This window comes from Proteus sp. HMSC14B05 (assembly GCF_001808035.1).
GTDB classification, from domain to species: domain Bacteria; phylum Pseudomonadota; class Gammaproteobacteria; order Enterobacterales; family Enterobacteriaceae; genus Proteus; species Proteus mirabilis.
In genome coordinates this window covers 57,672-115,342 of sequence record NZ_KV791982.1, presented here as the reverse complement: position 1 = coordinate 115,342, position 57,671 = coordinate 57,672, and the positions used below count along the sequence as shown (strand labels likewise).

Annotated in this window: 50 protein-coding genes and 2 pseudogenes (1 of these 52 only partly in view); 34 read left to right on the top strand and 18 right to left on the bottom strand. The window is 37.1% G+C overall.

The features are described 5' to 3' along the window. Positions 1 to 146 precede the first annotated feature (146 nt). The 7 genes and pseudogenes from HMPREF3129_RS18860 (at position 147) to HMPREF3129_RS05660 (ending at position 6,516) form a co-directional block, all read left to right on the top strand. Positions 147 to 428: a hypothetical protein gene (locus HMPREF3129_RS18860; RefSeq protein WP_223302926.1), complete on the top strand. Its 282-nt coding sequence runs from the start codon at positions 147 to 149 to the stop codon at positions 426 to 428. Between the two features lie 10 nt (positions 429 to 438). Continuing rightward, a complete protein-coding gene (locus HMPREF3129_RS05685) occupies positions 439 to 1,140 on the top strand; it encodes an alpha/beta hydrolase family protein (RefSeq protein WP_223302927.1) in 702 nt (233 codons plus the stop codon). A gap of 261 nt (positions 1,141 to 1,401) precedes the next feature. After that, on the top strand, positions 1,402 to 1,884 hold the full coding sequence (locus HMPREF3129_RS05680) for a hypothetical protein (RefSeq protein WP_004248034.1): 483 nt from the start codon (positions 1,402 to 1,404) through the stop codon (positions 1,882 to 1,884). Positions 1,885 to 2,034: 150 nt separating this feature from the next. Continuing rightward, positions 2,035 to 2,517, top strand: coding sequence for a GNAT family N-acetyltransferase (locus HMPREF3129_RS05675; RefSeq protein WP_036918295.1), 483 nt, complete (start codon positions 2,035 to 2,037; stop codon positions 2,515 to 2,517). Positions 2,518 to 2,709: 192 nt separating this feature from the next. Then, on the top strand, positions 2,710 to 3,618 hold the full coding sequence (locus HMPREF3129_RS05670) for an AEC family transporter (protein ID WP_004248036.1): 909 nt from the start codon (positions 2,710 to 2,712) through the stop codon (positions 3,616 to 3,618). A 122-nt stretch (positions 3,619 to 3,740) separates the two neighbouring features. After that, positions 3,741 to 5,006 carry a hypothetical protein gene (locus HMPREF3129_RS05665; RefSeq protein WP_036918297.1) on the top strand — a complete coding sequence of 422 codons (1,266 nt, stop codon included), beginning with the start codon at positions 3,741 to 3,743 and terminating at the stop codon, positions 5,004 to 5,006. 71 nt (positions 5,007 to 5,077) lie between these two features. After that, a pseudogene (locus tag HMPREF3129_RS05660) lies at positions 5,078 to 6,516 on the top strand (AMP nucleosidase). 82 nt (positions 6,517 to 6,598) lie between these two features. Here HMPREF3129_RS05660 and HMPREF3129_RS05655 read toward each other — a convergent pair. Continuing rightward, positions 6,599 to 7,591, bottom strand: a complete 993-nt coding sequence (locus tag HMPREF3129_RS05655) for a tyrosine-type recombinase/integrase (RefSeq protein WP_004251263.1) — start codon at positions 7,589 to 7,591, stop codon at positions 6,599 to 6,601. A gap of 307 nt (positions 7,592 to 7,898) precedes the next feature. Further along, complete coding sequence (locus HMPREF3129_RS05650; protein WP_004242876.1) at positions 7,899 to 8,936, bottom strand: isoaspartyl peptidase/L-asparaginase family protein; 1,038 nt, start codon at positions 8,934 to 8,936, stop codon at positions 7,899 to 7,901. Positions 8,937 to 9,649: 713 nt separating this feature from the next. Between HMPREF3129_RS05650 and HMPREF3129_RS05645 the strand changes: the two genes are divergently transcribed. The 3 genes from HMPREF3129_RS05645 to HMPREF3129_RS05635 are packed head-to-tail and all read left to right on the top strand — an operon-like array spanning position 9,650 to position 14,616. Beyond that, on the top strand, positions 9,650 to 10,723 hold the full coding sequence (locus tag HMPREF3129_RS05645; RefSeq protein WP_004242877.1) for an HlyD family secretion protein: 1,074 nt from the start codon (positions 9,650 to 9,652) through the stop codon (positions 10,721 to 10,723). Continuing rightward, positions 10,720 to 13,488: a ribosome-associated ATPase/putative transporter RbbA gene (gene rbbA / locus HMPREF3129_RS05640; protein WP_080591811.1), complete on the top strand. Its 2,769-nt coding sequence runs from the start codon at positions 10,720 to 10,722 to the stop codon at positions 13,486 to 13,488. The genes HMPREF3129_RS05645 and rbbA overlap by 4 nt, the downstream gene beginning before the upstream one ends. Further along, positions 13,489 to 14,616 (top strand): ABC transporter permease, encoded by a 1,128-nt coding sequence (locus tag HMPREF3129_RS05635; protein WP_004242881.1) that lies wholly within the window; start codon positions 13,489 to 13,491, stop codon positions 14,614 to 14,616. Positions 14,617 to 14,643: 27 nt separating this feature from the next. Here HMPREF3129_RS05635 and kdpE read toward each other — a convergent pair whose 3' ends face one another. From kdpE to kdpA, 5 genes are read right to left on the bottom strand one after another with little or no spacing between them, the layout of a single operon-like run. Continuing rightward, positions 14,644 to 15,327, bottom strand: a complete 684-nt coding sequence (kdpE, locus tag HMPREF3129_RS05630; RefSeq protein ID WP_004242882.1) for a two-component system response regulator KdpE — start codon at positions 15,325 to 15,327, stop codon at positions 14,644 to 14,646. Next, on the bottom strand, positions 15,324 to 18,026 hold the full coding sequence (kdpD, locus tag HMPREF3129_RS05625; protein ID WP_036918299.1) for a two-component system sensor histidine kinase KdpD: 2,703 nt from the start codon (positions 18,024 to 18,026) through the stop codon (positions 15,324 to 15,326). Before kdpD ends, kdpE begins: the two co-directional genes overlap by 4 nt. A gap of 4 nt (positions 18,027 to 18,030) precedes the next feature. Then, complete coding sequence (gene kdpC / locus HMPREF3129_RS05620) at positions 18,031 to 18,624, bottom strand: potassium-transporting ATPase subunit KdpC (protein WP_004242884.1); 594 nt, start codon at positions 18,622 to 18,624, stop codon at positions 18,031 to 18,033. Between the two features lie 10 nt (positions 18,625 to 18,634). After that, on the bottom strand, positions 18,635 to 20,692 hold the full coding sequence (gene kdpB / locus HMPREF3129_RS05615; protein WP_036918301.1) for a potassium-transporting ATPase subunit KdpB: 2,058 nt from the start codon (positions 20,690 to 20,692) through the stop codon (positions 18,635 to 18,637). 11 nt (positions 20,693 to 20,703) lie between these two features. After that, complete coding sequence (gene kdpA, locus HMPREF3129_RS05610) at positions 20,704 to 22,404, bottom strand: potassium-transporting ATPase subunit KdpA (RefSeq protein ID WP_004248043.1); 1,701 nt, start codon at positions 22,402 to 22,404, stop codon at positions 20,704 to 20,706. Between the two features lie 335 nt (positions 22,405 to 22,739). Between kdpA and HMPREF3129_RS05605 the strand changes: the two genes are divergently transcribed. After that, positions 22,740 to 23,426 carry an ankyrin repeat domain-containing protein gene (locus tag HMPREF3129_RS05605; protein ID WP_036918303.1) on the top strand — a complete coding sequence of 229 codons (687 nt, stop codon included), beginning with the start codon at positions 22,740 to 22,742 and terminating at the stop codon, positions 23,424 to 23,426. Continuing rightward, positions 23,426 to 23,887, top strand: coding sequence for a nucleoside deaminase (locus tag HMPREF3129_RS05600; protein WP_004242888.1), 462 nt, complete (start codon positions 23,426 to 23,428; stop codon positions 23,885 to 23,887). Before HMPREF3129_RS05605 ends, HMPREF3129_RS05600 begins: the two co-directional genes overlap by 1 nt. 52 nt (positions 23,888 to 23,939) lie before the next feature. On the opposite strand, the pseudogene dmsD reads toward HMPREF3129_RS05600, so the two are convergent. The 4 genes and pseudogenes from dmsD to dmsA all read right to left on the bottom strand — a co-directional run. Beyond that, positions 23,940 to 24,497, bottom strand: a pseudogene (dmsD, locus tag HMPREF3129_RS05595) (Tat proofreading chaperone DmsD); the annotation flags it as partial. Positions 24,498 to 24,521: 24 nt separating this feature from the next. After that, a complete protein-coding gene (locus tag HMPREF3129_RS05590) occupies positions 24,522 to 25,382 on the bottom strand; it encodes a DmsC/YnfH family molybdoenzyme membrane anchor subunit (protein WP_004242891.1) in 861 nt (286 codons plus the stop codon). 1 nt (position 25,383) lies between these two features. Further along, on the bottom strand, positions 25,384 to 26,001 hold the full coding sequence (locus HMPREF3129_RS05585) for a DMSO/selenate family reductase complex B subunit (RefSeq protein ID WP_004242892.1): 618 nt from the start codon (positions 25,999 to 26,001) through the stop codon (positions 25,384 to 25,386). A gap of 11 nt (positions 26,002 to 26,012) precedes the next feature. After that, positions 26,013 to 28,457 carry a dimethylsulfoxide reductase subunit A gene (gene dmsA, locus HMPREF3129_RS05580; protein WP_017628118.1) on the bottom strand — a complete coding sequence of 815 codons (2,445 nt, stop codon included), beginning with the start codon at positions 28,455 to 28,457 and terminating at the stop codon, positions 26,013 to 26,015. A gap of 724 nt (positions 28,458 to 29,181) precedes the next feature. Between dmsA and HMPREF3129_RS05575 the strand changes: the two genes are divergently transcribed. From HMPREF3129_RS05575 to HMPREF3129_RS05545, 7 genes are all read left to right on the top strand, one after another. After that, positions 29,182 to 30,495, top strand: a complete 1,314-nt coding sequence (locus HMPREF3129_RS05575) for a PfkB family carbohydrate kinase (RefSeq protein WP_020945636.1) — start codon at positions 29,182 to 29,184, stop codon at positions 30,493 to 30,495. Beyond that, a complete protein-coding gene (locus HMPREF3129_RS05570; protein ID WP_004242895.1) occupies positions 30,495 to 31,439 on the top strand; it encodes a tripartite tricarboxylate transporter substrate binding protein in 945 nt (314 codons plus the stop codon). The genes HMPREF3129_RS05575 and HMPREF3129_RS05570 overlap by 1 nt, the downstream gene beginning before the upstream one ends. A gap of 30 nt (positions 31,440 to 31,469) precedes the next feature. Beyond that, positions 31,470 to 31,904 carry a tripartite tricarboxylate transporter TctB family protein gene (locus HMPREF3129_RS05565; protein ID WP_012367913.1) on the top strand — a complete coding sequence of 145 codons (435 nt, stop codon included), beginning with the start codon at positions 31,470 to 31,472 and terminating at the stop codon, positions 31,902 to 31,904. Between the two features lie 18 nt (positions 31,905 to 31,922). Further along, on the top strand, positions 31,923 to 33,410 hold the full coding sequence (locus HMPREF3129_RS05560; RefSeq protein ID WP_004248045.1) for a tripartite tricarboxylate transporter permease: 1,488 nt from the start codon (positions 31,923 to 31,925) through the stop codon (positions 33,408 to 33,410). Between the two features lie 132 nt (positions 33,411 to 33,542). After that, positions 33,543 to 34,538 carry a dihydroxyacetone kinase subunit DhaK gene (locus tag HMPREF3129_RS05555; RefSeq protein ID WP_004248047.1) on the top strand — a complete coding sequence of 332 codons (996 nt, stop codon included), beginning with the start codon at positions 33,543 to 33,545 and terminating at the stop codon, positions 34,536 to 34,538. Then, positions 34,538 to 35,149 carry a dihydroxyacetone kinase subunit L gene (locus HMPREF3129_RS05550; protein WP_004242903.1) on the top strand — a complete coding sequence of 204 codons (612 nt, stop codon included), beginning with the start codon at positions 34,538 to 34,540 and terminating at the stop codon, positions 35,147 to 35,149. The genes HMPREF3129_RS05555 and HMPREF3129_RS05550 overlap by 1 nt, the downstream gene beginning before the upstream one ends. Positions 35,150 to 35,172: 23 nt before the next feature. After that, positions 35,173 to 36,084 (top strand): dihydrodipicolinate synthase family protein, encoded by a 912-nt coding sequence (locus HMPREF3129_RS05545; RefSeq protein ID WP_036918305.1) that lies wholly within the window; start codon positions 35,173 to 35,175, stop codon positions 36,082 to 36,084. Positions 36,085 to 36,178: 94 nt separating this feature from the next. Here HMPREF3129_RS05545 and HMPREF3129_RS05540 read toward each other — a convergent pair whose 3' ends face one another. From HMPREF3129_RS05540 to HMPREF3129_RS05530, 3 genes are all read right to left on the bottom strand, one after another. After that, a complete protein-coding gene (locus tag HMPREF3129_RS05540) occupies positions 36,179 to 37,150 on the bottom strand; it encodes a threo-3-hydroxy-L-aspartate ammonia-lyase (RefSeq protein ID WP_004251225.1) in 972 nt (323 codons plus the stop codon). Then, entirely contained in the window at positions 37,147 to 37,545 is a 399-nt protein-coding gene (locus tag HMPREF3129_RS05535) for a RidA family protein (protein ID WP_004248050.1), read from the bottom strand. The genes HMPREF3129_RS05540 and HMPREF3129_RS05535 overlap by 4 nt, the downstream gene beginning before the upstream one ends. A gap of 315 nt (positions 37,546 to 37,860) precedes the next feature. Continuing rightward, positions 37,861 to 38,619, bottom strand: a complete 759-nt coding sequence (locus HMPREF3129_RS05530; protein WP_004242909.1) for a GNAT family N-acetyltransferase — start codon at positions 38,617 to 38,619, stop codon at positions 37,861 to 37,863. An 839-nt stretch (positions 38,620 to 39,458) separates the two neighbouring features. Here HMPREF3129_RS05530 and leuE point away from each other — a divergent pair. The 5 genes from leuE (at position 39,459) to yqfB (ending at position 42,878) form a co-directional block, all read left to right on the top strand. Next, on the top strand, positions 39,459 to 40,106 hold the full coding sequence (gene leuE, locus HMPREF3129_RS05525) for a leucine efflux protein LeuE (protein WP_004248051.1): 648 nt from the start codon (positions 39,459 to 39,461) through the stop codon (positions 40,104 to 40,106). Between the two features lie 104 nt (positions 40,107 to 40,210). After that, a complete protein-coding gene (locus HMPREF3129_RS05520) occupies positions 40,211 to 40,828 on the top strand; it encodes a pyridoxamine 5'-phosphate oxidase family protein (RefSeq protein WP_070486884.1) in 618 nt (205 codons plus the stop codon). 121 nt (positions 40,829 to 40,949) lie between these two features. Further along, positions 40,950 to 41,561 carry a DNA-3-methyladenine glycosylase family protein gene (locus HMPREF3129_RS05515; protein WP_004242913.1) on the top strand — a complete coding sequence of 204 codons (612 nt, stop codon included), beginning with the start codon at positions 40,950 to 40,952 and terminating at the stop codon, positions 41,559 to 41,561. 79 nt (positions 41,562 to 41,640) lie between these two features. Next, positions 41,641 to 42,504 carry a methylated-DNA--[protein]-cysteine S-methyltransferase gene (locus HMPREF3129_RS05510; protein ID WP_036918307.1) on the top strand — a complete coding sequence of 288 codons (864 nt, stop codon included), beginning with the start codon at positions 41,641 to 41,643 and terminating at the stop codon, positions 42,502 to 42,504. A 44-nt stretch (positions 42,505 to 42,548) separates the two neighbouring features. Continuing rightward, positions 42,549 to 42,878: a N(4)-acetylcytidine aminohydrolase gene (gene yqfB / locus HMPREF3129_RS05505; RefSeq protein WP_004242917.1), complete on the top strand. Its 330-nt coding sequence runs from the start codon at positions 42,549 to 42,551 to the stop codon at positions 42,876 to 42,878. A gap of 94 nt (positions 42,879 to 42,972) precedes the next feature. On the opposite strand, the gene HMPREF3129_RS05500 is transcribed toward yqfB, so the two are convergent. Next, on the bottom strand, positions 42,973 to 44,715 hold the full coding sequence (locus tag HMPREF3129_RS05500; RefSeq protein WP_036918311.1) for an ABC-F family ATP-binding cassette domain-containing protein: 1,743 nt from the start codon (positions 44,713 to 44,715) through the stop codon (positions 42,973 to 42,975). Between the two features lie 472 nt (positions 44,716 to 45,187). Between HMPREF3129_RS05500 and ddlA the strand changes: the two genes are divergently transcribed. From ddlA to HMPREF3129_RS05470, 6 genes are all read left to right on the top strand, one after another. Next, complete coding sequence (gene ddlA / locus HMPREF3129_RS05495) at positions 45,188 to 46,288, top strand: D-alanine--D-alanine ligase (protein WP_004242920.1); 1,101 nt, start codon at positions 45,188 to 45,190, stop codon at positions 46,286 to 46,288. 35 nt (positions 46,289 to 46,323) lie between these two features. Beyond that, positions 46,324 to 46,707, top strand: coding sequence for a VOC family protein (locus HMPREF3129_RS05490; protein ID WP_004248057.1), 384 nt, complete (start codon positions 46,324 to 46,326; stop codon positions 46,705 to 46,707). 257 nt (positions 46,708 to 46,964) lie between these two features. Continuing rightward, a complete protein-coding gene (locus HMPREF3129_RS05485; RefSeq protein ID WP_223302928.1) occupies positions 46,965 to 47,255 on the top strand; it encodes a lysozyme inhibitor LprI family protein in 291 nt (96 codons plus the stop codon). A gap of 189 nt (positions 47,256 to 47,444) precedes the next feature. After that, the gene (locus HMPREF3129_RS05480) at positions 47,445 to 47,966 is read left to right on the top strand and encodes a carbapenem self-resistance protein CarG family protein (RefSeq protein ID WP_004242928.1); all 522 of its coding nucleotides are present in this window, start codon (positions 47,445 to 47,447) and stop codon (positions 47,964 to 47,966) included. 216 nt (positions 47,967 to 48,182) lie between these two features. Continuing rightward, positions 48,183 to 48,983 carry a MetQ/NlpA family ABC transporter substrate-binding protein gene (locus HMPREF3129_RS05475; protein ID WP_004248058.1) on the top strand — a complete coding sequence of 267 codons (801 nt, stop codon included), beginning with the start codon at positions 48,183 to 48,185 and terminating at the stop codon, positions 48,981 to 48,983. A gap of 135 nt (positions 48,984 to 49,118) precedes the next feature. After that, complete coding sequence (locus tag HMPREF3129_RS05470; RefSeq protein ID WP_004248059.1) at positions 49,119 to 50,402, top strand: cystathionine gamma-synthase family protein; 1,284 nt, start codon at positions 49,119 to 49,121, stop codon at positions 50,400 to 50,402. Between the two features lie 68 nt (positions 50,403 to 50,470). Here HMPREF3129_RS05470 and HMPREF3129_RS05465 read toward each other — a convergent pair whose 3' ends face one another. Then, the gene (locus HMPREF3129_RS05465) at positions 50,471 to 51,016 is read right to left on the bottom strand and encodes a GNAT family N-acetyltransferase (protein WP_004242934.1); all 546 of its coding nucleotides are present in this window, start codon (positions 51,014 to 51,016) and stop codon (positions 50,471 to 50,473) included. A 196-nt stretch (positions 51,017 to 51,212) separates the two neighbouring features. Between HMPREF3129_RS05465 and HMPREF3129_RS05460 the strand changes: the two genes are divergently transcribed. Continuing rightward, entirely contained in the window at positions 51,213 to 52,058 is an 846-nt protein-coding gene (locus HMPREF3129_RS05460; RefSeq protein WP_004242935.1) for a helix-turn-helix domain-containing protein, read from the top strand. A gap of 6 nt (positions 52,059 to 52,064) precedes the next feature. Here HMPREF3129_RS05460 and ydeE read toward each other — a convergent pair whose 3' ends face one another. Beyond that, positions 52,065 to 53,249, bottom strand: coding sequence for an efflux MFS transporter YdeE (ydeE, locus tag HMPREF3129_RS05455; protein ID WP_004251204.1), 1,185 nt, complete (start codon positions 53,247 to 53,249; stop codon positions 52,065 to 52,067). Between the two features lie 262 nt (positions 53,250 to 53,511). Between ydeE and accA the strand changes: the two genes are divergently transcribed. Together accA and HMPREF3129_RS05445 are read left to right on the top strand one after the other, a co-directional pair. Beyond that, positions 53,512 to 54,474: an acetyl-CoA carboxylase carboxyl transferase subunit alpha gene (gene accA, locus HMPREF3129_RS05450; protein ID WP_004251201.1), complete on the top strand. Its 963-nt coding sequence runs from the start codon at positions 53,512 to 53,514 to the stop codon at positions 54,472 to 54,474. Positions 54,475 to 54,546: 72 nt separating this feature from the next. Further along, the gene (locus tag HMPREF3129_RS05445; RefSeq protein WP_004242940.1) at positions 54,547 to 55,434 is read left to right on the top strand and encodes a LysR family transcriptional regulator; all 888 of its coding nucleotides are present in this window, start codon (positions 54,547 to 54,549) and stop codon (positions 55,432 to 55,434) included. Positions 55,435 to 55,437: 3 nt separating this feature from the next. Here HMPREF3129_RS05445 and HMPREF3129_RS05440 read toward each other — a convergent pair whose 3' ends face one another. Beyond that, a complete protein-coding gene (locus tag HMPREF3129_RS05440) occupies positions 55,438 to 56,940 on the bottom strand; it encodes an MFS transporter (protein ID WP_036918315.1) in 1,503 nt (500 codons plus the stop codon). Positions 56,941 to 57,094: 154 nt separating this feature from the next. On the opposite strand from HMPREF3129_RS05440, the gene HMPREF3129_RS05435 reads away from it, so the two are divergent. After that, positions 57,095 to 57,671 carry the 5' portion of a TetR/AcrR family transcriptional regulator gene (locus HMPREF3129_RS05435; RefSeq protein WP_012367925.1) on the top strand. It continues 20 nt past the right edge of the window, so 577 of the gene's 597 nt are visible here — the first part of the coding sequence; it begins with the start codon at positions 57,095 to 57,097; its stop codon lies off the right edge, out of view.

Genomic DNA, 57,671 nt, shown 5'->3' with positions numbered 1-57,671 from the left:
ATTTAATTTTTAAGCAATTTAACCATTCCAATTAAGATACTTTTTACATCTATTTTTCGTTGTTCAAGAAAAATGCTATTCAAAATTTTTAAGCTATCTATACTATTATTCCACTACTTAAATAATCTATAAGGAAATTGATTGATATGGTTCTAAAAAAGAGATGTTTTAGACAAATTGCTCCTGCGCTTATTTTTTCTTTACTAACAATTGGTACTTTCTCGGCGAATGCGAATATCGATGTTCGCGATGAAACCTTATTTGAAGCACATCAGCGTTTTAAAACACAAATTATAAATGATAGTTTTGACAATACTGAAGCACCTTGGGAAGCGCCAGCAGAAATATTCAATGTAGTTAAATATCCGGCCAAACTAGGTGATATGTATGCTTATTTAACCCCTCCGCCGGCGAATAAAAAAAAATAAACTACCTGCGGTGATTTGGCTGAATGGAGGATATGGTGGGATAGGAGGAGATGATTATTTTTGGACACCACAACCAGTTGAAAATGACCAAACAGGAGCGACGTTTCGTGATCCTAATATGGTACTCATGATACCTTCTTTTCGTGGTGAAAATACCAACCCTGGTCGCTATGAAATGTTTTATGGTGAATTAGAAGATTTAGACTCAGCTAGAGAATATTTAGCGTCATTACCTTATATTGATCCTAAACGTATTTACGTAGTAGGACATAGCACTGGGGGAACGAGAGCATTATTGGCTAGTGAATACAGTGATAAATTCAGGGCAATATTCTCTTTAGGAGGAATACCTGATCTTAAACTACGCACAGAAGGGCGGATGATGGTTGAATTACCCTTTGATAAAAACAACGAAGAAGAATTTAATGTCCGCTCTGTATACCGCTATATTAAATCAATAAAAACACCAACATTTTATTTTGAAGGTCATGATTATTTTTGGAATGAATTCAATGAATTACGTGTGGTTGCAATGGAACACGATATTCCTCTGAAAATTTATAATATAAAAAATGGAGACCATTTTAATATTATTGTCCCTGTTAGCCAATTAATTAAAGACAAAATCTTGCAAGATACTGATACAAATAAAGAAAGCAATATTCGATTCACGAACGAAGAAATTAAGTGGATCAATAAAATGGTGAAATAAATTTCAAAATGATAAAACCGCTCTATTATCAATTAGATAAAAGAGCGGTAGTGTCTATTTTGAGCCGATATAGTGAGTCTAAAATTTCATCATATGTGCTTAAAAGTATTTAGAACTTTGTTGATTGTCTCTTTCAATAATCAAAACAGAAGATGTTAGAATTGCTTATACTGTCTTATAAACATATAGGTTTAGGTAAAAATATTAAGTATATTATATATGATATGAAAGAATACAATTTTAAAATAGAAAGGATTGAATATGAAAACTAAAATAGTTTATCAATGGAAGGAAAAAAGACGGGATAGACTCTCTTTTTTAGGAGCAGAAGTGGTTTTTTCTGTGTTATTTGGTATTGTAAACGGTTTAATATATATGTTATTTATGACCTTGTTACCTGATTCCGTTGAGAATGATCCTGATAAATTATTTTTCTACCAATTCTCTTTTAGTTCTTATGGTATAGTCGAATTCATATTATTAATAGCACAAATCTACGTATTTGCACTTATTTTAACTCAACGAGTAAGAGATTTCGGTTTCAAATATCCTATCACTATTGCACTGATCTTTACCATAGGCACCATGGTCCTTACACCATATCCATTACTTATTTCTTCAGATACAATGGTGATAGTGCGTTTTATTTTATTATTAGGATATATTATTGCATTATTATTGCCATCTTCGAATAATGTTGAGTGTAATAACGATGAAAATAACAAGATAACTATACTAAAATAGTTAACTAACAAGTGAATTAGCCTAAGTGTATCAGGCGTAATGGATACACTTAGGACATTATAAAAATAATCTTATAATAGTGATATAAAAATAAAATAGTGAATAATAACTTCTATAATTACAATATATACAGTGGCTAATGAGGTTATAATGGAAGGTGTTCAACTTAGGCTTGCGGAGCCTCATGAAGCAAAACGATTATGGTATTTAAGAAATAAAGCGTTACGTTTTGGCTGTCAACATGTCTATCCGCCCGATATATTAGCCGCTTGGACTCCTGATGAAATGCCTGACGGCTATAGACAATCTATTATTAATAATCCTTTCTATGTTATTGATGATAAAAAATTATCTATTCCCGTAGCTTCTGGATTTTTAGATCTTAAAACAGGCTTTGCTGAAGCTATTTTTACATTACCGGAATGCATGGGAAAAGGATATGCAGGACTTATTCTTAAAAAGCTACAATATGAAGCTAAACAAAGAAATTTTGTTAAATTATTTTTAGATGCAACGCCTAATGCGATGCTATTTTATTTAAAACAAGGGTTCACTGTTTTAGAAGAGCGAGAGTACTATTCTAGCTTGGCTCAGGCAAGTTTACACTGTTATCGAATGTATATTGATTTATAAAATTTATAAATAGTGCCTTATTGACATAAAAATTATACCTAGCATTATAGAACAGAAAAAGTTGGGCTTAAAATGCGAAAATTTTTTATTTTTATCATTTTTTGAATTAGCTTTTATATTAACAATATCAGTTGGTAATTTTGCTAATGTTACGATATTGTAAATTATGACTATTTTTCTGGGGCAAACACTATGCAAAATGTGTTGTTAACGTTATGGCCTTTATTTGCGTTAATTGCGCTAGGCGCTATTTTAAGAAGAAATAAAGCATTTGAACCTGCATTTTGGGTAGGGGCTGAAAAATTAAATTATTTTTTACTCTTTCCTGCATTACTTCTCAATAGCTTGGCTAATGCTCCTTTATCTGATCCTCAATTACCTCACCTTGCTGGGGCTATTTTCTCAGTAGTCATCATTACCACTATTTTGTGTGTTATTTTTAAAAAAATAACCGGCTGGTCTGCTGGCCGCTTTGGTGCGATCGTTCAAGGCAATATTCGGTTTAACACTTATTTAGGTTTAGCTATTGTCGCTGATTTATTTGGCGTTGAAGGTTTAGGAATAGCTGCTTTGATATTAGCAACCTTGGTTCCTCTATCAAATGTGACTTCAGTGCTTTGTTTAACCGCAGGGCAAAATGTAACTTTTCGTCAATTAATCTTCCCAATTATTAAAAATCCATTAATTATCTCTTGCGTAATAGGGATTGTTATCAATTTATCAGGAATAGGGCTTCCTTTTGGTAGCGATCAATTTCTAAAATTGTTAGCTGCGACTAGTTTACCTTTAGGGCTTATCTGTATTGGTGCGGCATTACATTTATCAACACTAAAAGCAGAAAGTAAAATGATTAGTATTAACACAGTGACTCGGTTGCTTATTGTACCGATAATTGCATATAGTGTTGCTAATTTTTTAGGTTTGTCTCCATTAGTTATGATGCTTTTAGTCATTTTCTTTTCTATCCCTACAGCCCCAACTTCTTATATTTTAACTCGACAGCTAGGAGGGGATTCTGAGCTAATGGCGGGGATCATTACATCACAAACCATGCTTGCAGCAGTTACCTTGCCGATCGTATTAAGTTTTTTAATTCCATAAACTTAAAGGAAATACGACTAATATGATTTATAGTGGGTGATTTTTTATAGCATAGTTTCACTAAAAGTGTTCTTCTCTTAAATGTAATTTTAATTATTATATGGTTAATTTAAGAGGAAAATATGATGAGTGTAAAAATTAATCACAATGATATTTCTAATTCACAAATATTAAGAATATCACAAGGAGAAAAAACAAAAGATGTGATGTCATTATGGGATAAAATAAAAGACTGGTTCCAATCAAACAAAAGAGAAAAAGCACTAAAAACAGTTGAAAATATTGTATATCAAGATCTATTTGATGACAAAAATCATTTTAAAATGCTATATCATGTTTTAATGCTAAAAACTATGGCTTCAGATGCATATAAAGAAAGAATAAAAATTGATATTAATGATAGAAATATTACGATTTCAATAGATAATTATAATATTTCTATAACGGATATAGACAATGAACAACTTAATAAAATGTCAACAATAATTAATGCATTTAATCGGCATTCATCAATTTTTTCTAATGAAATTGCATTGAAATGTCTATATGAAAAGTTAGATAAAAATGAGCTTAATGATCAAATTTTTGCTGAGTTGTATATTGAATTAGATAATAAAATACGTTCTGGTGAAATAGACTTAAAGCTTAATAAAAGTAACTTTAATCAAGTTAACTTTAGTGCAATAAGACAGCTCGTAAGCAAAGCGATAGAAAATAGTAATGTTAACTTAGAAACAGAAAATAGTAATACTAACTTAAATATAAAAAATGCACTAATAAAAGATATAAATAGAAATACTTATATTTTCAATGGTGAAAAAATAAAAAGTAAAGATCAAAACGAGGCAATGGAAGAATTTGAAACTTTAACTAAAGATATCTCAGAGGAAAATAAAAAGGCAATTTATTATTTACTAAATCAAGAAGGGATCACCTTAATTAAATCATATAATGATTCTTTTGATTACTACACATTAACAACATCTTTTTCTATGAGTAATGTTGTTAAGCAAGAACAAATTTATAGTATAAAGACTCTTTCTGATGATTTAATTGAATTAAAAATAAAATTTTTTAAAAAAAGTAGCGATAAAATAAATCTAGATATTCCCTTAGCTCAACCATTTGAAAGTAAGTTATATAATTTTATCTATGATATGGTTGCTATTAATAATAATATCGAAATAACTTATGATAAAATTTTAAATGAAAAGATGAACGAGATAATAAAACAACTAAATAATAAAAAACCAAGGCTAGGAGAGCTATTCTCCCATCTATTGAGTCGAAATAAAATCATTAAAGAAGACAGCGTTGATATTACGTTAAAACTAAATAAAGGACAACTAGTCTCATTAGGTGGAAAATGCTCATATAATTTTTATTAATTTTATTCTTTGGTCAAAATAGAGCTTCTTGCTATGATGTGAAAAACGTGAGAATAAGTAGAGGCTCCTTTATGTCAAAACCTCATAACCCAGAAATTCAAAAAATTATTAATGAGTTAAAACAACAATATCAAAATGCTGTTGATGCCTTACGTAATGCTATTATTATGTATGCTCAAGATGGAAAATTACCTGATATAAAACAAAGGGCTGAAGGTCTATTTGCTTATCCGCAATTAACCGTACATTGGTATGGTGATGTTAAAAAAGAAGATAAAACAAGAGCTTATGGGCGTTTATCAAAATCAGGTACTTATTCTACTACTATCACCAATCCAACTTTATTTGAAAATTATTTAACTGAGCAACTGCAACTTATTGCGGATGCTTATCATGTCTCTTTTGAAGTGACGGCCTCAAAACAAGAGATACCATATCCTTTTGTCATTGATGGCACTGGCATTGGTTTTGATCGGTCAATGAGCGCCTCTTTAGCAAAATATTTTCCGACTACCGATCTCTCTAAAATTGGTGATGATATTACCGATGGTTTAATTGATGACAGCGAGCTTTTACCTCTTTCACATTTTGATGCACTACGGACGGATTTTTCTTTGGCTCGTTTAAAGCATTATACCGGAACTTTACCTGAAGATGTGCAACCTTATATTTTATTCACCAATTATAACCGCTATGTGGATGAATTCGTTCGTTGGGCCTGTGCACAAGTTGCTGATAAAAATAGTCCATATTGCGCACTTTCTTGTGCAGGTTTTCAGCAAATAACCGCCGATACGGTTGATCCGGAAAAATTAATTTCTGATCTGACATGGAAAAAATATCAAATGCCCGCCTATCATTTAATTGCAAAAGAAGGGCCGGGAATAACATTAGTGAATATTGGTGTTGGGCCGTCAAACGCCAAAACAATTTGTGATCATCTGGCGGTTTTACGTCCTCATGTTTGGTTAATGATTGGTCATTGTGGAGGCTTAAGAGAAAGCCAATTATTAGGTGATTACGTTTTAGCTCATGCTTATTTACGAGATGATCATATTTTAGATGCTGTATTACCGCCAGATATTCCTATTCCTAATATTGCTGAAGTTCAGCGTGCACTTTATGATGCCACTAAAGCCATTAGCGGTAAGCCTGGACATGAAATCAAACAACGATTAAGAACAGGAACGGTTGTGACAACAGATGATCGCAATTGGGAATTACGTTTTTCAGCAACATCAAGGCGATTTAGTTTAAGTCGAGCCGTTGCCGTGGATATGGAAAGTGCCACTATTGCCGCTCAAGGTTATCGTTTTCGCGTTCCTTATGGCACTTTGTTATGTGTATCTGATAAACCGTTACATTACCAGGACAAGCTAATCACTTTTATGAAGGTGCGGTATCAGAGCATTTACAAATAGGTATTCATGCAATTGAGTTATTAAAAGACGAAGAAGATAAATTACATTCTCGTAAATTAAGAACCTTTAATGAGCCGCCATTTAGATAAGCCATAGCTAAAATTAATAAGATGAAAATTTATATACCCAATATCATTGATTGAATTGGGTATATTTTTACAATATAAAAGGCTAAAAACGTAAATGTCGAGCCGCTTTTCTAAGACGATCATCACCACGTCTATCATAGCGCTGTGTAGTCATAATACTGGCATGACCCATGGCATCTTTTACGGTTACAATATCTTCGCCATTATCTAACATTGCAGAGGCAAAAGTGCGTCGCAGATCGTGAGGAGCAAATTTATCAATGCCACTTTCTTGTTGACGTGTCTCTAAAATATAATAAATGGCTTGGTCTGTTATTCGTTCATCCGTTACATCATCAAAGCGGCGAATACGTGTGAAAAGGGCGCCATCTTGTGATCCCCTTATTTCATCGATCCATAATTGAACACGCTCCCAAGTATCTTCTGGCATATAGGATATTCTTTCTTTATTACCTTTTCCTCTAACAATAAAAGCTTGATCACGAAATTGAATATGCTCGTAATTAAGCGCAACAATTTCTGAACGGCGTAATCCACAACCAAGTAGTACACTTAATATGGCCGCATCTCTTAAACCTTTTGAGGAGTGGTCTTTTTCACAACAGCGAAAAAGTGCGCGAATTTCATGTCCAGTAAGCGCTCGACCTTTAGGTAATCGACTGCCTCTTACCGATTTTACTTGGCGAATATGTTGATAGCTTTCTGTATCCATCAACTTCATCGCCCATGCTTCTAAAGCGACACCTTTTAGTGCAGCTAAATAAGTGTTAATCGTGGCGGGTGCTTTATCCGCATCAGATAACATGTCGATAATTGCTTGAATATGGTGGCGGCGAAGTGCTCCCCATTGGCAATGCTTTATTGAAGAGAAGCCAATCATTTTTGCCACGATCGTTAAAAACGATCCCATCGTTTGGCGACTACGTTTAGAGCCTAAACTGCGTAAATAAGCCAGTGCAGGGTTAGTTTGTGTCGGAGAGGTGAAAGTTGCATTGAGATCTAATAATGGTTGTTTTTCCGCTAATACAAGTGATGTTTCTGGTGTTATTTCTTGATCGTCGTGGTGAAAATCCACAGCAATTTCCTTATTAAATCAATATAACTATGCTGAATATTCTAACAGATCTAAAAAAGAAAAAAGCTACTTTTTCAAAGGATCATTTTAATAAGTAGAGGCGTTCATGTTTGTTTTTAGTGCATAATGTTTGTTTTATAAACGGTTTTGGAGTGCAAAGTGAACAGTGGGGTTTACCCATGAAAGGAATAAAGAGATCAAAATAAGGGGATGATCGTGGAAATGGCTTAATATTATGCCCTTGGTTTATCTGTATTTTTAATAACAGTCGCTAAAAACCAAAGGCATAGTTTTAAAATAATGAAGGTTAATCTTTATAAATGGCGACTAGTGGTTTGCCATCATTACCAATGGTGCCTCGATACATTCCCTCAGAGTTAAAGCTCATCGTATAGTTTCCAGATTTGTCTAATACGATAACACCACCACTTCCATTTATCGCTTTTACTTCATCAAGTGCATTTTGTGCCGCTTGCTCTAGAGGTAGTTTTTGATATTTAACTTGGGCTGCAATATTAAATGCGGTCAGCGTTCTAATAAACATTTCACCTGATCCTGTTGCCGATACCGCAACCGTTTCATTATCCGCATAATTACCTGCACCGATAATAGGGGAATCGCCCACACGACCATAACGTTTATTGGTCATTCCACCTGTTGATGTTCCCGCCGCTAAATTACCATGTTGGTCTAATGCAACAGCGCCAACAGTGCCGTATTTATAATCATACATCATCGGATCAGCAAAAAGAGCCGCAGTTTTACCATCATGATCTAATACAACTTGTTCTTTTTCTAATGCTTTTTGTAGTTGTTGCCAACGATATTCAGTACGAAAATAACTCGGATCAACGATGGTTAACCCTTGCTCTTTGGCAAAAAGATCAGCCCCTTGAGAAACCATCATAACATGTGGACTTTTTTCCATTACCGCAATCGCGGCATTAATCGGATTTTTTACTGTGGTAACACCAGCAACAGCACCCGCTTTGCGCGTTTTACCATCCATAATAGAAGCATCAAGTTCGTTTCTACCATCGTGAGTAAAAACAGCACCTTTACCTGCATTAAAAAGAGGAGAGTCTTCCATAACATTAATCGATTTTTGTACAGCTTCAATACTGGTGCCTCCGCTATTTAAAACAGCATATCCAGCATTTAATGCTTCGGTCAGTTTGGCTTTATATTCTTTTTCTTGTTCTGGGGTGATGGTATCTTTAGTTATTGTACCTGCACCACCATGAATAACGAGGCGGATAGGGGCTTGTGTATTATTAGCTAACGCAGAAGAGGCAAAAAGAGTACAAAGGGTAAGTGTAGCGAGCTTATAGTTAATGTTTTTCATATAAACCTTCTCTTAATCGGATTGAGTTGTGTATTTGCAGGGATGTTATTACTTTAATTGTATATTGTTATTTGATATATAATTATTAACTGCAATAATCACTATATAAAAACTTTACCTAATAAGTGGTCTGATGACAGGCAAAAATAACAAATAATTTCAATTTAAATTAATGCTATAATAATCAAACTGTTATATTTAAGGAGTTTTATGCAATTAATTTAAAATTAAACCTTGCAAATAAAATATTAAAATAAAAGTATGTTGGTTATTATTTATTTTTAACGCTGTTAAATTTATAGCAAAATCAAAAAATAGCTAACTCCATCAACATTAAATATGTGACTTCGATCAATTATCGTAACCAAGTGTTATTATTATATTTTGATTTTAATAAAGCTAATGGATGCTAAATTTTATACATTTTGTGTGTTATCTCGAATAATCAAATTTTGATAGTGTATTATGTGATAAAAGTACTACATTAAATTCACACAACACACTATCATATTCTTATTATATTTTATAATTCATATGGTTAACTTTTGTTTTTCTCTTTTTTTATTTTATTTTAATTCGCTTTATATATATAAATGGACTATTTTTAAAGTAGATGAAATAAAATTAAAAATTGTTATTTAACTATTTTCTTACACACAGTAAATCACAAAAAATTGGGTTATTTATGGCAAAAGGAAGGTTAAATAATTTATATGAAAAATCAAAAAACGAATCGTTTTTTTGTTTACGGCATTATTATTGTTGCAATTATTGCAGCAGGTATTTTTTGGTGGAAAACACAAGCACCAGCACTCCCTGATGGGTTTGCTCAAAGTAATGGGAGAATTGAAGCTACTGAAATTGATATTTCAACCAAAACACCAGGAAGAATTGACACTATTTTAGTTAAAGAGGGGGATTTTGTTAAAGCGGGTGAAGTGTTGGCAACAATGGATACTCGTACCTTAAAAGAGCAACTTCATGAAGTTCAAGCCCAACTAGAGCAAGCCAAAAGTAGCGTTATGACGGCAGAGTCGGCACTTTCTCAACGTCAAAGTGAGCAAGTTGCAGCGCAGGCGGTTGTTCGTCAGCGTATTGCAGAGCTTGACGCATCAGTAAAACGCCTTAACCGCTCTCGAGCATTAGTTAAAACAAAAGCAATTTCCATTCAACAACTGGATGATGATATAGCAAGAACCGAAGGGGCTCGTGCTGCTGTTGAAGCTGCAAAAGCACAAGTGACTGCAACTATTGCGGCAATTGATTCGGCAAAGTCTGGAATTATTCAAGCAAAAACCAAAGTTGATGCAGCAACAGCTACCGAACGACGTATTATGGCTGAGTTGGATGATAGTATCTTAAAAGCTCCTCGTAATGGCCGTGTACAATATCGTGTTGCGGAACCCGGTGAAGTGCTAGGCGCTGGCGGTCGAGTGTTAAATATGGTCGATCTTAGTGATGTGTATATGACATTCTTTTTGCCAACTGAAGCCGCTGGCAAAGCAGCCTTAGGCAGTGATGTCCATATTATTTTGGACGCAGCCCCACATATTGTGATCCCTGCGAAAACGACTTATGTTGCCAGTGTTGCACAGTTTACCCCTAAAACGGTTGAAACTGACAATGAACGTTTGAAGCTAATGTTTCGTGTAAGAGCGAGGATCTCCCCTGAGTTACTAGAGAAACACCTTGAATATGTCAAAACAGGTTTACCGGGACGTGCCTATATTCGCTTAGATAATAGCCAACCTTGGCCGACTGATTTAGAGGTGAAATTACCACAATGAGTCAACTAATGAGAACGCAAAGTCATTCTCATATCATTGAATTGACTCATGTATCCCAACATTATGGTGATACCAAAGCACTTGATGATGTGACATTGACTATTCCTGCCGGAAAAATGGTCGGCTTAATAGGCCCGGATGGTGTCGGAAAATCGAGTTTAATTTCTCTTATTTCAGGAGCCAGAGAAATTCAGCAAGGGCAAGTGATAGTACTTAATGGTGATATGAATGATGTTAATCACCGGCGAGCTGTTTGCCCCAAAATTGCCTATATGCCGCAAGGGTTAGGTAAAAATCTTTATCACACACTTTCTGTTTTTGAAAACGTCGATTTCTTTGGTCGCTTATTTGGTCAATCCAAACAAGAGCGAGAAGAGCGCATCAATGATTTACTTGAAAGTACTGGGTTAGCGCCTTTTAAGGATAGACCTGCGGGTAAACTATCTGGTGGTATGAAGCAAAAACTGGGGCTTTGCTGTGCATTAATTCATGATCCACAATTGCTGATCCTCGATGAACCCACCACAGGGGTTGACCCATTATCACGGGCGCAATTTTGGGAGTTAATTAATCGTATTCGTAAACGTCAAACCAATATGAGCGTATTGGTTGCGACGGCTTATATGGAAGAGGCTGAGCGTTTTGATTGGCTGGTTGCAATGGATGCAGGTAAGGTTTTAGCCACTGGTCATGCGGAAGAATTAAAGGCGCAAACGGCGACAGATGAATTAGAAGCTGCTTTTATTGAGCTTTTACCGGAAGAAAAACGTAAAAACCATCAAAAAGTGATTATTCCTCCACGGGATAAAAGTGATGACGATATTATCGCCATTGAGGCCAAAGAGTTAACAATGCGCTTTGGTCAGTTTGTTGCTGTTGATCATGTCAGTTTTCGTATTCCTAAAGGCGAAATTTTTGGTTTCCTAGGTTCGAATGGTTGTGGTAAATCCACCACCATGAAAATGCTTACAGGTTTACTTGAGGCAAGTGAAGGGCGCGCTTGGTTATTTGGGCAAGAGGTTGATCCAAAAGATATCGAAACCCGTAAACGTGTTGGTTATATGTCGCAAGCATTCTCACTGTATAGCGAATTAACGGTTCGACAAAATTTAGAGCTACATGCCAAACTCTTTCATATCCCAGAACAGGATATTCCTCAACGTATCAAAGAAATGAGTGAGCGTTTTAATTTGACCGATGTGGAAGATATGATGCCTGATGGTTTACCTTTAGGTATTCGACAACGCTTATCGTTAGCGGTGGCAGTGATCCACAAACCAGAAATGCTGATCCTTGATGAACCCACCTCTGGGGTTGACCCTATCGCTCGAGATATGTTCTGGAAGCTGATGGTTGATCTCTCAAGACGTGACGGTGTCACTATTTTTATCTCTACCCACTTTATGAATGAAGCGGCGCGTTGTGACAGAATGTCTCTGATGCATGCCGGAAAAGTGCTAGTGACAGATACTCCGGCTAATTTAGTGAAAAATAGTCAATTTGATACACTAGAAGAAGTATTTATTGATTATTTGAAAAAAGCATCCGGTGAAACAGAAGCACCCGATATTGAAGATAAACAGCTACAATTGCCCGCCTCTAGTGAAGAAAGTGCGGAAAAAGCGTTAAAACAACGATTTAGTTTACGCCGTTTATTTAGTTATAGCATTCGTGAGGGGATGGAATTACGCCGTGACCCAGTACGCCTTACCTTAGCATTACTAGGTACGGTAATATTGATGTTTATTATGGGTTACGGCATCAGTATGGATGTTGAAAACCTACGCTTTGCCATTATGGATAGAGATCAAACAGGGCTAAGTCAGGCTTATAGTCAAAATCTATCAGGCTCTCGCTATTTTATTGAAAAAGCGCCGATTACCGATTATAACCAACTTGAGCGTCGTCTCCGCAGTGGTGATATTACTGTTGCGATTGAAATTCCGCCTAATTTTGCTCGAGATGTTGCTAAAGGACATAAAGTAAAAATAGGGGTTTGGATTGATGGCGCGATGCCAAATCGTGCAGAAACTGTCCGTGGATATATTCAGGCAATGCATCTAACTTGGATGTTAGATATGGCCATGCGTCAACCTACCAATATGGTTGATCAATTTTCCCCCATTGATATCGAAACCCGTTATCGTTATAACCCTGATGTAAAAAGTTTACCCGCTATAGTACCTGCGGTTATTCCGTTGTTGTTGATGATGATCCCCGCGATGTTAAGCGCCTTGAGTGTGGTACGTGAAAAAGAGCTAGGCTCTATTATTAATTTATACGTTACTCCGGTCACTAAAGCCGAGTTTTTATTAGGCAAACAGATCCCCTATATTTTATTGGGAATGTTTAACTTTTTTATGCTCTGTGCGCTTTCGGTATTTGTTTTTGGTGTCAGTTTTAAAGGAAGCATGTTAACACTCTCATTAGGGGCGTTGCTTTATATCACTATTGCTACGGGAATGGGATTACTGATTTCTTGTTTTATGAAAAGTCAGATTGCGGCTATTTTTGGTACTTCAATTATTACCTTAATTCCTGCTACACAATTCTCCGGCATGATTGACCCAGTATCATCCTTAGAAGGTATTGGTAAATGGATAGGGCATATTTATCCGACTTCTCACTTTCTTACTATCACTCGAGGAACGTTTTCAAAAGGACTTAACTTATTTGATTTGCCTTGGTCTTTTATTCCGTTACTTATCACGATCCCCATTGTGATTGGGCTGAGTGTCTTTTTCTTGAAAAAGCAGGAGGCTTAAATGTGGCATACAGTACAAAATATTTTTAATTTAGGAATAAAAGAGTTACGAAGTTTATCCCGTGATAAGGCGATGCTGGCATTAATTGTGTTTGCCTTTACCGTATCAATATACTCATCGGCTACTGTAACACCGGGCTCATTACACCATGCGCCGATAGCGGTGGCTGATCAGGATAAATCTCAACTTTCGGCCCGTATTGTCAATAGCTTTTATATGCCTTACTTTTTACCACCTGCAGATATTACACCCGAGCAGATTGATGGTTTATTAGATAGAGGAACTTATACTTTTGCGTTAGATATTCCGCCTAATTTTCAACGCGATCTACTCGCAGGACGTAAGCCAGAAATTCAAGTCAATATTGATGCAACACGGATGAGCCAAGCTTTCTTAGGAAATAGCTATATTCAAAATATCGTTATGGGAGAAGCGAAAACTTTTCTTGCTAAAGAGCGCACTAACGATCCACTGCCTGTGGATTTAGAAGTTAGAATGAGCTTTAACCCAAACTTAACACAATCTTGGTTTGGCTCTGTTATGGCGATAATCAATAACATTACCATGCTATCTATTGTATTAACCGGGGCGGCACTAATACGAGAGCGAGAGCATGGCACTATTGAGCATTTATTAGTTATGCCTGTCACACCATTTGAGATCATGCTTTCTAAAATATGGTCAATGGGATTGGTTGTATTGTTAGCGTCGGCCATGTCTTTAGTACTAGTGGTTAAATCACTGCTACATGTGCCGATCGAAGGCTCTGTTTTGTTATTTATGTGTGGGGTGGCGTTAAGTTTATTTGCAACGACATCCATTGGTATTTTCTTAGGCACTATGGCGCGCTCAATGCCACAATTTGGTTTATTGATGATTATGGTATTGTTGCCATTAAATATGTTGTCTGGAGGGATGACCTCAAGAGAGAGTATGCCTCAGTTTGTACAAGATGTGATGCAAACTATGCCAACCACACATTTTGTCAGCCTTGCACAAGCGATATTATATAGAGGCGCAGATTTCTCGATTGTTTGGCCTCAATTTATCGTTTTAATTATTATTGGCTCAGTCTTTTTTGCATTGGCACTGTTACGTTTTAGAAAAACGATATCTGCAATGGCTTAGTCGTTATGATAAACCGAAAAAAGAGACTTAAGGCATAAAACGATAACCGATCCCCGTTTCAGTAATTAAGTGCACTGGACAGGTGGGATCGGTTTCTATTTTCTGACGTAGATGCCCCATATAAATTCGCAAATAATGGCTATGCTCTACAAAGTTAGGCCCCCAAACATGCTGCATTAAATGACGTTGAGTTAATACTTTTCCACTATTGTTGACAAGTTCACTGAGTAGACGAAATTCGGTCGGAGTAAAGTGAATGGGTACGCCTTGGCGAGTGACTATTCTTTTAACCCAATCAATAGTGATATCACCAAATGTAAATTGAGTCGTTTCTGTTTCTTGTTTGACAAAGCGACGTAATGAAGCACGAACCCGGGCTAGTAATTCACTCATACCGAAGGGTTTAGTTAAATAATCATCAGCTCCAGCGTCTAAAGCATCAACTTTATCTTGTTCAGAATCTCTGGCGGATAACACAATGATCGGCGTGCTACTCCATTGACGGAAATCTTGGATAAAGCAAAGCCCATCTTTATCAGGTAATCCCAGATCAAGAATGACTAAATCAGGTTTTCTTGATGCTGCCTCTATTAATCCTCGTTGACATTCTGAGGCGTCATAAACACGAAAACCTTCGTTCTCTAATGCAAGGCGAACGAATCGTAAGATCTCTTTTTCATCTTCAACAATCAATATGTTATATGGCGTCACTGTTTTATTTCAATCTCATCAATATTCGGTAATGATTTTAAAGGTAAAACAAAGTGAAAACTGGCTCCACCTTTTTTATTATTTTCAGCCCAAATTTTACCTTCATGTAAGTGGATAATAGCACTGCAAATAGCAAGACCCAGCCCAACCCCCGGAATGGCGGACTCTTTTACTGCACGTGAAAATTTATTAAAAATAAACTGCAATTGTTCAGTGGGAATACCTGCGCCTTCATCCCAAACTTCAACATGAATTTGATCCTCTTCAACCGTGGCTTTTATGCCTAATTTGGTCTGTGATGCGGTATATTTGACTGCATTTTCTAACAAATTAGTTAACACGCGCTCAATTAACAGACTATCGCAATAGAGTAATAAATCAGCTGAAATATCAATTTGTAATGGATGTTTATCAAGTAAATAAGAGAGTGAACGTACTGCACTTCCAGCAATTTCTTGCAGTAAATTCCACTGCAGGTTGACTTGGATACCCCCTGATTGAATACGTGCCATATCCAGTAAATTGTTGACTAAGCGAGAGGTCGTCAAAATTTGTTGGCGGATCTGACTGACTTGTTCAGTATGAGCAGAGCCTTCAGCACTTAAGTCTAGAAGAAGAATTTCAGACTGGCCAAACAGGACGGTAAGTGGTGTTTTTAGATCATGAGAAAGGGCGGCTAAGAGCGCATTTCTTAATTGTTCTCGTTCTATATTAATACGAGATTGTTCGGCCATTTCCGCCTGCTGTAACCGTTCAAGAGCATTGGCAATTAGGCCATTAAATGTCTGTAAGAGTTGCTGTTGTTCAGGAATAAGTACTTGGCGTAGATTATTTGGCTCAATCGCTAAAATCGCTAATACTTGTTGAGATGCGCTAATAGGGTGCAACTGATAAGGGACACTAGGTAGGGTATCCGTTCCTGCACCTGCGATTTGATCTTTATCCCAACACCAACGGGCAATACCACTATCAATGGGAAGTTGTCCCATACCTTCAGCATTGTATGGTGTTAATTCACCATGATGATTAGGCATTAATAAACAAACTTTGGCATCAAAAGCACTTGATAAAAAATGATAACTAGTACGTACCACTTCTTGTAAAGTCAGTGCCCGACTCAGCTCTCGGGTCATTTCAAATAAATGACGAGTGCGTTGTTCTCTATAACGAGCAACCCGGGTTTGATAACGCATTCCCGCAGTTAAATTACCCACCACTAACCCAACAATGAGCATTACGGAAAAAGTCACTAAATACTGCATATCTAATACAGCCAGTGAAAAATGCGGTTGTACAAAGAACAAATCAAAGCTTATCACATTGATTAAAGCGGCAAAAATAGAAGGGCGACGACCAAAAAATAGCGCGATAAGAACAACGCCTAATAAATAAAGAGTAACTAAATTCGCCTTATCTAACGCTAACAAAAAAGTACGTGAAAAGAGCGTAATAGCTAGACATAAACCAATAGCTGTTAGATAGCCTTTAAGATTTTGGCGCCATTTATCATTTTGTGGCACAAATGTTTTTGTTTTATAACGCGGCTCTTCTTCATTTAAAGCGACACTGATAACATGCAAGTCAGGTGCATAACGCGCTAACCTTTCTGCGAAACGCATACGGACCCAACGTTTTAACCATTGCCACTTTTGATAGGGGCGTTGACCGATAATCACCTTGCCTAAATTATGCTCTCTGGCATAGCGGATCACCGCTTTTTCCGCTTGATTATCAGAAAGGATCGCCGTTCTTGCCCCTAGGTGTTGTGCTAACTTGAGGGAATGTAAAATAGCACGGCGTTTATGCTCACCTATCTGATGTAGCTTTGGTGTTTCAACATAAATAGCATGCCATTGGCAACCAAAAGCAGCAGCATAACGAGCGGCAGTACGCACTAATTTATCATTTCTTCCATGAGCACCAAGACAAACCATTAAACTATCGGTAGTATGCCAAACAGGCGTACCACCTTGGCTATCACGGAATTCTTTTACTTGGGAATCAACGCGATCTGCCATTCGTCTTAGGGCAAGCTCTCGTAATGCAATCAAATTACCTTTACGAAAAAAATGCTCTATTGCACGCTCTGCTTGTCCTGCCAGATAAACTTTGCCTTCATTTAAGCGCTGTTGTAGGTCGTCTGGTGGTAAGTCGACCATAACTACTTCATCGGCATTATCAAAGATATAATCAGGAATCGTCTCTTGAACGCGAATGCCAGTAATACTACCAACAATATCATTAAGACTTTCAATATGTTGTACATTAATGGTGGTTAAAACATCGATGCCCGCATCAAGTAACTCTTCAACATCTTGCCAACGTTTTGGATGACGACATTTATGTGGATTACTAAAAGCCAATTCATCCATTAAGATCACCGCAGGATGTCTTGCTAAGGCCGCATCTAAATTAAAGGCAGAGAGCTTTCTACCACGATAATGTAATTTTAATGGCGGTAATAACGGTAATCCCTCAAGTTGTTGTGCCGTTTCTTGGCGCTGATGGGTTTCTACAACCCCAGCTAAGACATCAATACCTTGCTGATGTAAACGTTGAGCTTCTTGTAACATGGCGTAGGTTTTACCTACGCCGGCACAGGCACCAAAAAAGATCTTTAATCGTCCTCGATGGGGTGCTCGCGTTAATGCCAGCAAATCATCAGGAGAAGGGCGTTGCCACTGCGGAGCTTGTTCCATTTTATTACCCGCTCACTTTATTGTTTTTTTCTGCACTCAATCTATCAAGTGCCTGATTGAGTTTAAAGACATTCACCACAGGTTCACCTAAAAATGGTATTAATGGCGATGTCGTATTTTCTGTAATTAATTGTTTTATTTCATTTATTGTGAATTGACGTAATAACGCAATATGCGGTGCTTGGTAATAAGCGGCAGCCAATGAAATATGAGGATCAAGCCCACTGGCGGAAGCAGTCACTAAATCAACAGGAACGACTTGATGATTATCAACCCTTTTTTGCCATAAACGAACACCTACAGCCACTTTCTCGCTTAAGAGTGGATTTGATATAGCAAGTTGGCTAGCGCCGGAAGCCATACTATTGTAAGGCATTTCACTTGTCATTGAGGGGCGACCTTGAAAGTAATCGGCTCGATTAAATGACTGTCCAATCAATTCAGAGCCAATCAGTTTATCGTCCTGATAAACCAGTGAACCATTTGCTTGCCAAGGGAAAAACAATTGAGCTAATCCAGTTATAAATAAAGGATAGGCTAATCCAGTGATAAGCGTCAGTAATACTAACATCACTAAAGATGAACGAAAAAGATGCATAGTATTCTCCTTAAAGCCCAATAATAGCTAAAATCATATCGATGAGTTTAATGCCTAAAAAAGGAACAATTAACCCACTTATTCCGTATAAAGAGAGATTACGGCGTAATAATGAATGAGCAGAAACAGGACGATAATGCACACCTTTCAACGCTAAAGGGATCAAAAAGACGATGATCAAAGCATTAAAAATAACGGCTGATAACATCGCGGATGCTGGGGAGTGTAATCCCATAATATTGAGCATATTCAATTGTGGATATGTCACCGCAAAAGCTGCGGGAATAATGGCAAAATATTTTGCGATATCATTGGCAATACTAAAGGTGGTTAGGGCGCCACGGGTCATAAGCATTTGTTTACCAATATGAACGACTTCAATTAATTTGGTGGGATTCGAGTCCAAATCAACCATATTGCCTGCTTCTTTAGCGGCTTGCGTTCCTGAATTCATGGCCACAGCAACATCGGCTTGTGCTAAAGCCGGCGCATCATTAGTACCATCTCCGGTCATAGCGACAAGTCGACCTTCTGATTGATATTGACGGATCAACGCCAATTTAGCCTCTGGAGTGGCTTGCGCAAGAAAATCATCTACACCGGACTCGGCAGCAATGGCCGCCGCAGTAAGATGGTTATCACCGGTGATCATCACGGTTTTAATGCCCATTTGGCGAAGTTGAGCAAAGCGCTCTTTGATACCCCCTTTGACGATATCTTTAAGTTCAACTACACCAAGGATATTTTGATTTTCAACGACGACTAATGGCGTAGCACCAGCTCTTGCGACTTGCTCGACTATGGTGTTGACTTCATCGGGAAAATGACTATGACTAACTTCGATATGGCGACGAATAGCATCAACCGAGCCTTTACGTATAATACGCTCGCCAATATTTACGCCACTCATTCTGGTCATCGCTGAGAATGGAACAAAAGAGGCCCCCATCGAAGTTAAATCTCGTTCACGTAAATTAAAGCGCTGTTTGGCTAATATAACGATGCTACGACCCTCAGGTGTTTCATCTGCTAAAGAGCTTAATTGCGCCGCATCTGCCAATTGTTTTTCAGTTATTCCTGATAGAGGAATAAAACGAGAAGCTTGGCGATTACCTAAAGTAATTGTCCCTGTTTTATCGAGTAATAAAACATCAACGTCTCCTGCGGCTTCTACTGCACGCCCACTAGTCGCAATCACATTAGCGTCTAACATCCGGCTCATACCTGCCACACCAATAGAAGAGAGTAGTCCGCCGATGGTTGTAGGGATCAGACAAACTAATAATGCGATTAACGTTACAACAGAAATAACCTCACCATGATGTTGGAATTGCACGGCGAACACACTAAAAGGATAGAGTGTGGTACAAGCGAATAAAAAGATCAGCGTTAGGGCCGTTAATAAAATAGTTAATGCAATTTCATTCGGCGTTTTTCTGCGTTTAGCACCTTCCACCATACCAATCATACGATCGAGGAAAGAGTTACCCGCTTCAGCACTACAACGAATAATCAACCAGTCAGATAACACACGAGTCCCTCCAGTAACAGAAGAAAAATCGCCACCTGACTCACGAATAACGGGAGCTGATTCACCGGTGATCGCACTTTCATCAACAGAAGCGCCGCCTTCAATCACTTCACCATCACAAGGAATTACCTCGCCAGCATTGACCAAAACAATATCGCCTTTATGTAATAAAAGTGAATCAATGATTTCTTGGGGAGCGTGAAGATCAGCATGCTGTAAGCGCACCGCTTTAGATTGTTGTTTCGCACCTCGTAAGCTTGCCGCCTGTGCTTTACTACGACTTTCTGCTAAAGATTCAGCAAAATTGGCAAATAGTAGGGTTATCCATAACCAAAACATGACTTGAAAAGTAAAATGATTATCTGGTGGTAGATACCCCAGTAAAACGGCAAACCAAATACCCGTAGTGAGTAGTGCACCAACATAAACAATAAACATCACCGGATTATGCCATTGGGCTTGAGGGGTGCATTTTTTGATAGCATCCAAGAAAGCTGACATCATTGTTTTTCTATTAAAAAGAGGTGTTTTTTTCATGATGAGTGTCCTTATTTAGCCCATAACAACTGTAAATGCTCAGCAATAGGGCCTAGTGCTAATGCCGGAACAAAGGTGAGCGCACCAATCATTATTACTGTGAGGAACAATAGAAAAATAAATAGCGGTGAAGTAGTGGACAATGTGGCTAAGCTTTCGGCTTGGCGTTTTTTTATTGCCAAACTACCGGCGATAGCTAAGACAGGCAACATGACACCAAAACGTCCGACAAGCATAGTGATACCTAATAACAGATTATAAAAAACAGAATTAGCATTCAGTCCGGCGAAAGCACTGCCATTGTTATTGGCAGCTGAAGTAAAAGCGTATAAAACTTCACTAAAACCATGAGGACCAGGATTTAAAATCGCTTCGCGACCTACTTCGCTAAAGAGGGCAAGTGTTGTACCTAATAAGGTGATTGCTGGTGATATTAAAATAGCGACAGCAACCCATTTCATTTCTGCTACACCAATTTTTTTGCCGAGATATTCAGGTGCTCGACCCACCATTAATCCAGCGATAAAAACAGCTAACAAAACATACAAGATCATGCCATAAAAACCAGAACCAACACCGCCGAAGATGACTTCTCCAGTTTGCATTAACCACATAGGAACCATACCTCCTAATGCAGTTAATGAATCATGCATGGCATTTACTGCACCACAAGAAGCAGCTGTAGTGACGGCAACAAATAACGCACTGCCTATTAAACCAAAGCGACTCTCTTTACCTTCCATATTTAATGAACTATCCGCACCCATTAACGTAAATTGTGGGTTGCCTCTCCATTCAGCCCAAACAATCACGCTAACCGCAACAATAAAAATCAATGTCATTACCCAAAGTAAGGTATAGCCTTGCCGTTGTGTGCCACTCAGTCGGCCAAAGGCGAAGCATAGCGCGGTAGGTAACAGGAATATGGCAAGTATTTGTAAAAAGTTACTGAAAGAGGTTGGGTTTTCATAAGGATGAGCAGAGTTTGCTGCAAAATAGCCTCCTCCATTGGTTCCTAACAGTTTAATCGCCTCTTGAGAAGCAACGGGGCCCATTGGTAACCATTGCTGATTTTCAAGTCCTTGGCTTAATAGCGCGGGATGGAAATTTTGGATCACGCCTTGGCTAACAAATAACAGTGACCAAATAATGGCTAAAGGTAGTAACAGATATAGGGTAATACGACCAATATCTACCCAAGCATTACCAATGGAATGGCAAGAAGATTGTGTTAATGCTCTGATCAATACAAAGGCAACAGCGATCCCCGTTGTTGCTGATAAGAAATTTTGTACTGTGAGCCCCATCATTTGGCTTAAATAGCTAACGGCTGTTTCACCGCTATAGGCCTGCCAATTGGTATTAGTAATAAAACTAATGGTGGTATTTAATGCTAAATCCCAACTCATATTAGGTGCAAACTGTGGATTTAAAGGTAAATAACCTTGATTAAGTAAAATTACCAATAATAAAAGTGCTCCCATTGAGTTAAAAATTAACAGGGCGAACATATAGTGATACCAACTCATAGACTGAATCGCTTTGCCGGCAGGTTTAAAACCACAGCTACGCCAAATAACCTGTTCTGTTTTTGTTACCCAATGAGGTAAATCACCTTCTATGAGACGAGCAAGATAATTGCCAATCACTTTTCCCATAATCAGTAAGACGGTGAGAAAAACGGCAATATAGATCAACGTTGTTGTTGCCATTTTTAAAATGCCTCTGCATGAAACAACACATAAATAAGATAAGCAGTGAGCACAATAACTAATGCCACAGCACCGAATATCAACATTTGAACTATCCTTTTGCGATTTAGATTGAGTAAAGCTACTGAAAGAGGTGTAAAGATGTTGATAAAAGCGCTATGGCGGATGTAAAAAAAGTATAAAAATGCTGACCAAACCTAAATCAAGGCTTAATGGTGGAATATTTTATTCCTCAATAGGTTGAAATAATGCCATCCCTTTGTTAGATGTAATAAATGGTCGAATAATCTGCTGATTAAGCAGGCTGAAAATACCCCTTCACGAGGAGAGATTGAATGAATGCTATCTATTTAAAGACCAAGTGGTTTTTCTACTTCTTAGGCCTATTAATGGTTTCATCTATCTTTATGGTAAAAGCAATGGCAAATTCTGATAAAGCAGATCTAGTAACATTGGCACAAGAGGGAAACTTGCCAGAATTAAAGCGCCAGATAGCGCAAGGAGAGAATATTGAACAACGAGATATCAAATTGCGTACACCGCTAATGGCGGCTACTCATGCGAATCAAATTGAGGTGGCAAAATACCTGATTGAACAAGGGGCTAACGTCAATGCCCGCGATGCTATCTATGATTCACCTTATCTTTATGCTGGAGCGAGAGGATTGCAGGAAATTTTAGCCTTAACCTTAGCCCATGGCGCAGATCTGAATAGCATCAACCGTTATGGTGGTACGGCATTGATTCCTGCGGCGGAGCGCGGCCATGTTGCCACAGTAAAAACCTTGATTGATGCCGGTGTGGATGTCAATCATGTTAATCGCCTTGGTTGGACTGCGTTAATTGAAGCCATTATTTTAGGTGATGGAAGTCAAAAATATGCAGATATCGTGATGTTGCTGATCGATGGTGGGGCGGATGTTAATTTAGCTGATGGATCTGGACGTACACCATTAACCTTAGCGAAAGATAAAGGCTATACCAATATCATCAATATTCTTCAACAAGCAGGGGCAAAATAATGTCAGATAAGCAATTTATACAGCAAGCCATTTCGCTTGCCACAGAGAATGTGAAAGTTGGTGGGCGTCCCTTTGGCGCGGTGATCGTGAAAAATGGCCAAGTGATTGCTCATGCTGTTAATCAAATTACAGCGACAAATGATCCAACTGCACATGCAGAATTATTAGCATTACGAGAAGCTGGAAAAGTGTTAGGACGAGCAAAATTGGATGATTGTGTGGTTTATGCCAGTGGTCAACCTTGTCCAATGTGTTTGGCGGCTATGCGTATGGCGGGGATCTCACAAATATTTTATGCTTACTCTAATGATGATGCCCAGCCTTATGGATTATCGACAGCCAATATTGCTAAGGCATTAAGAGTCGCTCCGGAGCAACAAGAAGGGTTGCAATTTGTGCAAATAAAACCTGAAGACGAAAAACAACCGGCACTTTATCAGCTTTGGTCTCAACAATCTTAACTAAAAATAACAGCCCAATTAGGGCTGTTCTTCTTTTGATCAAATCAGTCGATTAGCAAAATAGCTGTTTTTCAACAGGAGTAATCGAGAGTAGGGATTGCCAGCTTTTAAGCGTTAACGTTGCTAACATGGCAAGACCTTCATAATAAGGGAATGCTCCTTGTAATGACAATTTCTCTAGATAGCGATAAGCCCAAGGTAATAAATGTTCAGCAAGTAGTTCAGTTAATTTTTCAGGGCGTGTTTCTGCAACCCATGCCACCATCATCACCATTAAACCAAAGTGATCTTCAGGTTCATTTTGAGTCAAGGCAATATCAATACCATTCTCCAGCATCCATTCACGTAAATCTAAGGTTGAATCACCAAATAAGACATTCTCATGATCAAGATACACCGATCCCCAAGGTGGTGCAGGTAGCGCATAAGGCCCAATAAATAAACGTTGATAGGCTTGTGCTAATGTTTCATCTTGATAGGTAGTTTGCGCCAATAATGAGGCAATGCGTTGTTTTTCTTCTTCAGAGCCATAAGGCCATTCAGTTAACCATTTGCCGCTTGAGAGTAACTCAACAATGTCACTTTTTTCAGTTGGTGGGTAATAGAAGGCGGTTTTTAAGGATAAATAGGTTGATTAACCTACAACAGCCATTCCTACTGTCATATGTAAGCCATAGAATACGCCACGACCAATAAATTCACCAACAAACACCAAAATAAAACCTAACACCATTAAAGAAACAGAAGGATTATTTTTGCGTAATAACGGTGCTATCCAACAAGCTAACCCTAATGTCAGTGCAATCAATTTAATGCCCATTAAAAAACCGTAATCAGGAACTAAATCAACAGCTTTTTGTACGGAGGTTTGAATTGAACCCAATTCAAAGCCTTGAGAGGTAGCCACAATAGCACTGATAATAATGGCGATGACACTTAATAGCGGTAATGCACTAATACAATTTAAGTTAAAACCGGCAATACGCATTAACAGTGCCGCTAAAATAGGGCCGCCAATAAATGCGGTTAGTACGAAGTTAACTGTGGTATAGCCATTATACCAAGTAGGTACAGTATCAATTTGATAAACTCGCGAAATAGCCGTGATAAATAGCACCGCAAGGATCATGACAACCACTAGCCACAATTTACCTAATGCAGCAGGCATTTTATTTAACACACTAATTAGCCAATATAAGCCACCTAAAGCAAAGAATGTGGCACCACTGGCAATTTCATTACTTAACGATGAATGACCAAAACGGATAAAAGAGTTAAAGGCACGCATTGGGGTTCCCATGTGGATCATGGAGAGTAAAAAACCAATCCCCATTAATAACCACAAACCAAACATGCTGTAATGCACTTTGCGATTTAACGCTTCAGGCAGTTTGCCTGAAAGAATGGCGCAACCCATAATAATAAAGGCGCCAGCCACACTTTGACCAATAACGGTAAAGAACATCAGTGGCCATTCATGTAATCCCATGCCCATCTTAAACCTCCTCTGGGTTAGCCAGATGCCCGGTGGTGTCACCTACAGGTCGGCTATTGGCATTTAATTTAAGTACAATATTCGGTTTAGTGTATTTCGCAGATGGAAGAGGGGCTATTTCAGCAAGATCACCATATTTAGCGCGTAACTCTTCAATCGGTGCCATATCTAATGCACGCAATGGGCAAGATCCGACACAAATTGGCTTTTTGCCTTCAGCAACACGCTCATAACAACCATCACATTTGGTCATGTGGCCTTTGACTTCATCAAACTGCGGTGCACCATAAGGACATGCCATATGGCAATAACGACAGCCTATACACACTTCTTCATTCACCACCACAAAACCATCTTCGCGTTTGTGCATGGCGCCACTTGGACAGACTTTTACGCAAGCCGGATCGTCACAGTGGTTACATGAAATAGATAAGTAGTAAGCAAAAACGTTTTGCGTATACACACCATCTTGCTCGGTCCAATCACCACCGGCATATTCATAAATACGGCGGAAATTGACCTCAGGGGATAAATTTTTAAAATCCTTGCACGCGAGTTCGCAGGTTTTGCAGCCGGTGCAACGACTTGAATCGATATAAAAACCATATTGCGTTGACATAACCAGACTCCTTACGCCTTAACGACTTCAACAAGATTACTGTGAGAAGGATTACCCTTAGCAAGTGGTGAAGGGCGTTGGGTCGTTAACACGTTAATGCAACCTGCATGATCAATACGGTTACTGTCTGGGTTATACCAAGCCCCTTCACTTAATCCCACAACGCCCGGCAAAATACGTGGTGTCACTTTAGCGTTGATACGTACTTCACCGCGATCGTTATAAATACGAACTAAATCGCCATGTTTGATACCACGTTTTGTAGCATCAACAGGGTTTATCCAAATTTCTTGTGGACAAGCCGCTTTTAATACATCTACGTTGCCATAAGTTGAGTGGGTACGAGCTTTATAGTGAAAACCCGTCATTTGTAATGGGTATTTATCCATAGCAGGGTCGCCATAGCTTTCAAAACCTGCGGAGTAGATTGGCAGTGGATCAATCACATCGTCTGCCGCTAATTCCCATGTCGCTTTAATTTCAGCTAATTGCGAAGAATAAATTTCAATTTTTCCTGACGGCGTTGTCAGTGGATTGTTGAGTGGATCAGCGCGGAATTCACGGTAAGCCACATGATGGCCTTGTGGATCACGTTTTTTAAAGATACCTTGTGCCCGAAATTCTTCAAAGGTAGGCAGTTCTGGTAAATTTTGACGAGATTGCTCATAAAGATGGCGTAGCCACTCTTCTTGGGTACGATTTTCGGTAAATTTCTCACCCACCCCCATACGTTTAGCAATTTCGCTGGTCATCTCATAGATATTGCGACTTTCAAAACGTGGCTTAATCGCTTGGTCAGCGAAAATCACGTAAGCCATATTCCCCGCAGAAGCATCCATACAGAAATCCATTTGCTCTGATGCCGTGCAATCTGGCAGTAAGATATCTGCATATTTTGCCGATGCGGTCATATGATTATCGATAACCACAATCATTTCGCATTTTTTATCATCTTGTAGGATTTCATGAGTACGGTTTATTTCTGAATGTTGGTTAACTAAGCAGTTCCCCGCATAGTTCCAGACCATTTTAATAGGTACATCCAGTTTATCTTTACCTCGCACGCCATCACGTGTAGCGGTCATTTCAGGGCCACGTAAAATGGCATCTGTCCACATAAACATAGAAATACTGGTCGTGACAGGGTTAGTTAAGGTTGGCATACGGACAAAAGGAATGCTGTAAGAGCCTTCACGGGCACCAGTATTACCCCCGTTTATTCCCACATTACCTGTTAAGATAGCGAGCATTGCAATAGCGCGAGAGGCTAATTCGCCATTTGAACGGCGTTGAGGGCCCCAACCTTGAGTAATATAAGCCGGCTTAGCACCGGCGATTTCACGGGCTAATTTGACAATACGTGCCGCGGGAATGCCGGTAATTTGTGCTGCCCATTCTGGGGTTTTGGGTTGACCATCTGCGCCATCACCTAAAATATAGGCTTTATAGTGGGCGTTTTTAGGTGCCCCTTCTGGCATCGTAGTTTCGTCGTAACCTACGCAGTATTTATCTAAGAAGGGTTTATCGACTAAATCTTCTTTGATCATGACATAAGCTAACGCATTAACTAAGGCTGCATCAGTACCTGGACGAATGGGGATCCACTCATCCTCACGACCTGCACCCGTATCAGTATAGCGAGGATCAATAATTATCATGCGAGCATCTGATTTTTCACGAGCTTGCTCAACATAATAAGTTACACCACCGCCACTCATACGTGTTTCGCCGGGATTATTACCAAACATAACAACCAATTTAGTATTTTCGATGTCTGAAGGACTATTGCCGTCAGCCCATCCCCCGTAGGTGTAATTTAAGCCTGCAGCGATTTGCGCAGTACTATAATCGCCATAATGGTTGAGATAACCACCACAGCAATTCATTAAACGGGCAATAAGGGTTGCTCCTGGTGGCCAAGATTTTGTCATGGTGCCACCGAGGGTGCCTGTACCGTAATTTAGATAAATAGATTCATTGCCATAATCTTTTATCAGGCGTTTCATGGTGTCGGAAATAGTATCAAAGGCTTCATCCCAAGAGATACGTTCAAATTTACCTTCACCACGTTTACCTACGCGTTTCATGGGATAACGTAAGCGATCTGGATTATAAACACGCCGACGCATAGAGCGACCACGTAAGCAAGCTCGTACTTGATGGAACTCGTCGTAAACGTCATTGCCGGTATTGTCTGTTTCAACGTACTTAATTTCGCCATCAACGACATGCATACGCAATGGACAACGACTACCGCAATTGACGGTACATGCACTCCAGACGACTTTTTCTTTATTGGTAGATGTCGGCGCTGTTTGCTCCGAAGCCATGGCTTGGCTAAAGGGGAGAGATAATCCACCTGCCGTTGCAACTAATCCACCAGCGGCTCCCACTTTGACAAAGCGTCGGCGAGATAGGGGGGTGGAAAGTAACGTCATCTCTTTGATGTTTTTCATACATTACTCACTTAATTATATTTTTAAGAAGAAAAATAAAGAGCTTATATAGAAATTATTGTTATCATTTTTGTTAATAAATAAGCACGCTAACGTAAGATAATAAAACCCAACTGTTAATGTGGATATTACTTACTTATAAAAAGTGGTAGTTGCTTTACATCAAAGAAACATGATTTATTACGAAGGTTATCAATTGTCGCCGTTTTCTTAACCCTATGTATTATTTAAAGTTAATCAATTGATTAATATTGATGTATAATTTAATACATATCGATTGATAAGAAAAAATAAACTAAATAACTAAAATAGCCCAATAGCGTCCAATTTATAATGTGTAATATACAGAATCATTAACTCATTATTTTTATCAATGATTACATCTGTGTATTTTTTATTATTGTTATTTAACAAGTGTCATTTGATATCGAGTAAACATTAAAAAATGTCGGGTAGCTTGAACTGCGTATCAATAATCTCTTATGTAATAAAACAAATAAACCTTCATTTAACATGGTATTTACAAAATCAGCTAGTTCTAAAATAGAACATTGAAAATCAATGCACTTATAATAGACTGATTTTTCTTACGCTTAACAAACTGCTCATCAGATAAAGATTCGTTTCATCTCTCATTTTCCAGCTATCACAATTGAATTACTGTTAAAAAAATGTGATCTAAGTTGTTCGGATTTGGTTTTGCTTCCGTTTTTGGTTTTTTGTTTTGAATGTTATCGCAAAATCATCGGCTGGATATCCTTATTCTCGTATTAATGATACGGAGGCACTTTATATGTTTTCAGAAGAAAGACGACAGGAAATCTATAGCATTATTAGGGAACAGAAAAAAGTTAAAGTGGCTCAGCTAGCGGAAAGATTCAACGTCACATTAGAAACGATCCGCAGTGATTTGAAATACCTCGAAAATGAAGGGTTGATCAAACGTTGTCATGGTGGCGCCATACTAGGGAAACAAGAAATAAAAAAGATCAGTAAATTTAGTGATAGTTTTGATATCTCATGTTTACTACACGATTTATTGATCGTCAAAGAACATAAAAAGAAAACACCAGAAGGTAAAGTGTGTGTATTAGGCTCTTTTGTGGTGGACATTATTGCTAATGTTGATGCATTTCCTCGTGTAGGGGAATTGGTAAATTCAAAAGGAAACTCAATAGGTCCGGGTGGAAAAGGGACGAATCAAGCCATTTCTGCCAGTTTTTCTGATGCAAAAGTGCATTTAATTACCAAAGTCGGTGAAGATCATTTTAGTAAGTACGCTTATAAATATTTGCAAGAGAGCGGTATTGATTCATTTACTATTTTTCAAACAGAAATAGAGCCGACAGGTAGCTCAATTAGCTATTTAGCAGATAAAACCCAAAATAATATTACGGCTACCTATTTAGGCGCAAATAACACTTTTACCCTGCAAGAGGTTGATATCTCACTGCCTTATATTAGTGAAGCTGACGTGCTATTACTGCAAGGGGAAATTAATATTGATGCTAATGTGAAAGCCGCTTCTTTTGCTCATTCTATTAATAAAACCGTCATACTTAATGTCGCTCCGTATAGTGATGATTTAAAACAACTTTATTTATATGTAGATTTTATTACGTTAAACGCTTACCAAGCTTCAGATTGGTCAGGTATTGAAATTAATACGATTAATGATGCCAAGCAAGCAGTAGAGATTATTGCCGGTAACGAAAAGAAAAAAGTGATTATCTACATAGATGAATTAGGCGTGGTGTATTTTGATGGGAGGAATACTTTTCATATTCCGCCACTACCTTCTCTACGTGTTGATACGATGGCAGCAACAGATGCTTTTAATGGTGCATTTGCCTCAAAAATAGCCGCAGGAGGCACAATGCCAGAAAGTGTTTTATTTGCTAGTGCTTTCTTGTCTGCATTTATAGAACAAAAAGGGGTGACTTCAATGCCTTCACTATCACAAGTACAAGCCCGTCTTAAATTAAGAATTGAAGATATTCGACCACAAGTAATCTGCAATGAGAAAAGGTGTATATAATGAAAAAAACTCTCTTAGCTCTGACCCTATGCAGTTCTGTTTTTACTGTTCCTGCTTTTGCACAATGGCCTGAAAAACCTATTACGATTATTGTTCCTTGGGCTGCTGGTGGCAATACAGATACCGTTGCTCGTTTAGCAGCAAAAGGATTACAAGAAGAATTAGGTGTGACGGTTAATGTCGTTAATAAGACCGGAGGAAGTGGCGTTGTTGGACATGATGCTATTAAAAATGCCAAGCCAGATGGTTACACATTAGGTATTGCCACGGTTGAAATTGCGATGATGCATCATCAGGGAATGACTAATTTAACCTATCAAGATTATACCCCGATCACACGTTTAGCGGTAATCTACGGTGGATTACAAGTTGCAAAATCATCGCCTTTTAATAATGCACAAGAAATTATTGATTATGCCAAAGCCAACCCAGGGAAATTAAAAGCGTCAGGGAGTGGATTAAACTCTATCTGGCATCTTAATAATATTGGTATGTTACGTGCAGCAGGGTTACCTGATAACGCAATCCGCTTTATTCCTTCCCAAGGAGCCAGTGCTGCATTACAAGAGTTAGCTTCAGGGGGCGTTGATATTGTAACGTCTTCATTAGGTGAGGCTGACAGTATGGTAAAAGCCGGATTAGTCAAACATATGGCCATTATGTCTAATGAAAAATCGGCATTTTATCCTGATGTTCCTCTCTTTAAAGAAGCAACAGGTTATGATTGGGATTTACAAGCATGGAATATGTTAGTTGCCCCTAAAGGACTTGATAAAGAAGCACAAGATAAGCTTACCGCAGCAATGAAGAAAGTTTATGCTTCAGGTGAATTAGCAGAGTTTGCTAATAAACAAGGATTTGAAGTCATTGAATTGTATGGTGATGATGCGACACAATTTATGGCCAATGAAGATAAAAAGTTTGGCGAAATTATAAAAAAATAACTGAGGAAACGGCTGATAATAGCCGTTTTTATGCCTATGCTAAATCGTCATATATTATCATTTATATTTTGCCTATTTGGATTATTTCTTATTATTTATAGCGCCTATTCATTAGGTGATTTTAGTGAATATGGTGCGGCTTTTATGCCTTCACTAATTGGTGGAGGAATGATTGTTTTTTCATTATTAGATATTTTTGCAAAAAAGCAACAAATGGATACACCTTTGGTGACATGGCATGAAATAAAATTTGTGTTATTAATTATTGGTATCATTCTATTTTATGTGTTTTTTGCTGAATACCTTGGTTTTATTGTTACGGGATTTATTGTTATTGCACCATTAATGATGAAATACGCAAAAGTAAAACCGATATTTAGTTTTATTATTTCTGCTGGAATTGTATTAGGCGTTTACTATTTATTTACCGCTGTACTGTTAGTACCGCTACCTCAATTATTTTAATAAATAGAGAAAAACAGTATGGATATATTTATTAGCGCATTAGCTTATATTGATTACACGACAATACTTGTTGTCATAGGCGCTTGCTTATTTGGTTTATTTGTTGGAGCAATTCCGGGGTTAACATCAACCATGGCAATTGCTTTAATGGTGCCTTTTACTTTCTTTCTTGATCCAATTCCTGCATTAGCACTGATGATCTCCGTAGGTGCATCCTCGATATTTGCCGGCGATATTCCAGGGGCATTATTAAATATTCCCGGAACACCCGCCTCTGCAGCTTATACTAACGATGCCCATACATTGGTTAAAGAAGGTAAAACTAATCGTGTATTAGGGATGTCATTAACAAGCTCCGTTATTGGTGGGGTGATCGGCACAATTATTTTAGCGTCAACCGCTCCGTTGTTAGCCGAGTTTGCACTTAAATTTAGCTCTTACGAATATATGTGGCTTACTTTAATTGGATTAAGCTGCGCCACTATTGTTTCTGGCGCTCAAATTAGAAAAAGTTTGCTAGCACTGTTTTTCGGTATTGCTTTAGCCACTATTGGCTACGATGAATTTACAGGACAAGCCCGTTTTACCTTTGGTGAAGTCTCTTTAATGCAAGGTGTTAGTTTTATTCCCGCCATGATAGGGCTATTTGCTATCTCTGGTGCGATTAAATATTACGTCGATCGCTGGAAAGAAAAGCAAATTAAATTAGCAGTTAATACAGATAATAGCTCATATAATATTTTTAAAGGAGTGGGAAAGGTTGTTTGCCAACGTAAAGGGGGCATTTTCCGTAGTGGTATTATTGGTACATTGATAGGTGCTTTACCCGGTGCTGGTGCCGATATTGCTGCGTGGATCTCTTATGCAGTATCTAAAAAATTATCAAAAAAACCGCAAAAGTATGGGCAAGGCTCAGAAGAAGGTATTGTTGATGCATCAGCAAGTAATAATGCTAGTTTAGCAGGAAGTTGGATACCTTCATTGGTTTTTGGTATTCCCGGTGATTCTGCGGCAGCTATTATCATTGGTGTATTGTATATGAAAGATATGCAACCTGGACCAACTCTCTTTTTATTTAATCCAGATAAACTGTACGCCGTTTTTATCATTTTCTTTATTGCGAATTTAATCTTATTACCTATAGCTTTTATTGTTGTTAATTTTTTAAAGAAAATTGTTGCTATTGATAATGCAATTCTTTATCCAGCAATTATTTTATTTAGTATTGTCGGTTCATTTGCTATTACCAATACGATGTCATCCATTGTGGTTATGATGGTGATGGGAGTTATCGGCTATTTTCTTCAACAGCGTAACTTTCCTATCTCACCGATTATATTAGGGATGATTTTAGGACCGATGCTAGAGAAGAATTTACTTTCTTCGTTGATGAAATCGGACGGAGAGCTAATTAATTTTGTTAATAGACCTATTTCAATTGTATTAGCCAGTGTTTTCCTATTAATTGTCGCTATGCAAATTAGGAGCGCATTTAAAACCAAATAACTAATAAGCTATTTATTATTTTCAAAAATATACACATATTCTATCCAATACCAGGGAAAATGCTTCTTAAATAATTAATTTTTAATTTAAGAGGGCAATATCCGTAGATAAATAAAAATATCGGGTGTTTTTATGAAAAAGATATTAAATAAACCAGAAAATTATGTTGATGAAACATTAGCTGGCTTATGCCTTGCACATAATGATATTTATCGTCAACCACAACCACGTTTAATTACGCGAGCTAACAGCTCAGATAAAGCTAAAGTGGGAATTGTTACTGGCGGAGGATCAGGGCACCTTCCCGTTTTCACCGGATATGTAGGTGAAGGTTTATTAGATGCCGCCGCAGTCGGTGATGTATTTGCCTCACCGTCAGCAGATCTAATGGCTGATGCGATACGCGCTGCGGATAATGGGCAGGGGGTATTACTGCTCTATGGTAATTATGGTGGCGATATTATGAATTTTGATATGGCTTCTGAAACGGTAGATTTTGAAGATAATATTCGATGTACAACGGTGTTAGCGACAGATGATATTGCTTCTGCAACACCAGAAGAAGCGCATAAACGTCGTGGTGTGGCTGGAATGATTTATGGTTTTAAAATGGCAGGGGCCAAAGCTCAAGAAGGGGCATCTCTTGATGAGGTGACCCGCATTGCTCAAAAAACCATGGAAAACACGCGAACAATAGGCTGTGCCTTAACATCTTGCACCTTACCCGCTGTTGGACATCCTACCTTTGAAATAGCTGACGATGAAATGGAAATGGGAATGGGGATCCACGGTGAACCAGGAATTTGGCGCGATAAATTACGTAGTGCAGATGATATTGCTGAAGAAATGTTTCAACGTTTACAAGCCGAATTATCACTAAAAAAGGGTGATAAAGTCTCAGTACTAGTCAACTCGTTAGGTGCAACGCCTTTAGAAGAACTCTATATTTTATATAATAAAGTTGTTCAACTTATTGATAATACAGGGGCGACTATCATTCACCCATTAGTCGGCCGTTATGCAACATCAATGGAAATGACCGGTGCTAGCTTAACTTTTTGTAAACTTGATGATGAGCTTGAAGCTTTATTGAATGCACCTGCTCACTGTGCATTTTGGAGAGTGTGATGATGACTAATATTACACTCGATAATATAAAACTTGCTGTACAACGTATCGCGATTGCCTGTGAACAGTCTCAAAATAGACTATGTGAAGCAGATAGCCAACTTGGTGACGGTGATTTAGGGGTAACCATGCAAAAAGGATGGCGACAAATTGCTAACGATGCCCAAGATTGGCCTGACGATTTAAGCAAAGCGCTTTTTCAATGCAGTAAATCATTACAAAAAGCCTGTGCGTCTTCTTTTGGTACTTTGCAAGCAACGGCTTTTATGGCAATGGCCAAATATTGCAAAGAAAACCACCTGCAAGAAATAGCGCTTACTGATATTTCCCCACTATTGACGGTCGCATACCAAAGCATGATGGCGAGAGGAAAAGGGGAATTAGGGCAAAAGTCAGTATTAGATATTCTTTATCATTTATCTGAAGATCTAGCGTCAATCTCATCTCTGACTGAACTAAAACCCACAGCTTTAAAAAGTATTAATAATACGCTAAATGAATTTCGCCCTAAGCCTAATTTATTGGGACGTGCCCGTATGTTCCCAGAAAAATCGATAGGATTAGACGATCCCGGAATGTTAGCGATTAACGTTATTGTTGAAGCAATTTGATTGAATAAATAAAAGGCTCTTACATGAAAAAATTATTTGGCGTTACAGTGGCGATGGTTACTCCGTTTGATTCAAATGATCATGTGGACATCAACGCGTTATCTGCATTAACTAATATGTTGATCACTAAAGGTGTTGATTGCCTTTATCCTTGTGGCACGACCGGAGAAATGTTGCGTTTATCCGCATCAGAGCGTAAAAGTGTGGCGCAAACCGTAGTAGAGACGGCAAATAAACGTTTACCTGTTTTTATTCATGTTGGCGCAATGACGGTAACAGAAACCATTGAACTCGCCAAACATGCTGTAGAAATTGGTGCCGATGGTATTGGTGTAGTGACGCCACAATTTTTTGCTGCCACAGACAGAGAATTAGAGTACTATTTTGTGACTATCGCCAATAGCGTACCAGAAAATTTCCCAATCTATCTTTATAACATTCCACAATGTGCGGCTAATAATATCAAGCCTGAATTAGCGGCTAAAATTCAGCAACAATGCAAAAATGTGATTGGTATAAAATACAGTTTTGCCGATAACAATACGACACTTGGCTATTTAGCGGTTGCAGATAATTTTTCAGTACTTCATGGCTACGATAAATTATTCCTTGGTTTATTAGATGCAGGCTGTGATGGCACAGTTTCAGGATGTGCCTGTGTTTTCCCTGAGCCATTTGTGAATATGTATCAAGCCTATATTACGGGTAATTATCAAGAAGCGAAGCACTGGCAACAATTTTGTGTGAAATTTAGTGATGCTTTGAAATCAGGCGCGAACATGGCGATATTTAAGTCAGCATTAACTATGCGTGGCTTAAATGGTGGTCATATGCGTTTACCTCAACTTGATTTATTACCTGAAGAAAACCAACAATTGAAAGAAGATCTAACGCAATTATGCAAAGAAGCGGGGATCGCTTTTTCAATTAATTAACAGAGACTCAGCTTCAAAATATCTTTATTATATTAAGCAGTATAAAAAACAAGCTATACTGCTTTTTTATAATAAATAACATCTATTTATTCAATTATTTTTGTGATAAAAAATGACCATATTGCATAATATCGACATTGCCACCACTGATAATAATGCCAATTTTTTTGCCTTTTAACTTATCACCAAATTGACGAGCTGCAGCTAAACTTAAACAGCCTGTAGGCTCTACAATGATTTTCATTCTCTGAGCATAAAATTGCATAGCAGAAATTAGTTCTTCATCTGTTGCTGTTAAAATATCGTCTACGTTGTTGCGAATGATCTCAAAAGTATAATCGCCTAAATGCTGAGTTTGTGCGCCATCTGCAATAGTTTTTGGCGTATCAATATAAATTATCTCACCTTTGCGTAATGATTGTTGTCCGTCATTTCCCGCTAAAGGCTCAACACCAAAAATTCTACAATGTGGCGAAAGGGCTTTGGTTGATAATAATGAACCTGAAAGTAAACCACCTCCCCCTAAGGGAACAAACAGCATATCTAACTCACCAACTTCCTCGAATAACTCTTTAGCTGCAGTACCTTGACCGGCAATAACGTGAGGATGATCGTAAGGTGGTATTAAAGTTAATCCTTCTTCTTGAGCAAGCTTTTGTCCTATCTCTTCGCGATCTTGTGTATAACGGTTATATAGAATGACTCTACCACCATAACCTTTTGTTGCTTGCATTTTAGCGGTGGGGGCATCTTCAGGCATGATAATTGTAGCTGGAATACCTAATAATTTTGCCGATAGTGCAATAGCTTGAGCATGATTACCTGATGAAAAAGTTATCACACCATTTTTGCGCTGTTCGTCCGTAAATTGTGATAATGCATTCATTGCTCCGCGAAATTTAAAAGCGCCTATGCGCTGAAAGTTTTCGCATTTAAAATAGAATTGAGCACCCGTTAACTCATTGATAGTGCGAGAGGTTAAGATAGGTGTTTTATTAAGATATGGCAAAATACGTTGATGTGCTTCAACCACATCTTGGTAAGTAGGAAGCGCTAATTTATTCATAAAGTTTGCTCCTTGATCACCATGGCTTCAATTTCAATTTTACTGCCAAAATGAAGCTCTTTTACACCCGCGACTAATCTGGCCGGTTTATGCTCACCAATCCATTTTGCATATAACTCATTGACAACAGGCCATTCGTTAATGTCTGTAATATACATCTTAACTTGGGCAATATCGGTTTTTTGTGCTTTTATTCCTATAAGGCAAGCGTTTAAATTTTCAAGCACTTGATTAATTTGAAATTCAATAGGTTTATCCGTTAATGGCACGCCGTTTTTATCTAAAGGTAATAGGCCTGAAATAAAGGACATATTATTGGCTGTAACAACATGAGAGTAGTGCCCCCCTGGCGATGAAAGAGCTTCAATATTTTGCATCACAAGATGTGAACTCATAGTATTTTCCTATTTCACTCTGGTTAGATTAAATGTATAACAACTTATACATTATGTCTAACTCTAGATCAATAGTGTAGTTTTAGCTAGTAAATCAAATAATAAATACGAGGAAATTGACGATAGCTATGATAGCTATATAGAAAGTAGTTATTAGCAAGGTAAAATTAATCGCCACTGTTTGGAGGGAAAGTAATGGCTTAATGGTGTTATTTTAACATAGATAACATAGCGTTAGCATTTGCTTTGTCGTAGGCCTTTTAAAGGTTGAAAAGAAGGTTCAATAACTTGATTGAGCCTTCTTAATGTATGCGGTTATTCGTTAATAAAGCTTAAATAGTTAAAAAGTGGCTTAAAACCAAATTTACGATATAGCGCTAGACCATCCGCTGACGCATCTAAGAAACAACGCTCGACACCTTGCTCTCGACAAAACTCTAATACGTGAGTAATTAAATGTGTGGCATAACCATTGCCTTGATAGGCAATATCCGTCCCAATATCGTCAAATCTTGCTAGTTTATCATGTAATGTCAGCGTTAATGATGATACAGGCTGCCCTGCAACTAATAATGCATAATGAAGGATCGTCGCACCATTATCTAACGCTTTTTGGTGATAACGAATATATTCATTAGTTATCGTATCGTCACCAACAGGAAAGGCGGTTTTCAATGGTTGCGCCCACTGTTTAAGATCATGGTTAGTTAAAATAATATCGCACGGGTTATTTTTATAGGGGGGATAAGTCGCATCAGACAATGAGAGATACATAGCGGTTGTCATACCGTCACCCGTATAACCTGCTTTTTTTATTATCTCTTCAAATTCAGGCAACAGAGATTCCGGCAGAACCAGCATGTGACCTTTTTTTTGCGAGGAGAACAGCGTACTTGCTTGTTGGAAAGTATTTTCGCTAGCGCCTTGGCGAAGGTAGATAAAATTAAAAATAGGCGCGTCCATCGGTGTCATAAAGCAGTGGGTATGATCACCAATACGAATATTGTTTTCACATATCTCTGACCAAAACGCTTTTTCTATAATTTTAAACTCTTTATACAGTTGTGCATCCATAATGGTTCTCTAGATAAATCATGATAAGCGATAAGAGGCTAACAGAGGATCCGCTTGTGTAGATTAATTTGGTTCAACTTACTCACCTAATAAAAGTGACAGTGTCACCAATGTGTCTGTTGCTACATGTAAATCTTTTAGCAAATAGGGCATCGGGCTATAATCGATGTTCCATCTTTAGTAGTCGTTGCTGAGCAATTATAGCCTTTTTATCATACGTTTTCCGGTATCACTAAAGTTACCATAAAAAGTCATCTTAGTGGCTTAGCATTTGCTCAGGGTGATGTATATCACTAATTTCAATGTAATATGTGTAAGATTACGTTATCGGTAATCTACAATAGGGATAGATCTACTAAAGAATAATCACTTTGGTAAATCCTTGTGAATATTATACTCACTTTATGTGCTAAAAAATGCAAAATTTATAAAAAATAATTATTTTTCATAAAGATATATGGTTATTTCTATATAAAAAATGGCTTATAACAGTGATTCTCATCACAAAGAGATAAATAGACTATAACATTAACGATACAATAGGTTGTTCTCCCCATAAATAACCAAAAACCCAGCCAATAATTCTTATTAAAATGCTTTATTAAGAATTTTATCTATATAAAAAAAGCAATTTCAGCACCATACTATTACCTGCATTCAAACCAGTCATATAATCCAAATATAAATAAAAAAATGAATCATTAGACTATATTTAAGCTCTAAAACCAGTTTAATTTACTTATTTATCGTTAAATATAAGTTTATTGTTTTACAAAAAAATTAATATCGATATGATAGCCCACATATACAGCATATTATTTTTTTAAAAAAGGCGTCATATGTTAGAAAGTATTGGTATTTCAAATATTTGGACATACCTTTTAGGCGTTATTTTTATTACACTAGTACCAGGTCCAAATTCAATTTTCGTCCTAACTTCGAGTGCGAAGCATGGCGTAAAAGGGGGGTATAAAGCCGCTCTTGGTGTTTTTACGGGTGATGCATTATTAATCTTTTTGGCATTTTTGGGGGTTGCTTCATTAGTCAAGACTTCACCCGTTTTCTTTATTGTGATCAAGTATGCCGGTGCACTTTATTTAACCTATTTAGGTTTAAAAACACTCTATGCTACATTCCATAAGAAAAAAGAGCAGCCGGAACAGGTTGCAGTAGAGGTTGTAAAAGCGAAAAACGGCTTATATATCAAAGCGCTTTTCTTAAGTTTATTAAATCCAAAAATGATCATCTTTTATGTGTCATTTTTTATTCAATTTATTGATCCTAAATATGAAAATGCAGGGGTTCCCTTTTTTGTATTAGGTGTAATATTAGAAATATGTAGCATGCTTTACTTATCTGTACTTATTTTTGGTGGCGTTGCTATTACTAATAAGGTTAAGCATAACAAACGATTAGCATCATTATCGAATAGTTGCATTGGTGCTGTGTTCTTATTATTTGGTGCCAAACTCGCTTTAACGGCTTAATAGATTGATAAGATTGATGAAAAGGTCACATTTTATGGTGACCTTTTTTTTATACGAAATTTGTATATGATGAAGAATGAGCTAAATGATAACAAGGTCACCTTATGAAAAATACCATTGTAAAAGATCTGAAAACACTGGAAGAGATTTATGGTCAACCTGCCGAACCATCGGTCTTAAAAGAAGTGGATTTTATTCACCCCCTTTATCGCCCTTATATTGAAGCTACACCATTTGTTGCATTAGCCACTTATAGTGCTGATGGTATGGATGTTTCTCCTCGTGGCGATGAGCCAGGTTTTATTCATATTGAAGACGATCATACTTTATTATTACCCGATAGACGTGGTAATAACTGCATTGATAGCATGCGCAATTTGTTAATTAATCCCGCGATTGCTTTATTAGTGCTAGTCCCCGGCATTAATGAAACATTACGAATTAATGGTCATGCGGAAATTTTAATAGATGAAGAAACACTCGCACGCTTTAAATATAACAATGCACTACCTCGCTCAGTCTTGCGCATCCATGTTGAGCGCGTATTTTTCCAATGTGGTAGGGCACTTATTCGTTCAGGTTTGTGGGAAAACAAATATTTAGCTGATAAATCAACTATTCCAGCACCGGGACAAATATTGAAATCCATTTCTCATCAACAATTTGATGGTGATAAATATGATGCACAATTGCCTGAACGTATTATGAAAACATTATATTAATCATATAGTTTGCTCTTTTTATATTAACATTTGCTAAAAAGAGCAAGAAACAGAGTGCATAACAGGGGGAAGTGCACGCTATACTGTTTTATATAAATACCTTAATTAGTAGCGTGATTTTATGTATTTTCAGTATGGTGAAAAAGAGATCTCTTTTTTAAAACAAAAAGATAAGCGTCTAGCCGCGGTGATGGAAAGAATAGGGGAAATTAAACGTCCACTTACCCCTGATTTATTTACCGCATTAATTAAAAATATTATTGAACAGCAAATTTCTGTTGCGGCTGCCACCACGGTTCAGCAACGCTTACTTACCCTATGTGATGGTATTTATACTCCTGTACATATTGCTAGTTTATCAGTGCAAGATATTCAGCAATGTGGAATGACAATGCGTAAAGCCGGCTATATTAAAGGTATCGCTGACTCAGTTATAAATCATACGTTAGATTTAGACCAAATCCCCGCTATGTCTGATAAAGCGGTGATCAATACCCTGATAAAATTAAAAGGTATTGGTATTTGGACAGCTGAAATGTTATTAATTTCATCACTTAATCGTCCTGATATTTTAAGTTGGGGGGATTTAGCTATTCAGCGTGGTATCATGCGTTTATATCGCCATCAAAGCTTAGATAGAACACGCTTTGAACGCTATCGTAAACGTTATTCTCCTTATGGTTCAACGGCTTCACTCTATTTATGGGCATTATCTAAAGAAAGCGCAGACTAAAGAGCAATAATCGGAGTGATCTAAATAGAAGTTTATTGATAATGGACTTCATCCAGCATACATAAATGTAGGAACTAAAATGGAAAAGAGACATTATCAACTTATTGAACAAGCCTGCCGTTTTATTGAAGAAAATCAGGGTGATGTTTCTCTTGCCGACATCGCCGCACATATTCAATCCAGCCCATATTATTTCCATCGACGATTTAAATCTATAATGGGAATTACACCTAAAGAGTATGCGAATGCTTATCGGCACAAACTAATTAAGAAAGCATTAGCTGGCGATAAAACAATTACAGATGCGATATATCAATCAGGCTTTAATGCGAATAGCCGATTTTATGAAAATGCGACGGCCATATTAGGTATGACGCCAACCCATTGGCGCAATGGTGGACAAAATATCGTGATTTTTTTTGCTGTAGGGATCTGCTCATTAGGCCATATCCTTGTAGCTCAAAGTGAAAAGGGCATTTGTGCGATAACACTTGGCGATGATCCTGCGTGTTTATTAGATGAATTACAAAAACAATTTCCTCAAGCTGAACTTGTTGGTGCAAACCAAGAGTTTGAAAAATTGATTGCCCAAGTCATTGGTTTTGTTGAACTGCCAACACAACCTTTGGCATTACCACTTGATATTCAAGGAACAGTATTTCAACAAAAAGTTTGGCGGGCATTATTAGATATTCCTTTTGGTTGTACCATGACATATCAAGAAATTGCTCAAAAAATTGGTTCGCCAAAATCTTATCGAGCAGTGGCGAATGCCTGTGCATCAAATAAACTAGCAGTGGCGATCCCTTGCCATCGAGTTATCAGACAAAATGGTGAAATATCTGGATATCGTTGGGGGATTGAGCGCAAAGAAAAATTATTACAAAGAGAAAAATCCCTTCATCATCAGCATGATAGATTGGCTATTAGCAAGAGCGATTAACCGTTATAATAAACATAATATCAATTTATAACAGATGAAATAAAATGGCATCAACAGCGATTGTACCAACAGATATTACATTTTTTGAGCGTTTAATCCCTTCAATTTTAGCCGGTATTAAAGTGATCACAATTAGGGATGAAGCAGAAAGCCACTATAAACCAAACACTATTGTTGATTTATTATCTAATGAACATGGCACTTATTATGGAAAGTTACAAATTATTTCTGTATCACCCTTAAATTTTAATGAGATAAATGAATTTCATGCTCAACAAGAGGGTATGAATTTGCCTACTTTAAAGGCCTTAATTAAAGACATTTATCCTACAACGGAAAATCTTTATTTAATAGAATATAAATTAATACAATAAGTAGTTCTCTCTTATTAGTTAATACCAATAAAAGCGGAGGAGTCCCTCCGCTTTGTATTATAACTTAAAATCAATAGGTTAATCGTTAGAAAAATTAAGCTAAATCAAGTTGCTGCTTTAAGATCTCTATTTCTGCTTGCCATTGAGCCTGTAACATAGGCTTTTGATGAGCAGATTTTCTTGCTAAATCAGCATTCAATTTATCTTCAAGTGCTATCAATTTCATTAGCAATTCATCTTCATTATGATGTTTTACTATTTCAACAGATGGATCATGATGGCCATTTTGCTCATTAGAGACCGATGACATATCTTGTTGAGAAATAAGCTGATAAATTGTTTCAATATCATGATGTTCGCTAAGAATACCATTGTGAATATACCAAAAACGATTACAGCTTTTCTCTATCAATTCTCTATCATGGCTGACGAGTAAAATTCCCCCTGAAAATTGTTGAATTTGCTCAGCTAATGCCTGTTTACCTTCCATATCAAGATGATTTGTTGGTTCATCTAGCATTAATAATGAATATTTTGCCAAACTGAGACCAATAAAAAGTAAACGAGCTCGTTCACCACCACTTAATGACTTTACTTGCTGATTATGGCGAGAATAAACAAAACCTGCATTTATTAATGCCATTTTCCTTTGCTCATCTAATAGCGGTGCAAAGGGCTTTAGTGCATCGGCAAGGGTATCATTATCATTAAGTTGTGCGAGACTTTGATCGTAATAACCTAACTCAACTCTGGGATGAAGCCTGATCACATTTTCTGTTGATGTGGTTGAACCATGAAATGATGACCAAATCATTTTTAATAATGATGACTTACCTGTCCCATTAGCACCAACAATAGCGACTCGATCACCACTTTTGATCCGTTGATTATCGATGGTATATAAAATCGGTGCATCTGGCGCAGGGATCACTGAAAGCTGATGCAGCTCAAGCAATCTATCTGCCCGTAATATTGTTCCTGATAACTGTAACGTCCATTGATTGCCTTCTGTTACATCGGCTTGTTCGTCTTTTAAACGAACAATTTGTTTTTCCATTTGTTTGGCTTTACGTGACAAACTTTCGTTATCATACACTTTTCCCCAGATGGCCAATTGCTTCGCACTTTGTGCAATACGATCTATCTCTTTTTGTTGTGCATCACAACGATGTTGCGCACTGATATCTTGTGCTTCTTGCTCTTGTCTTGCCTGAGAGCAGGGCAAGCGAAAAACAGATAGGGTTTTATCACGAATGATCCACGTACAATTGGTCACTTTATCTAACAACCTATTGTCATGTGAAACAAGAATAAAACTTCCTCGCCACTGTGTTAAAAATGTTTCTAACCACAAGATAGTCGGTAGATCTAAGTGGTTACTTGGCTCATCTAATAGCAGTAAGTCTGGTTGTAAAATCAATGCTCTCGCAAGTAATAAACGAGTATGTTGACCACCACTTAATTGTGAGACTAATAGATTGATTTCATTGGCTTTAAATCCCATTTCACTTAATAATAATTCACTGCGCCAACTTTCAGATATGCGTAGCTCTTCAGGTAATTTATGAAGAACCGCATCAATGAGACGCATTGACTGTAGCTCACTTGGTAACTGTTGTTCGACATAAGCCATAATGACTTGATTGGCGATAGTAATAGAGCCATCTGTTGGTATTAATTGGTGTGATAAAAGTTTTAATAGTGTACTTTTTCCACAACCGTTGTAGCCAATTAAACCAATTTTCTCACCTTTAGTGAGGGCCAAAGAAATATTACTCAGCAATATACCGTGATTATTATGAAAAGAGAGGTTTTGTGTAGATAATAATGTGCTCATAGCTTACTCATTTTTTAAGCATAAAAATGCTTTGGGTAATATCACGCGATAACCCAGTAAGCTGAGGAGAGGTAATAGTTAACGTCGCTCAGGCAGGTTAACGCAGTAAAGAACTGTGAAAGCCTGAGCTATGGCGATTACCAAAGAAGTGTGAGTATTCAATAAGATCACACAACAACATAATTAGCCTCCTTTTAAAATTTATCAGTTAATCGGTAAAGTGAGTTTAGCAAGACAGGTTTATTGATTGCAAGAATGCAATGATGAGAAACCGTGTCTTTTTGTGTGAAAGAGGAGGGAATAGGCGTTGCTGAATTAATATCAAAAATAGTTATTTTTTGCACACTAAATCATAGAATTTCATCATTTTATCGTAAATTTTCCTAGATAAGAACTATCTCCCTACATTGCGTGTTTTTATCATGATATATTGCTATTTATTCGCTATAGCTGTCCTATAAAAGGTTAGAAAATGAGTAAATTAAGAGTCGCTATTATTTTTGGTGGAAAATCAACCGAGCACCAAGTTTCATTACAATCAGCAAAAAATATTATCAATGAATTAGATCGAACGAAATTCGACCTTTGTTTAATTGGGATTAATGAACAAGGGCAATGGCATGAATATGCTGAAGACAATTATTTAATTAATAGCGATAACCCCTCAACTATCTCATTAAGCCAACCTTTGCGTCCAGTGGCTATTATTCCTGGTAGTACCCGTCAGCAATTTATCTCTTTAACTGATGGGCAACCTCTTGCACAAATAGATGTTGTATTTCCTATTGTGCATGGTGCTTATGGTGAAGATGGCACCCTACAAGGACTATTACATATGATTGATATGCCATATGTAGGCCCTAATATCATGAGTTCTGCAGCATGTATGGATAAAGATATCACTAAGCGCTTACTGGATGATGCAGGATTAGCGGTTGCACCATTTATTACACTGATGGCTCACCAATTAAATGATATTTCCTATAATGAAGTTGTTGAACAATTAGGGCTCCCTTTATTTATTAAACCAGCAAATTTAGGTTCTTCTGTTGGTATCAGCAAAGTCAATAATGAAGCCGAGTTTAATGCTGCATTATCCATGGCATTTGAATATGACCTTAAAGTGATTATCGAAAGTGCTATTGTTGGCCGTGAAATAGAGTGTGCCGTTTTAGGTAATGAAGAGCCTGAAGTTAGCCCTTGTGGTGAAATTGTGTTAAATGATGCTTTTTATGCTTATAACACAAAATACATTGATGACGATGGTGCAAAAGTAGTAGTACCTGCTGATTTAGATAATGCGATTAGCTTACATATTCGCCAAACGGCATTGAAAGCTTACCAAGTTTTAAACTGTTTAGGTATGTCGCGCGTTGATGTGTTTTTAACTGAAGATAATCAAGTCATTATCAACGAAATTAATACATTACCAGGTTTCACTAATATCAGTATGTATCCTAAACTGTGGCAAAGTACGGGATTAGATTATCAATCACTCATCACGAAATTAATTGAATTAGCGCTAGAACATCATAAAAAAACAGCCGTATTAAAAACTAAGTGTGAGCTTTAATCACAATAATACTCTAATAGCGAAGTGAGGTTCAGATGAAAATTACACACCTTGATCATTTAGTATTAACCGTGGCTGATATCGAGGTGAGTTGTCATTTTTATCATAATGTATTAGGTTTTGAGATAATTACCTTTAAACAAGGGCGTAAAGCCCTTGCTTTTGGTCATCAAAAAATCAATCTTCATCAGCTAGGAAAAGAGTTTTTGCCTAAAGCTGCTAAACCAACGGCAGGCTCTGCGGATTTATGTTTTATTACTGAAACGCCATTGTTAGACGTGATAGAGCATATAAACCAGCAGGGTATAAATATAGAAGAGGGCCCTGTACCAAGAACAGGGGCTACAGGGCCTATTATGTCAGTTTACTTACGTGATCCAGATAATAACTTATTGGAAATTGCTAATATTATTGAATAGATTAACCACATATTCTAAATAAAATATAATAATATTTAGCTAAAAAGCTATAAGTGTTCTTTTTAGCTTAAAGATTTTAAATTATTTATATTCAAAAAATGAACCATCCAAATATGATAGTAATAAATAGACCTATTTGTGGCTATTTTCGCCTGATTAAAATAAAAATTAATAGATATAATTTAATGATATAGCCTTTCTTATTATAATAATGTTAGCATTATTCAATTATTTTTCAGGCAACAATGGATGGTATGATGAAAAAAGTTATTTTTGTAAGTGCAATATCAGGGGGGATCTTATTTTGGTCAATACATTTACAAGCGGATAATTTTGATTGTCGTAATGCGGAAACACAAACAGAAATTAACCAATGTGCATACCAAGATTTTCAACAAAAAGATGAAGAGCTGTCACAAATTTATCAACAATATTATGCGAACTATTACCAAGGTGGCAGTTTGGCTCCGATGGTTTACAGTAGCTGCTTAAAAGATAAAACCATAGAAAGAATTAATGATCTGAAAAACTATATTGCCTTATATTAAGACTAAAGTACTTTTCATCTTGAAAATAGGCTACTCATTTTAAAAGTATTGTTTTTTATCAAAATCTATCGTTTTTAGTTATATAAAATTACTATTTTTGTATTATTTTGAAACATTAAATAACTTGACTAATCCAACCTGTAACGTACTCTAAATTATAAAGTAGCAATTAAAAATAGAAGATATGATATGAATATAATGACGAAATTAGGCGCAGCAGTATTGCTTACATCCTTATCCACTATTGCTATTTCTGCAGATATAAAACTAACATACGGTATTAATTTGATTGATTTTAACGGTGATGGTGTAAAAGATATTGTCGTTAAATCTAAGCGTATATTAAATGATGCATCATCAATTAATATGGTCACGGTTTATATAAAAGATGCAGATGAACAAGTTTATATTGTACCTTCAATTTATGATAATGCTCTTAGCTTATTTGATAATAAAGCTGAAAACAGCGATATTAAAATCTCTAACTTCAAATTTATAGAGAAAAAAAATCAAGTTATCTTAGTCAGCGGTGAGAAAATAGGTAATGATATGTTACAATCAACACCTATACGTTTTTCAAGTTACACTATCACGAAACAAGATAAACAATATAAATGGGCATTTTCTGCATATTGCGTAACCAATTCTACTTATCTTAATGTTGATGATGCTTTTGTTGATCCCTGCATAAATAAATTAATTCGAGATTGATACACGCATAGGTTGTAAATGCGTTGACTTTATTGAATTATTTTTCTTTTTAATATCAACCAATTACCTTATTTCCTCTCATATACCTCTCTTTATATAGTACGATCACTTGTATCATTTGGCATTCCTTGTTATTAATCTACACTTAGGATATTTCTTAATCATCAATATGCTGATAATTTTGTGTTTGTCATGTTCCGTTTTTAAGAGGGAGTTATGAAGGAAATTATTACAGGTTTGCTTCTAGCCTCAATAAGCTTATTTTCTGTCTCTTGTTCGCAAGAAGATACAGATGTCGTCAAAGTAGCAATCAATACTGGACCAGACCAAGTCATTTGGGATGAAGTGATCCGTTTAGCTAAACTTACCGAAGGATTAAATGTTGAAGTTATTGCATTTAACGACTATGAACGTCCTAATAAAGCCCTAGAAAATAGAGAAGTAGACGTAAATGTATTTCAATCTATTCCTTATTTACAATCAGAGATAAAAGCCCACAATTACAAATTTCATATTGCCAGCAAAACGTACATTTTCCCGTTAGCCGCGTATTCAAAGAAAATAAGCGATATTAGCGAACTCGAATATGGTGATGTGGTTGCCATTCCTAATGAAGCAAGTATGAAAGGGCGAGCTTTATTATTACTTGCAGAAAATCACCTCATTTCTTTAAAAGAGGGAGTTGGTTTTTTACCTTCCGTTGAAGACATTATTGATAATCCTAATGCCTTGATATTTCATGAAGTTGAAACTCCCATGTTAGTTGAAGCCCTTGATGATCCTGAGGTTACGATGGCGGTTATCAACAATAATTTTTCCTCTCAAATTGGCTTACTTGCTACCCGCGACGGTTTAATTATGGAGAATAAACATTCGCCTTATGCCAATGTTGTTGTTACTCGTATAGATAATATGAATGATGAAAAAATAAAGAAATTAATTACTGTTTTACATTCAAGACAAGTCGAATTAAAGGTGCAAGAAATGTATAAAGGGGACGCGGTTAAGGCGTGGTAGAACATATTTCAGGTTAAAAAACAAACAGTTCAATATAACTATGAGTTTCTATACCTAATAAAACAATCTAACAATATGAAGTTTTTTCAGTATGATGATAGAAACTTTATAATTCATAAATAGTAGAAATAAAAAATGTCTAGTTCTCAACTGAAAAAACAATATATTGGCGAACATCAATTATCTCCAGAAACGTTAATGATGAGCTATGGATACGATCCATTGTTATCGGAAGGCTCTGTCAAACCTCCTGTATTTTTAACATCGACATTTATTTTTAAAAGTGCAGAAGAAGGGAAAAATTTTTTTGATACGGTAAGTGGAAGAAAACCCCTTCCAGAAGGAGAAAAAGCGGGTTTAGTCTATTCTCGTTTTAACCAACCTAATAGTGAGATCGTTGAGGATAGATTAGCAGTTTATGAAAACACAGCATCATGTGTCCTCTTTTCATCGGGAATGTCAGCTATTACAACGACATTAATGGCTTTTACACAACCTGGCGATGTTATTTTACATTCTCAACCACTTTATGGTGGAACAGAAACATTAATAGCCAAAACATTCGCTAAGTTCGGTATTCAAGCAACACCATTTACAGATGGTTTAAATTTAGCACATATCCAATCGCAAGCTGAAATGGCTAGCCAAAAAGGGAGAGTTGCGGTGATATTTGCCGAAACTCCCGCCAATCCAACTAATTCACTGGTTGATATTCAAGCGTTAAAAATCGTTGCGGATAAATTAGAAACAAGCCAAGGCTATCGACCTATTATTATTTGCGATAACACCTTATTAGGACCTGTTTATCAACATCCTATAGAGCAAGGCGCTGATATTTCACTCTATTCATTAACAAAATATGTGGGTGGACATTCTGATTTAGTCGCCGGGGCTGCAATGGGATCACGCGAGCTTATTAATCAAGTTCGCCTATTAAGAGGTGCAATAGGGACACAACTTGATGCGCATTCTTGCTGGATGTTAGGCCGCTCTTTAGAAACATTGCAAATTCGCATGGAAAAAGCCAATCAAAATGCGCTATTAGTTGCACAATTTCTACGTGACCATGAAAAAGTGAAAGTGATCCACTATTTACCTTTTGTAGATGAAAATAGTATTGAAGGTCAAGTATTTGCTAGACAATGCACAGGCGCAGGATCAACATTCTCCTTTGATATTGTTGGTGGTGAAGCAGAAGCTTTTCGTTTTCTCAATGCGATGAAAATATTTAAATTAGCGGTGAGTTTGGGAGGAACCGAGTCATTGGCATGTCATCCTGGCTCTACCACACATTCAGGTGTTCCTATGGAATTACGCCACAATATAGGTATTCAAGAAACAACCATTCGTTTATCTATTGGTATTGAAAATCCTTATGATCTTATTGCTGACTTATCTCAAGCATTAGATCATGTTTAATGGATAAACAATAGCAAAACAGCGGATTATAAGATTTATAATCCGTTGTTTTTTTGCTTTGCTGTTTTTTATTGTTGTTTTTGCCATTCACTTTTGGTTAAACGACAAATAACTTCTGTTCTTATTTCGTCTAAATACTCCACATACTGATCTTTAATTATGTGATGATATTTAAATCCACACTTTTCTTGTACTCGCTTCGAGTTTACATTGTCTGCAAAATAACCACACCATAGATTATCTAATTGTAGAGTCTCAAAGCTATGACAAATAAGCGCTTTCACTGCTTCAGGAATAAGTCCTTTCCCCCAAAAAGGAGTACCAATCCAATAAGAAATTTCGGCATCATTATCCCCTATAGGGAAATTGCTCTCATGGCAAAAAGATAAGCCAATTAAACCAATCGCTTTATCATCATCGAGCAATGTGACAGCATAAACTTCATCACGCATAAATATAGTCTGGATAATTTCGGTACTTTCAGCAACACTTTTATGTGCTGGCCAGCCAGCGATAGGGCCTACTCGCTTATCCCTCGCATAATAATAGAGGCTCTCTGCATCTGATATTCGCCATGGACGTAATAATAATCGTTCTGTTTGTAATTTTTTCATACAATTTAGCTCTGTTATAACGTATGTTTCATTATGTTAGGATGATCGTATTTTAAAGAGAGCCAATATAAAACTGAATGGATTAATTAAGGTGTTATCGGTACTTTTGACAACTAAATCCATTAATGCTCTTGTGATTAACATTGAGATCATTAAAAATAAAAACAGTAGCAATATGCAATAGAGTGAATAATTTATGTTTAGTCAATCATTATTAAAGTTAAATATCCCTTCGGAGTATGCCGTTATTGGTGAAAGCGATATGCATAATGAATTAGGCTATCCATTAGCATTATCTTATGTTGTGGTTATTATTTGTTTAGATGGCAGGGCTGTTATTAATATAGATTTTCAAACAAAAACCATTAAAGCGAATGATATAGTGATACTCGGTGATGATAGAATGGTCACATTGCAACGTAAATCAGCTAATTTTCGTATTTTTTATTGTTTTCTTAAGAAATCTTTTGCCTCTGAGATCGCTTATGCACTTTCAAATAGTTTGTTTACATTTTTGCATGAAAACCCCATTTGTCGCCCTTCAACGGTTCACTTAAACGCCATAAACAATTGGGTGGAACAATTAAAATATATAGATAAAAGTTATACTGATCATAGAAAGTTAATGTTGAGAGGGCAGTTACAAAATCTTTTTTTTGCGATAACAGAATTAATACCATCTCATTATTCCTTATCTAAAAAAGAATTCAGCCGTAAAGAGCACTTATGTTGGCAATTTTGGGAATTAGTTATAAAACATAGCCACCAGCACAGAGACGTTGCCTATTATGCAAATCGCCTTAGCATCACACCGTTTTATCTATCACAGCTCACTAAACAATATTTTAATGATGTTCCTAAGACGCTGATTAATAGACAAGTAATTCTTAAAATAAAAGCGTTATTGACGCACACTACGCTATCAGTAAATGAGATCGCCATAAAACTCCATTTTGACGATCCCTCATATCTATGCCGTTATTTTAAGCGCGAGACTGATTGTTCCTTATCTGGATATCGCCAACAATATCAACGGCAATAAAATATATTAAGCAGCTATTCTTTTTTCACTGTAGTTCATACCTTGCAACATACAAAGCCAAGCTAGTACTGCGATCCCCATTAAAATAGCGAATAACGAAATAGGGGGCAAGGTTGTCAGGATATAACCACTAGCAAGTGGATTTAATGCAGCACCTAACCAACCTAGAGATTGTGCAGAGAAATAACTTGCTTTCATTCCTAACGGCGCAATATTATCGATCATCATATACTCACCAGGTGCATAAATCAGTTCACCAAAGGTAAATATTGCTATCGCCATTGCCCAGAAAATTAAATTATCACCCGCCAGCATAAAGCCCGCTAATCCTAAGATAAAAAAGAGTGTGCCTAAGGTCATTAATTTACGTAGTCTTTCAGCAACCACTTGTTTACCGACGATATATTGTAATGAGACGACAATGGCCGCATTGACGGGGAGGATCACCGCAATAGCAGATTCAGCCAATTTAGCATCATAAACAACTAAAAGGTATTGCGAAATACACGAAGCAAATGTACCAAAAGTTAATGTGCCAAAAAAAGTTGAAAGCACAAACCAGCCTAATGCTTTATCTTTTAGCATTATTTTCGGATCCCACTTTACACTATTTTCTTCTGTGGAATGGTCTACCACTGAACGTTGCACAAAACATTGGATCATAAATAAAGGAATACTGGCGGATATTGCAGCTAACCAAAAAGGTAATTGAGTACCATACATTAATAATAATGTGCCAATAGGTGGGCCAACCGTCCACCCGATATTAATAAAAGTATAGTTTAGTGAAAATATTTTAGGCTTTGCTGATATTGATAGAGTTTCAGAAAAATAAGCTTTCAATACCGTAGAAAAGACTAAATAGGAACAGTTAATAATTGAGAAAAAGATAACCACTAAAATAGTACTATTGACCATTGGGATAGCAGCAAATGCGATAATAAAGGTAATAATAGAAAAAGCCATATAACGCTTTTTTTCAAATTTATCTGCCAGCATACCAAAGGCAAGGCTGAAAACTATCCCCGTAGTCAGTGAAATAGACATTGCGATACCAATATCATCAACAGGCAATTTATATTGTCGTGATAAGTATATCGCCATAAAAGGCAGTGTTGCACCTCTTCCTATAGTCAGAATAAGTGATGAAAACAGTAGTGCAGTTGTAGAACGAGATTTTTTTGAGAACATATTATCATTTTAATTATTTGTATTAATGGATTATTGTTGTGTTTGGTGATTTTCTGGTGAAAACTGTCCAGCTGTATATTTATACATAACTTATAAATAACTGTATAGAGATAAAAGCTAGAAAATAAATTTTTTTAACCACTACCTATTTTATTATCCCATTTTTGATAACACTGTTTATCAAAAATATCTCTATAACAATAAGTTAGTTTTCTCTAGACTAAATAGTTTGATATAACCCGATTTAGCTAAGAGGCAAATTATGTCTATTATTCATCTTGAATTTGAAAAGCCTATTGTTGAATTAGACGAGAAAATAGATGCATTACTTGCATTTAAACAGTCTCAAGATGAAACAACGGCAGTTGATATAGACGAAGAAATCGCCAAACTTCGCCAAAAAAGCCTTTCATTAACACGCTCTATATTTTCTGATTTAGGGGATTGGGAGATCGTACAGTTAGCACGTCATCCTATGCGCCCTTATACATTAGATTATATCAAAGCTATTTTTACTGATTTCCAAGAGTTGGCCGGCGATCGTGCTTATGCTGATGATAAAGCGATTGTTGCAGGGTTAGCGCGTTTAGATAGAAAACCAGTGATGATTATCGGTCAACAAAAAGGGCGAGATACTAAAGAGAAAGTAAAAAGAAACTTTGGTATGCCATCACCAGAAGGTTATCGGAAAGCATTACGCCTGATGAAAATGGCTGAACGCTTCCATTTACCAGTGATTATTTTTATTGACTCCGCGGGTGCTTATCCGGGGGTTGGCGCTGAAGAGCGGGGGCAATCAGAAGCCATAGCACGAAATATTCTTGAAATGTCCCGATTAAAAACACCGATAATTTGTACAATAACAGGGGAAGGTTTTTCTGGTGGTGCATTAGCAATAGGTGTGGGGGATCGAGTAAATATGTTGCAATATAGTACTTATGCTGCCATATCGCCCGAAGGCTGTGCCTCTATCTTATGGAAAAATGCTGATAAAGCGCCTATTGCCGCCCAAACCATGGGAATGACGGCACCTAAATTACAGGCATTGGGTATTATAGACTCGATTATTCCTGAACCATTGGGAGGCGCACATCGCCACTACCAGCAAGCGGCTGAATTCGTAAAAAAACAGCTCCTCGCAGATTTAACAGAATTGAATCGTTATTCTAAAGAAGAACTGCTTGAGAAACGTTATCAAAAATTAATGTCCTATGGTTATTGTTAATTCTTTTCAAGTGAGAGAACAATCAATGTTACACTGCCTATATTCAATACTCCCCATATAGGCAGTATTTTTATGTCAATTGACCTTAATTTATTACGTATTTTTTCTGCGGTTGCAGAGCAAGCACAGTTTGCCAGTGCTGCACGATCACTTTCTATGCCAACATCTAATGTCAGTAGGGCAATAAAACAGCTAGAACAACAGCTTAACTGCCGATTAATTGATAGAACCACGCGAAAAATGCGTTTAACTGAGCAAGGGAAAATCTTGTATCAGCAAGCCAAAAAGACCTTATATGAATTAGATAATGTTGTAGAACATATAACGAGTGATGGCCCATTAACAGGAACCTTTAGACTCACGATACCCAGTGAATATGGTAGTGAGTTACTTGCCGATATTTTAGCGGATTTTGCTGCACTTCATCCTAACTTAACCATTCAATGTGATACGCAGCTAATGCCAAGAAATGTTATAGAAGATGATATTGATTTACTTCTAACATTTCATCGTGGCCAATTAGCCGATAGTAGCTACCATTCACGTCTCATAAAGTCGTGGCGTAGTATTGTTGTTGCCTCAGAGAGCTTATTAGCAAAAACGGGTATCCCTACAGATATTGAACAACTAAGCCAATTACCTTGTATTTCCAGTTTAAGTGCATTAGAAGGGCAGCCGTGGATCTTTATTGATAAAGAGCAGAACCCTGTAAAAGTGACAATTAATAGCTGTTATCGTGTAAATAGTGCTATCTTAGCCAAAGCTGCCGTATTAAAAGGTTTAGGTTTTGCTATTTTAGCTGAACATTGTTGCCTTGATGCGATAAAGGCAGGCAAATTGCGAGCTATTTCTTTTCCTCAACAGCCCGCATCAATTAGTTTAGTCGCGATATATGCAAGTCGTCGTTCGCTTTCACGTAATATTGAACATTTTCTTGCATTTTTAACTCAGCGTTTATAATAATTAATCCGCTATCTGCTGAGAAAGTGCACCTTGTTTCTCTTTGCAAGGAAAAAGCATAATAAACAGAGTAATAAAACAGGAAAGTCCTGCGGTTAGCATGGCATAGGCAAATCCTGAATTAAATGCTTCAGGTAATAGGGCAACCAACTGATTATCTAGGGAAGCGGTTTTATTTTCTGTTACTAACGTAATAATATTAATCTGTTCTGCCACTATTCCTAATGCTTGACTTTGTATCATCATATAATTAATTGCTTGCTGTATCATTAATGTACCTAATAACGCAATTCCCATTGTCATACCGGTTTGTCTTAATGCATTCATGGTTGCAGACGCCATGCCCGAGCGAGACGGTGCTACACTTTTCATCACTAAAACTCCGATTGCGGGTGTCGCTAATCCCATTCCTGCACCTAAGATAAATAAATAGCTTCCTGTTATTGCGTAAGGGCTATTTGTTGCTAATGTTGCCAATAAACAAGAAGATATTGCAATCAACAAAAAGCCAAAGATCATTAATTTTCTGACAGATATATAACGAGAGAACCGTCCAAATAACATAGAAAAAAGAGCCATGGCGATAAACTCAGGAGCCATTCTTAAACCTGTTTCTAATGCACTCCAGCCTTGTGCTTTTTGTAGGAAAAAAGCGATAAAAAAGACATTACTATAAGTGGCAAATCCCAAAGTAAAAGAGGAAAGGTTATATTGGAAAAACGAGCGATCTTTAAATAACGATAGCGGTAATAACGGGCGTTCAATACGTTTTTCGACTATAACAAACAGGGTAATAAAAATCAGACCGACAATTAATGCGAATACAGTACGATAATCAGACCAACCTACAGAGCCAGCTTCAATAAAACCATAGGTTAGTAAACCTAATCCCAAGATACTGGTTAATTGTCCTAGGGGATCTAACGCAACATCCTCAGGATCGGCACTTTCACTTAATCCATACCAGCCTAGTAATACTGTAATAGCACCAATAGGAATATTAATAAGAAATATACTTGCCCAACCACTGGCATGAACTAATGCACCACCAAGGATAGGGCCAATAATCAGCGATAATGCACTAACCGAAGACCAAATACCAATAATACGGATACGTTCAATATCAACAGGAAAGGCATGTGTAATAAGTGATAATGCGCCAGGAATAAGGGCTGCAGCTGCAATACCTTGGATAATACGCCCAAGGATTAATATTTCATGTTGTTGTGCAATAGCACAGATAAGGGAGCCTAGAGTGAAAATAATCACCCCCCAGAGCCACACTTTTTTTCGTCCGAAACGATCACTTAATGGCCCTGAAGACAAAATACAAGCTGATAGACATAGTGCATAAGCATCCACAATCCACTGTAATGTAGCCATATTGGCATTAATATCATTCTGAATAGTAGGTAGAGCAACATTGACGATACTAATATCAAGAGTGGCCATAAATGTGCCTAAACAGATAGCACAAATAAGTGACAACCGTTTTGTATAACTCATAAGTTTTATTACCTTTATGGTGAAATAATAGTAGTATCATAATATCCGACTGACCGTCGGTCAATCAATTGATGATAATAAGTTTCATTTACGGTTATTGTGGCTATTCTCAATATGGAGTACCCTTTAACAGCCACTTAGAGGGAGATGAGCAATGTCATTAGAAGAAAAAAATATCGATAAACCAAGAACAAAGCCAGCCGAAGTTCGTTTAGAAGAGTTAATGAACGCCGCAGAAACACTATTTCTTGAAAAAGGATTTGATGCCACAACCGTCAGCGATATTGTAAAACAAGCGGGGGTCGCTAAAGGAACGTATTATCACTATTTTACGGCAAAAACAGATATTCTCGACGCACTGCGAACTCGATATATGGATTGGTATATTGATAAAGTTGAGCAAGCAATGGCAAGCTGCCAAATTCAAGATTTTCGCGCTAAATTAAAACAGTGGTGTGAAACTAGCGTTATTGCTTATGTTGAAAAACAAGAATTACACGATATGCTTTTTCATCAAGTCTTTCATCAAAGCGGTAATATTCATGAAAATAGAGCGCTACAGCAGTTACAAAAGATATTAATGGGGGGGACAGAGAATAAAACGTGGCAAGTCCTACAGCCTGAATTAACCTGCACGCTTATTTATCATGGTATGCATGCTGCCGTTGATAATTTAGAACACAGTACGGAATACACATCACAAACATTAGGTGCGCTATTATATCGACAAT

Coding starts and splice junctions, on each gene's coding strand:
- HMPREF3129_RS05665 (WP_036918297.1), top strand. CDS start 3,741: ATGATGAGTGTAAAAATTAATCACAATGATATTTCTAATTCACAAATA.
- leuE (WP_004248051.1), top strand. CDS start 39,459: ATGTTAGAAAGTATTGGTATTTCAAATATTTGGACATACCTTTTAGGC.
- HMPREF3129_RS05440 (WP_036918315.1), bottom strand. CDS start 56,940: ATGAGTTATACAAAACGGTTGTCACTTATTTGTGCTATCTGTTTAGGC.
- HMPREF3129_RS05515 (WP_004242913.1), top strand. CDS start 40,950: ATGTATTTTCAGTATGGTGAAAAAGAGATCTCTTTTTTAAAACAAAAA.
- ydeE (WP_004251204.1), bottom strand. CDS start 53,249: ATGTTCTCAAAAAAATCTCGTTCTACAACTGCACTACTGTTTTCATCA.
- kdpB (WP_036918301.1), bottom strand. CDS start 20,692: ATGAAAAAAACACCTCTTTTTAATAGAAAAACAATGATGTCAGCTTTC.
- HMPREF3129_RS05545 (WP_036918305.1), top strand. CDS start 35,173: ATGAAAAAATTATTTGGCGTTACAGTGGCGATGGTTACTCCGTTTGAT.
- HMPREF3129_RS05670 (WP_004248036.1), top strand. CDS start 2,710: ATGCAAAATGTGTTGTTAACGTTATGGCCTTTATTTGCGTTAATTGCG.
- HMPREF3129_RS05555 (WP_004248047.1), top strand. CDS start 33,543: ATGAAAAAGATATTAAATAAACCAGAAAATTATGTTGATGAAACATTA.
- yqfB (WP_004242917.1), top strand. CDS start 42,549: ATGGCATCAACAGCGATTGTACCAACAGATATTACATTTTTTGAGCGT.
- HMPREF3129_RS05560 (WP_004248045.1), top strand. CDS start 31,923: ATGGATATATTTATTAGCGCATTAGCTTATATTGATTACACGACAATA.
- HMPREF3129_RS05570 (WP_004242895.1), top strand. CDS start 30,495: ATGAAAAAAACTCTCTTAGCTCTGACCCTATGCAGTTCTGTTTTTACT.
- HMPREF3129_RS05445 (WP_004242940.1), top strand. CDS start 54,547: ATGTCAATTGACCTTAATTTATTACGTATTTTTTCTGCGGTTGCAGAG.
- HMPREF3129_RS05520 (WP_070486884.1), top strand. CDS start 40,211: ATGAAAAATACCATTGTAAAAGATCTGAAAACACTGGAAGAGATTTAT.
- HMPREF3129_RS05675 (WP_036918295.1), top strand. CDS start 2,035: ATGGAAGGTGTTCAACTTAGGCTTGCGGAGCCTCATGAAGCAAAACGA.
- HMPREF3129_RS18860 (WP_223302926.1), top strand. CDS start 147: ATGGTTCTAAAAAAGAGATGTTTTAGACAAATTGCTCCTGCGCTTATT.
- HMPREF3129_RS05530 (WP_004242909.1), bottom strand. CDS start 38,619: ATGGATGCACAACTGTATAAAGAGTTTAAAATTATAGAAAAAGCGTTT.
- HMPREF3129_RS05650 (WP_004242876.1), bottom strand. CDS start 8,936: ATGAAAAACATTAACTATAAGCTCGCTACACTTACCCTTTGTACTCTT.
- HMPREF3129_RS05565 (WP_012367913.1), top strand. CDS start 31,470: ATGCCTATGCTAAATCGTCATATATTATCATTTATATTTTGCCTATTT.
- HMPREF3129_RS05470 (WP_004248059.1), top strand. CDS start 49,119: ATGTCTAGTTCTCAACTGAAAAAACAATATATTGGCGAACATCAATTA.
- HMPREF3129_RS05465 (WP_004242934.1), bottom strand. CDS start 51,016: ATGAAAAAATTACAAACAGAACGATTATTATTACGTCCATGGCGAATA.
- kdpD (WP_036918299.1), bottom strand. CDS start 18,026: ATGGAACAAGCTCCGCAGTGGCAACGCCCTTCTCCTGATGATTTGCTG.
- HMPREF3129_RS05475 (WP_004248058.1), top strand. CDS start 48,183: ATGAAGGAAATTATTACAGGTTTGCTTCTAGCCTCAATAAGCTTATTT.
- HMPREF3129_RS05480 (WP_004242928.1), top strand. CDS start 47,445: ATGAATATAATGACGAAATTAGGCGCAGCAGTATTGCTTACATCCTTA.
- HMPREF3129_RS05500 (WP_036918311.1), bottom strand. CDS start 44,715: ATGAGCACATTATTATCTACACAAAACCTCTCTTTTCATAATAATCAC.
- HMPREF3129_RS05680 (WP_004248034.1), top strand. CDS start 1,402: ATGAAAACTAAAATAGTTTATCAATGGAAGGAAAAAAGACGGGATAGA.
- HMPREF3129_RS05585 (WP_004242892.1), bottom strand. CDS start 26,001: ATGTCAACGCAATATGGTTTTTATATCGATTCAAGTCGTTGCACCGGC.
- HMPREF3129_RS05600 (WP_004242888.1), top strand. CDS start 23,426: ATGTCAGATAAGCAATTTATACAGCAAGCCATTTCGCTTGCCACAGAG.
- HMPREF3129_RS05485 (WP_223302928.1), top strand. CDS start 46,965: ATGAAAAAAGTTATTTTTGTAAGTGCAATATCAGGGGGGATCTTATTT.
- HMPREF3129_RS05490 (WP_004248057.1), top strand. CDS start 46,324: ATGAAAATTACACACCTTGATCATTTAGTATTAACCGTGGCTGATATC.
- accA (WP_004251201.1), top strand. CDS start 53,512: ATGTCTATTATTCATCTTGAATTTGAAAAGCCTATTGTTGAATTAGAC.
- rbbA (WP_080591811.1), top strand. CDS start 10,720: ATGAGTCAACTAATGAGAACGCAAAGTCATTCTCATATCATTGAATTG.
- HMPREF3129_RS05510 (WP_036918307.1), top strand. CDS start 41,641: ATGGAAAAGAGACATTATCAACTTATTGAACAAGCCTGCCGTTTTATT.
- HMPREF3129_RS05645 (WP_004242877.1), top strand. CDS start 9,650: ATGAAAAATCAAAAAACGAATCGTTTTTTTGTTTACGGCATTATTATT.
- kdpA (WP_004248043.1), bottom strand. CDS start 22,404: ATGGCAACAACAACGTTGATCTATATTGCCGTTTTTCTCACCGTCTTA.
- HMPREF3129_RS05590 (WP_004242891.1), bottom strand. CDS start 25,382: ATGGGCATGGGATTACATGAATGGCCACTGATGTTCTTTACCGTTATT.
- HMPREF3129_RS05540 (WP_004251225.1), bottom strand. CDS start 37,150: ATGAATAAATTAGCGCTTCCTACTTACCAAGATGTGGTTGAAGCACAT.
- HMPREF3129_RS05605 (WP_036918303.1), top strand. CDS start 22,740: ATGAATGCTATCTATTTAAAGACCAAGTGGTTTTTCTACTTCTTAGGC.
- HMPREF3129_RS05550 (WP_004242903.1), top strand. CDS start 34,538: ATGATGACTAATATTACACTCGATAATATAAAACTTGCTGTACAACGT.
- HMPREF3129_RS05535 (WP_004248050.1), bottom strand. CDS start 37,545: ATGAGTTCACATCTTGTGATGCAAAATATTGAAGCTCTTTCATCGCCA.
- kdpC (WP_004242884.1), bottom strand. CDS start 18,624: ATGCATCTTTTTCGTTCATCTTTAGTGATGTTAGTATTACTGACGCTT.
- ddlA (WP_004242920.1), top strand. CDS start 45,188: ATGAGTAAATTAAGAGTCGCTATTATTTTTGGTGGAAAATCAACCGAG.
- dmsA (WP_017628118.1), bottom strand. CDS start 28,457: ATGAAAAACATCAAAGAGATGACGTTACTTTCCACCCCCCTATCTCGC.
- HMPREF3129_RS05460 (WP_004242935.1), top strand. CDS start 51,213: ATGTTTAGTCAATCATTATTAAAGTTAAATATCCCTTCGGAGTATGCC.
- HMPREF3129_RS05635 (WP_004242881.1), top strand. CDS start 13,489: ATGTGGCATACAGTACAAAATATTTTTAATTTAGGAATAAAAGAGTTA.